At 68.4% G+C, this 55,265-nt stretch carries 56 protein-coding genes, 1 tRNA gene and 1 other RNA gene (2 of these 58 cut by a window edge); 32 read left to right on the forward strand and 26 right to left on the reverse strand.

Annotated elements, in window-relative coordinates:
* Positions 1 to 1,069 carry the 5' portion of a heme A synthase gene (locus ACIOTO_RS14840; protein ID WP_400858427.1) on the reverse strand. It extends 38 nt beyond the left edge of the window, so the window shows 1,069 of its 1,107 coding nt (coding positions 1-1,069); the start codon lies at positions 1,067 to 1,069; its stop codon lies beyond the left edge, outside the window.
* Positions 1,070 to 1,302: 233 nt separating this feature from the next.
* On the opposite strand from ACIOTO_RS14840, the gene sufB reads away from it, so the two are divergent.
* The 7 genes from sufB (at position 1,303) to ACIOTO_RS14875 (ending at position 7,978) form a co-directional block, all read left to right on the forward strand.
* The gene (gene sufB / locus ACIOTO_RS14845) at positions 1,303 to 2,721 is read left to right on the forward strand and encodes a Fe-S cluster assembly protein SufB (RefSeq protein ID WP_400858428.1); all 1,419 of its coding nucleotides are present in this window, start codon (positions 1,303 to 1,305) and stop codon (positions 2,719 to 2,721) included.
* Positions 2,721 to 3,926, forward strand: coding sequence for a Fe-S cluster assembly protein SufD (gene sufD, locus ACIOTO_RS14850; RefSeq protein ID WP_400858429.1), 1,206 nt, complete (start codon positions 2,721 to 2,723; stop codon positions 3,924 to 3,926). Before sufB ends, sufD begins: the two co-directional genes overlap by 1 nt.
* The gene (locus tag ACIOTO_RS14855) at positions 3,923 to 4,249 is read left to right on the forward strand and encodes a non-heme iron oxygenase ferredoxin subunit (protein WP_400858430.1); all 327 of its coding nucleotides are present in this window, start codon (positions 3,923 to 3,925) and stop codon (positions 4,247 to 4,249) included. Before sufD ends, ACIOTO_RS14855 begins: the two co-directional genes overlap by 4 nt.
* A 3-nt stretch (positions 4,250 to 4,252) precedes the next feature.
* Complete coding sequence (gene sufC / locus ACIOTO_RS14860; protein WP_029261756.1) at positions 4,253 to 5,023, forward strand: Fe-S cluster assembly ATPase SufC; 771 nt, start codon at positions 4,253 to 4,255, stop codon at positions 5,021 to 5,023.
* 9 nt (positions 5,024 to 5,032) lie between these two features.
* The gene (locus ACIOTO_RS14865; protein WP_021200756.1) at positions 5,033 to 5,362 is read left to right on the forward strand and encodes a metal-sulfur cluster assembly factor; all 330 of its coding nucleotides are present in this window, start codon (positions 5,033 to 5,035) and stop codon (positions 5,360 to 5,362) included.
* Between the two features lie 94 nt (positions 5,363 to 5,456).
* Positions 5,457 to 6,611, forward strand: a complete 1,155-nt coding sequence (locus ACIOTO_RS14870; RefSeq protein ID WP_400858595.1) for a MalY/PatB family protein — start codon at positions 5,457 to 5,459, stop codon at positions 6,609 to 6,611.
* Complete coding sequence (locus tag ACIOTO_RS14875; protein WP_400858431.1) at positions 6,608 to 7,978, forward strand: MFS transporter; 1,371 nt, start codon at positions 6,608 to 6,610, stop codon at positions 7,976 to 7,978. Before ACIOTO_RS14870 ends, ACIOTO_RS14875 begins: the two co-directional genes overlap by 4 nt.
* Here ACIOTO_RS14875 and ACIOTO_RS14880 read toward each other — a convergent pair.
* Positions 7,941 to 8,525 carry a TetR family transcriptional regulator gene (locus ACIOTO_RS14880; protein WP_400858432.1) on the reverse strand — a complete coding sequence of 195 codons (585 nt, stop codon included), beginning with the start codon at positions 8,523 to 8,525 and terminating at the stop codon, positions 7,941 to 7,943. The genes ACIOTO_RS14875 and ACIOTO_RS14880 overlap by 38 nt on opposite strands.
* A 66-nt stretch (positions 8,526 to 8,591) precedes the next feature.
* On the opposite strand from ACIOTO_RS14880, the gene ACIOTO_RS14885 reads away from it, so the two are divergent.
* Complete coding sequence (locus ACIOTO_RS14885) at positions 8,592 to 9,290, forward strand: energy-coupling factor ABC transporter ATP-binding protein (RefSeq protein ID WP_400858433.1); 699 nt, start codon at positions 8,592 to 8,594, stop codon at positions 9,288 to 9,290.
* Entirely contained in the window at positions 9,287 to 9,880 is a 594-nt protein-coding gene (locus ACIOTO_RS14890; RefSeq protein ID WP_400858434.1) for a CbiQ family ECF transporter T component, read from the forward strand. Before ACIOTO_RS14885 ends, ACIOTO_RS14890 begins: the two co-directional genes overlap by 4 nt.
* 2 nt (positions 9,881 to 9,882) lie before the next feature.
* Here ACIOTO_RS14890 and ACIOTO_RS14895 read toward each other — a convergent pair whose 3' ends face one another.
* The 4 genes from ACIOTO_RS14895 to ACIOTO_RS14910 all read right to left on the reverse strand — a co-directional run bounded on the left by ACIOTO_RS14895 (position 9,883) and on the right by ACIOTO_RS14910 (position 13,848).
* Positions 9,883 to 11,193, reverse strand: coding sequence for an acyltransferase (locus ACIOTO_RS14895; protein WP_400858435.1), 1,311 nt, complete (start codon positions 11,191 to 11,193; stop codon positions 9,883 to 9,885).
* A gap of 98 nt (positions 11,194 to 11,291) precedes the next feature.
* A complete protein-coding gene (locus ACIOTO_RS14900; RefSeq protein WP_400858436.1) occupies positions 11,292 to 11,963 on the reverse strand; it encodes a response regulator in 672 nt (223 codons plus the stop codon).
* Positions 11,960 to 13,225 carry a sensor histidine kinase gene (locus ACIOTO_RS14905; RefSeq protein ID WP_400858437.1) on the reverse strand — a complete coding sequence of 422 codons (1,266 nt, stop codon included), beginning with the start codon at positions 13,223 to 13,225 and terminating at the stop codon, positions 11,960 to 11,962. Before ACIOTO_RS14905 ends, ACIOTO_RS14900 begins: the two co-directional genes overlap by 4 nt.
* Before the next feature lie 5 nt (positions 13,226 to 13,230).
* Complete coding sequence (locus ACIOTO_RS14910) at positions 13,231 to 13,848, reverse strand: DedA family protein (protein ID WP_400858438.1); 618 nt, start codon at positions 13,846 to 13,848, stop codon at positions 13,231 to 13,233.
* Between the two features lie 163 nt (positions 13,849 to 14,011).
* Here ACIOTO_RS14910 and abc-f point away from each other — a divergent pair, with 163 nt between their 5' ends.
* Both abc-f and ACIOTO_RS14920 read left to right on the forward strand, forming a co-directional pair.
* The gene (abc-f, locus tag ACIOTO_RS14915; RefSeq protein WP_029261766.1) at positions 14,012 to 15,610 is read left to right on the forward strand and encodes a ribosomal protection-like ABC-F family protein; all 1,599 of its coding nucleotides are present in this window, start codon (positions 14,012 to 14,014) and stop codon (positions 15,608 to 15,610) included.
* Positions 15,611 to 15,758: 148 nt separating this feature from the next.
* Positions 15,759 to 15,887, forward strand: a complete 129-nt coding sequence (locus ACIOTO_RS14920) for a pyridoxine 5'-phosphate oxidase C-terminal domain-containing protein (protein WP_400858597.1) — start codon at positions 15,759 to 15,761, stop codon at positions 15,885 to 15,887.
* A gap of 15 nt (positions 15,888 to 15,902) precedes the next feature.
* Here the strand turns inward: ACIOTO_RS14920 and ACIOTO_RS14925 are convergent, their stop codons facing one another.
* The 4 genes from ACIOTO_RS14925 to ACIOTO_RS14940 are packed head-to-tail and all read right to left on the reverse strand — an operon-like array spanning position 15,903 to position 17,970.
* A complete protein-coding gene (locus ACIOTO_RS14925) occupies positions 15,903 to 16,715 on the reverse strand; it encodes an SURF1 family protein (protein ID WP_400858439.1) in 813 nt (270 codons plus the stop codon).
* The gene (locus ACIOTO_RS14930) at positions 16,712 to 16,906 is read right to left on the reverse strand and encodes a hypothetical protein (RefSeq protein WP_029261770.1); all 195 of its coding nucleotides are present in this window, start codon (positions 16,904 to 16,906) and stop codon (positions 16,712 to 16,714) included. The genes ACIOTO_RS14925 and ACIOTO_RS14930 overlap by 4 nt, the downstream gene beginning before the upstream one ends.
* Positions 16,903 to 17,250, reverse strand: a complete 348-nt coding sequence (locus tag ACIOTO_RS14935) for a DUF3099 domain-containing protein (RefSeq protein WP_029261771.1) — start codon at positions 17,248 to 17,250, stop codon at positions 16,903 to 16,905. Before ACIOTO_RS14935 ends, ACIOTO_RS14930 begins: the two co-directional genes overlap by 4 nt.
* 51 nt (positions 17,251 to 17,301) lie before the next feature.
* A complete protein-coding gene (locus ACIOTO_RS14940; protein ID WP_400858440.1) occupies positions 17,302 to 17,970 on the reverse strand; it encodes a DUF4190 domain-containing protein in 669 nt (222 codons plus the stop codon).
* Between the two features lie 163 nt (positions 17,971 to 18,133).
* Here ACIOTO_RS14940 and ACIOTO_RS14945 point away from each other — a divergent pair, with 163 nt between their 5' ends.
* Positions 18,134 to 18,844: a beta-ketoacyl-ACP reductase gene (locus tag ACIOTO_RS14945; RefSeq protein ID WP_029261772.1), complete on the forward strand. Its 711-nt coding sequence runs from the start codon at positions 18,134 to 18,136 to the stop codon at positions 18,842 to 18,844.
* Positions 18,845 to 18,859: 15 nt separating this feature from the next.
* On the opposite strand, the gene ACIOTO_RS14950 is transcribed toward ACIOTO_RS14945, so the two are convergent.
* The 3 genes from ACIOTO_RS14950 to glgC are packed head-to-tail and all read right to left on the reverse strand — an operon-like array spanning position 18,860 to position 21,523.
* On the reverse strand, positions 18,860 to 19,555 hold the full coding sequence (locus ACIOTO_RS14950; RefSeq protein ID WP_400858441.1) for an alpha/beta fold hydrolase: 696 nt from the start codon (positions 19,553 to 19,555) through the stop codon (positions 18,860 to 18,862).
* 43 nt (positions 19,556 to 19,598) lie between these two features.
* Complete coding sequence (serB, locus tag ACIOTO_RS14955; protein ID WP_029261774.1) at positions 19,599 to 20,234, reverse strand: phosphoserine phosphatase SerB; 636 nt, start codon at positions 20,232 to 20,234, stop codon at positions 19,599 to 19,601.
* Between the two features lie 47 nt (positions 20,235 to 20,281).
* Positions 20,282 to 21,523 (reverse strand): glucose-1-phosphate adenylyltransferase, encoded by a 1,242-nt coding sequence (gene glgC / locus ACIOTO_RS14960; RefSeq protein WP_029261775.1) that lies wholly within the window; start codon positions 21,521 to 21,523, stop codon positions 20,282 to 20,284.
* Between the two features lie 46 nt (positions 21,524 to 21,569).
* On the opposite strand from glgC, the gene glgA reads away from it, so the two are divergent.
* From glgA to ACIOTO_RS14975, 3 genes are all read left to right on the forward strand, one after another.
* Positions 21,570 to 22,754 (forward strand): glycogen synthase, encoded by a 1,185-nt coding sequence (glgA, locus tag ACIOTO_RS14965; RefSeq protein WP_400858442.1) that lies wholly within the window; start codon positions 21,570 to 21,572, stop codon positions 22,752 to 22,754.
* A 17-nt stretch (positions 22,755 to 22,771) separates the two neighbouring features.
* A complete protein-coding gene (locus ACIOTO_RS14970) occupies positions 22,772 to 23,557 on the forward strand; it encodes an ABC transporter ATP-binding protein (RefSeq protein ID WP_029261777.1) in 786 nt (261 codons plus the stop codon).
* Between the two features lie 91 nt (positions 23,558 to 23,648).
* On the forward strand, positions 23,649 to 23,906 hold the full coding sequence (locus tag ACIOTO_RS14975) for a type B 50S ribosomal protein L31 (protein ID WP_028501712.1): 258 nt from the start codon (positions 23,649 to 23,651) through the stop codon (positions 23,904 to 23,906).
* 75 nt (positions 23,907 to 23,981) lie between these two features.
* On the opposite strand, the gene ACIOTO_RS14980 is transcribed toward ACIOTO_RS14975, so the two are convergent.
* From ACIOTO_RS14980 to ACIOTO_RS14990, 3 genes are read right to left on the reverse strand one after another with little or no spacing between them, the layout of a single operon-like run.
* Positions 23,982 to 24,266, reverse strand: a complete 285-nt coding sequence (locus tag ACIOTO_RS14980; protein ID WP_105710066.1) for a hypothetical protein — start codon at positions 24,264 to 24,266, stop codon at positions 23,982 to 23,984.
* 55 nt (positions 24,267 to 24,321) lie between these two features.
* Positions 24,322 to 25,575: an alpha/beta fold hydrolase gene (locus ACIOTO_RS14985; RefSeq protein WP_400858443.1), complete on the reverse strand. Its 1,254-nt coding sequence runs from the start codon at positions 25,573 to 25,575 to the stop codon at positions 24,322 to 24,324.
* Positions 25,572 to 27,575 carry a DUF262 domain-containing protein gene (locus tag ACIOTO_RS14990; protein WP_400858444.1) on the reverse strand — a complete coding sequence of 668 codons (2,004 nt, stop codon included), beginning with the start codon at positions 27,573 to 27,575 and terminating at the stop codon, positions 25,572 to 25,574. Before ACIOTO_RS14990 ends, ACIOTO_RS14985 begins: the two co-directional genes overlap by 4 nt.
* Positions 27,576 to 27,751: 176 nt before the next feature.
* Here ACIOTO_RS14990 and ACIOTO_RS14995 point away from each other — a divergent pair, with 176 nt between their 5' ends.
* Positions 27,752 to 28,525, forward strand: a complete 774-nt coding sequence (locus ACIOTO_RS14995; RefSeq protein WP_029261781.1) for a hypothetical protein — start codon at positions 27,752 to 27,754, stop codon at positions 28,523 to 28,525.
* Between the two features lie 172 nt (positions 28,526 to 28,697).
* The gene (locus tag ACIOTO_RS15000) at positions 28,698 to 29,201 is read left to right on the forward strand and encodes a DUF3145 domain-containing protein (protein ID WP_029261782.1); all 504 of its coding nucleotides are present in this window, start codon (positions 28,698 to 28,700) and stop codon (positions 29,199 to 29,201) included.
* Positions 29,202 to 29,351: 150 nt separating this feature from the next.
* Here ACIOTO_RS15000 and ACIOTO_RS15005 read toward each other — a convergent pair whose 3' ends face one another.
* Positions 29,352 to 30,755 carry a PLP-dependent aminotransferase family protein gene (locus ACIOTO_RS15005; RefSeq protein ID WP_400858445.1) on the reverse strand — a complete coding sequence of 468 codons (1,404 nt, stop codon included), beginning with the start codon at positions 30,753 to 30,755 and terminating at the stop codon, positions 29,352 to 29,354.
* A 95-nt stretch (positions 30,756 to 30,850) separates the two neighbouring features.
* On the opposite strand from ACIOTO_RS15005, the gene ACIOTO_RS15010 reads away from it, so the two are divergent.
* Positions 30,851 to 31,516, forward strand: coding sequence for a YitT family protein (locus ACIOTO_RS15010; RefSeq protein ID WP_400858446.1), 666 nt, complete (start codon positions 30,851 to 30,853; stop codon positions 31,514 to 31,516).
* A 76-nt stretch (positions 31,517 to 31,592) separates the two neighbouring features.
* Here ACIOTO_RS15010 and ACIOTO_RS15015 read toward each other — a convergent pair whose 3' ends face one another.
* From ACIOTO_RS15015 to aceE, 6 genes are all read right to left on the reverse strand, one after another.
* A complete protein-coding gene (locus tag ACIOTO_RS15015) occupies positions 31,593 to 32,831 on the reverse strand; it encodes a beta-ketoacyl-[acyl-carrier-protein] synthase family protein (protein WP_400858447.1) in 1,239 nt (412 codons plus the stop codon).
* A gap of 93 nt (positions 32,832 to 32,924) precedes the next feature.
* Complete coding sequence (locus ACIOTO_RS15020) at positions 32,925 to 33,173, reverse strand: acyl carrier protein (protein WP_017830435.1); 249 nt, start codon at positions 33,171 to 33,173, stop codon at positions 32,925 to 32,927.
* A gap of 68 nt (positions 33,174 to 33,241) precedes the next feature.
* The gene (locus tag ACIOTO_RS15025; protein ID WP_400858448.1) at positions 33,242 to 34,243 is read right to left on the reverse strand and encodes a beta-ketoacyl-ACP synthase III; all 1,002 of its coding nucleotides are present in this window, start codon (positions 34,241 to 34,243) and stop codon (positions 33,242 to 33,244) included.
* Positions 34,240 to 35,160, reverse strand: a complete 921-nt coding sequence (locus ACIOTO_RS15030; RefSeq protein WP_400858449.1) for an ACP S-malonyltransferase — start codon at positions 35,158 to 35,160, stop codon at positions 34,240 to 34,242. The genes ACIOTO_RS15025 and ACIOTO_RS15030 overlap by 4 nt, the downstream gene beginning before the upstream one ends.
* 94 nt (positions 35,161 to 35,254) lie before the next feature.
* Complete coding sequence (locus ACIOTO_RS15035; RefSeq protein ID WP_400858450.1) at positions 35,255 to 36,451, reverse strand: PucR family transcriptional regulator; 1,197 nt, start codon at positions 36,449 to 36,451, stop codon at positions 35,255 to 35,257.
* A gap of 31 nt (positions 36,452 to 36,482) precedes the next feature.
* Entirely contained in the window at positions 36,483 to 39,209 is a 2,727-nt protein-coding gene (gene aceE / locus ACIOTO_RS15040) for a pyruvate dehydrogenase (acetyl-transferring), homodimeric type (protein ID WP_400858451.1), read from the reverse strand.
* Between the two features lie 154 nt (positions 39,210 to 39,363).
* Here aceE and ACIOTO_RS15045 point away from each other — a divergent pair.
* The 4 genes from ACIOTO_RS15045 (at position 39,364) to ACIOTO_RS15060 (ending at position 42,083) form a co-directional block, all read left to right on the forward strand.
* Positions 39,364 to 39,436, forward strand: a tRNA-Val gene (locus ACIOTO_RS15045).
* A gap of 50 nt (positions 39,437 to 39,486) precedes the next feature.
* A complete protein-coding gene (locus ACIOTO_RS15050) occupies positions 39,487 to 40,044 on the forward strand; it encodes a dihydrofolate reductase family protein (RefSeq protein WP_400858452.1) in 558 nt (185 codons plus the stop codon).
* A gap of 142 nt (positions 40,045 to 40,186) precedes the next feature.
* Entirely contained in the window at positions 40,187 to 41,074 is an 888-nt protein-coding gene (locus tag ACIOTO_RS15055) for a TIGR01777 family oxidoreductase (RefSeq protein WP_029261792.1), read from the forward strand.
* Positions 41,075 to 41,129: 55 nt separating this feature from the next.
* Positions 41,130 to 42,083 carry an L-lactate dehydrogenase gene (locus ACIOTO_RS15060; RefSeq protein ID WP_105710056.1) on the forward strand — a complete coding sequence of 318 codons (954 nt, stop codon included), beginning with the start codon at positions 41,130 to 41,132 and terminating at the stop codon, positions 42,081 to 42,083.
* A 34-nt stretch (positions 42,084 to 42,117) separates the two neighbouring features.
* Here ACIOTO_RS15060 and ACIOTO_RS15065 read toward each other — a convergent pair whose 3' ends face one another.
* On the reverse strand, positions 42,118 to 42,882 hold the full coding sequence (locus ACIOTO_RS15065) for an SDR family oxidoreductase (protein WP_400858453.1): 765 nt from the start codon (positions 42,880 to 42,882) through the stop codon (positions 42,118 to 42,120).
* A gap of 100 nt (positions 42,883 to 42,982) precedes the next feature.
* On the opposite strand from ACIOTO_RS15065, the gene ACIOTO_RS15070 reads away from it, so the two are divergent.
* Positions 42,983 to 43,819: a helix-turn-helix transcriptional regulator gene (locus ACIOTO_RS15070; RefSeq protein WP_400858454.1), complete on the forward strand. Its 837-nt coding sequence runs from the start codon at positions 42,983 to 42,985 to the stop codon at positions 43,817 to 43,819.
* Positions 43,820 to 43,830: 11 nt separating this feature from the next.
* Here ACIOTO_RS15070 and ACIOTO_RS15075 read toward each other — a convergent pair whose 3' ends face one another.
* A complete protein-coding gene (locus tag ACIOTO_RS15075; protein WP_262001032.1) occupies positions 43,831 to 44,670 on the reverse strand; it encodes an aldo/keto reductase in 840 nt (279 codons plus the stop codon).
* Between the two features lie 43 nt (positions 44,671 to 44,713).
* Between ACIOTO_RS15075 and ACIOTO_RS15080 the strand changes: the two genes are divergently transcribed.
* From ACIOTO_RS15080 to ACIOTO_RS15105, 6 genes are all read left to right on the forward strand, one after another.
* Entirely contained in the window at positions 44,714 to 45,136 is a 423-nt protein-coding gene (locus ACIOTO_RS15080; protein WP_400858455.1) for a YchJ family protein, read from the forward strand.
* A 36-nt stretch (positions 45,137 to 45,172) separates the two neighbouring features.
* Positions 45,173 to 45,907: a zinc ribbon domain-containing protein gene (locus ACIOTO_RS15085; RefSeq protein WP_400858456.1), complete on the forward strand. Its 735-nt coding sequence runs from the start codon at positions 45,173 to 45,175 to the stop codon at positions 45,905 to 45,907.
* 22 nt (positions 45,908 to 45,929) lie between these two features.
* A complete protein-coding gene (locus ACIOTO_RS15090) occupies positions 45,930 to 47,630 on the forward strand; it encodes a bifunctional 3'-5' exonuclease/DNA polymerase (RefSeq protein WP_400858457.1) in 1,701 nt (566 codons plus the stop codon).
* A gap of 35 nt (positions 47,631 to 47,665) precedes the next feature.
* Positions 47,666 to 48,022, forward strand: an RNA gene (gene rnpB, locus ACIOTO_RS15095) — RNase P RNA component class A.
* Positions 48,023 to 48,136: 114 nt separating this feature from the next.
* The gene (locus tag ACIOTO_RS15100; RefSeq protein WP_400858458.1) at positions 48,137 to 48,811 is read left to right on the forward strand and encodes a HEAT repeat domain-containing protein; all 675 of its coding nucleotides are present in this window, start codon (positions 48,137 to 48,139) and stop codon (positions 48,809 to 48,811) included.
* Position 48,812: 1 nt separating this feature from the next.
* Positions 48,813 to 49,814 carry a MerR family transcriptional regulator gene (locus ACIOTO_RS15105; protein ID WP_400858459.1) on the forward strand — a complete coding sequence of 334 codons (1,002 nt, stop codon included), beginning with the start codon at positions 48,813 to 48,815 and terminating at the stop codon, positions 49,812 to 49,814.
* A gap of 98 nt (positions 49,815 to 49,912) precedes the next feature.
* Here ACIOTO_RS15105 and ppgK read toward each other — a convergent pair whose 3' ends face one another.
* On the reverse strand, positions 49,913 to 50,659 hold the full coding sequence (gene ppgK, locus ACIOTO_RS15110; protein WP_029261802.1) for a polyphosphate--glucose phosphotransferase: 747 nt from the start codon (positions 50,657 to 50,659) through the stop codon (positions 49,913 to 49,915).
* 68 nt (positions 50,660 to 50,727) lie between these two features.
* On the opposite strand from ppgK, the gene ACIOTO_RS15115 reads away from it, so the two are divergent.
* The 3 genes in view from ACIOTO_RS15115 to ACIOTO_RS15125 are tightly spaced (at most 9 nt apart) and all read left to right on the forward strand, a layout consistent with a single transcriptional unit that may run on beyond the window.
* Positions 50,728 to 50,967 (forward strand): hypothetical protein, encoded by a 240-nt coding sequence (locus ACIOTO_RS15115; RefSeq protein ID WP_036303297.1) that lies wholly within the window; start codon positions 50,728 to 50,730, stop codon positions 50,965 to 50,967.
* Between the two features lie 2 nt (positions 50,968 to 50,969).
* Positions 50,970 to 52,307, forward strand: a complete 1,338-nt coding sequence (gene glnA, locus ACIOTO_RS15120; RefSeq protein ID WP_029261804.1) for a type I glutamate--ammonia ligase — start codon at positions 50,970 to 50,972, stop codon at positions 52,305 to 52,307.
* A 9-nt stretch (positions 52,308 to 52,316) separates the two neighbouring features.
* Positions 52,317 to 55,265, forward strand: the 5' portion of a protein-coding gene (locus ACIOTO_RS15125; RefSeq protein WP_400858460.1) for a bifunctional [glutamine synthetase] adenylyltransferase/[glutamine synthetase]-adenylyl-L-tyrosine phosphorylase. 27 nt of this gene lie beyond the right edge of the window; the window shows 2,949 of its 2,976 coding nt (coding positions 1-2,949); the start codon lies at positions 52,317 to 52,319; its stop codon lies off the right edge, out of view.

Here is a 55,265-nt window from a genome sequence, read left to right on the forward strand (position 1 = left end):
CGACCACGGTGTATGCGGCGGCCGAGAGCGAGGCGAGCACCATGTGGATGCCGACGAGCAGCGGAGGGAGTCCCTCACGTGCCTGCCAGACCCCCACACCGACCTGCACCAGTATCGCCAGCACCAGGACGAGCAGCCAGCGCCGCGGCTCCAGGCGCAGCGCCCAGGCGGCGACCGTGAGGAACAGCACGAGGGCGGCCAGGATATAGCCGGGCCACGAGTGCACGTGGGCGAGCACGGTCGCGTCGAAGCCGTGCCGCAGCACATCCGCGTCGCCGGAATGGGGACCCGACCCGGTCGTCAGCACGCCGAAGACGATCGTCACGGCGAGTGCGAGGCCGGTCACGTGGGTGACAGCCGCGAACCACGCGGGAACCGCGCGCTCACGGGGTCCGCCGTCCGTCTTCAGGCGCACCAGGAACGCCGCCGTGATGCAGACGAGCAGCAGGGACGAGGTGTAGTGGAAGCCCACGATGAAGGGGTTGAGGCCGGTCAGCACCGTGATGCCGCCGACGAGCGCCTGGGCGACCACGCCGATGAGTACGAGCCAGGCCAGTAGGACCAGGTCGCGTCTGGAGGGCGTCGTGCGGATGGAGCGGACCGCCGCCGCGATGACAGCGATCAAGAGCACGCCGAGCGCGATGGGGGAGGCCGGGAAGTGCAGGGGGGCGGCGATGCCGAACGCGGCGACGGCCGCCACGATGCCGCCGGCGGCGAACCAGAGCGCGGTGACCAGGCCGCGCTTCCCGCTGAAGAGGTGCAGGACCAGCAGCACGACCGCCAGCGCGATGATCCCCACCACACCCGTCATCAGCCGGTTGCCGAACTCGATGATGCCGTGGATGCCCTGCACTTCGAGGATCGGGACCAGGGAGTCCGGTGTGCACAGCGGCCAGTCGGAGCATCCGAGGCCCGATCCGGTGAGGCGCACCGCGCCGCCGGTGCCGATGATGATGGTCTCGCTGAGGAAGGAGAGCCAGGCGAAGACCGTCAGCGCGCGTCCCCACGGAGCAGAACGGGGCGGAGCCGTCTGCGTCGGAGTGGAGGCGGGGATCGTCGTCTCGGGCATTAGTCCTCCGGACCGCGCTGGAACCTGCGGGCATGGCCCGTCTGTCAGGCGGAACCTGTAGAATCGGATTGTTGCGATGAGCGCTGACCGCGCTGAAGCATCGACAACAGTTTAGGCGCGATGGAAGCGCCGGTGATGAGGGCCCACCAACGGCACCCGCTCCCGCAGACTCGACGGGGATCAGGTGTGTCGGGGCGGATGACACCGTTTGGGACCTGTGAGGAGAGTGTTGGATGTCGGATGTACTGATCGACCGCCCGGAGCTTGACGGTCTGGGGGTGTACGAATTCGGCTGGCACGATGAAGACGCCGCCGGCGCCATCGCCAAACGCGGGATCTCGGAAGAGGTCGTGCGAGGAATCTCTGCGCTCAAGAACGAACCCGAATGGATGCTGAAGACCCGTCTCAAGGGTTACCAGCTCTTCGGGAAGAAGCCGATGCCGACCTGGGGCGCCGACCTCAGCGAGATCGACTTCGACAACATCAAGTACTTCGTCCGCTCCACCGAGAAGCAGGCGCAGACGTGGGAAGACCTTCCCGTCGAGATCCGTGAGACCTACGAGCGCCTCGGCATCCCCGAGGCCGAACGCCAGCGTCTCGTCGCCGGTGTCGCCGCCCAGTACGAGTCCGAGGTCGTCTACCACCAGATCCGCGAGGACCTGGAGGCACAGGGCGTCATCTTCATGGACACCGACACGGCCCTGCGCGAGCACCCCGAGTTCTTCGAGGAGTACTTCGGCACGGTCATCCCCGCCGGCGACAACAAGTTCGCCGCGCTGAACACGGCCGTCTGGTCGGGCGGCTCCTTCGTCTACGTCCCCAAGGGCGTGCACGTCGAGATCCCGCTGCAGGCGTACTTCCGCATCAACACCGAGAACATGGGCCAGTTCGAGCGGACCCTGATCATCGCCGACGAGGACAGCTACATCCACTACATCGAGGGCTGCACGGCCCCGATCTACAAGTCGGACTCGCTGCACTCGGCCGTCGTCGAGATCATCGTGAAGAAGAACGCCCGCGTTCGCTACACGACGATCCAGAACTGGTCGAACAACGTCTACAACCTGGTCACCAAGCGCGCCGTGGCGTACGAGGGTGCGACCATGGAGTGGGTCGACGGCAACATCGGCTCCAAGGTGACGATGAAGTACCCGTCGATCTACCTGATGGGCGAGCACGCCAAGGGCGAGACGCTGTCGGTCGCCTTCGCCGGTCCCGGTCAGCACCAGGACGCCGGCGCCAAGATGATCCACATGGCTCCGTACACGCAGTCGTCGATCGTCTCGAAGTCGATCGCCCGCGGCGGAGGACGAGCCGGCTATCGCGGTGAGGTGCGAGTGGATGCCGCGGCACACCACTCCGCGAACACCGTGCGCTGCGACGCTCTGCTCGTCGACACGAAGTCCCGCTCCGACACCTATCCGGCGATCGACATCCGTGTCGACGACGTGCAGCTCGGCCACGAGGCCACGGTCTCGAAGGTGAGCGAGGAGCAGCTGTTCTACCTGCAGTCCCGCGGCATGCCCGAGGACGAGGCGATGGCGATGATCGTGCGCGGCTTCATCGAGCCGATCGCGCGGGAACTGCCGATGGAATACGCGATGGAACTGAACAAGCTCATCGAGATGGGCATGGAAGGATCGGTCGGCTAGTGACCGCCGCTACGACAGCGCCTGCCGAGGCGCAGCACACGAACGCGCACATCGACCCCGCCGCCCAGGTGGCCGCGGCCGGATTCGTCCCGGTGCAGACCCGCTCCGAGCGTCCGCACTCTTTCGAGCCGGCCGACTTCGGCGCCCCCACCGGGCGCGAGGTCAACTGGAAGCACACACCCGTCGCGCAGCTCACCTCGCTGTTCGAGGTGGCTCCGCAGAACGACGGTGTGAGTTACACGATCAACGCGGGGGAGCAGTACATCGCCGCGCCGCTCGCGATCGGTACCGCCCCCCGCGGCGAGGTCTTCCTCGCCGAAGACGTCACCGCGGCCGTGGCCTGGCAGGGATCCGTCGAGGCCCTCCACGTGCGGATCCCGCGCGAGGAAGAGGTCGCAGAGCCGATCTTCGTCTCCATCGCCGGTCTCGGAGCCGACCGTCGTGCCGACGCGCACATCGTGATCGAGGCGCTCGAGCACAGCTCGGCGACCGTCGTCCTGCAGCACACCGGGTCCGCCCAGTACGTCCAGAACGTCGAGATCATCGTCCGCGACGGCGCGAAGCTGTCGGTCATCAGCCTGCAGCAGTGGGCGGATGACGCGGTCCATGCGTCTGCACACCAGGCACGGGTCGGTGCGGATGCGACGCTCAAGCACTTCGTCGTGAGCTTCGGCGGCGGCGTCGTGCGCGTCAACCCGAACGTCGAGCTCGCAGGCGCTGGCTCCGAGGGGTACCTCTACGGCCTGTCCTATGCAGACGCCGGGCAGCATCTGGAGAGCCAGGTGTACCTGCACCACAAGGGACCGCACACCAAGGGCGACGTCCTTTACAAGGGCGCGCTGCAGGGTCAGGGCGCACACAGCGTCTGGATCGGCGACGTGCTGATCGGTGCCGATGCCACGGGTACCGACTCCTACGAGGCGAACCGCAACCTGGTCCTCACCGAGGGCGCCCGCGCCGACTCGATCCCGAACCTCGAGATCGAGACCGGCGACATCCTCGGCGCCGGACACGCGAGTGCGACGGGTCGTTTCGACGACGAGCAGCTGTTCTACCTGCAGGCGCGCGGTATCAGCGAGGAGGAGGCACGTCGGCTCGTCGTGCTCGGCTTCCTCACCGACATCGTGCAGCGCCTCGGCATCCCCGCCCTCGAGACCGAGCTGCTGGCGGCGATCGAGGCGGAGCTGGCCGAGGTGAGTGCATGACCGCCGTACGCGTCTGCGGAGTCGCCGACCTCGAGCAGGACATGCCGTTGCGTGTCGATCCGGGCGGCGTGCCGATCACGGTGATCAAAGACGGCGAGGGAGTCATCCACGCCATCGGCGACACCTGCACCCACGGCGACATCTCGCTGTCCGAAGGCTTCGTCGAAGGTGACACGGTGGAGTGCTGGGCTCACGGCTCCGCGTTCTCGCTGCTCACCGGCAAGCCCCAGAATCTCCCCGCATATGAGCCCGTCCCGGTCTACGTCGTCCAGATCGACGGCGACGACGTGCTCATCGATCCGACTGTTATTAAGGAAGTTTGAAGAATGTCTGTTCTCGAGATCCGCGACCTGCATGTGACGGTCGAGACCGATGCGGGGACCACCCCGATCCTCAACGGAATCAACCTCACCATGAACACCGGTGAGACCCACGCCATCATGGGCCCCAACGGTTCGGGCAAGTCGACCCTGGCCTACACGATCGCCGGTCACCCGAAGTACACGGTGACCTCCGGGTCGATCACGTTCGACGGCCAGGACGTCCTGGAGATGACGGTCGACGAGCGCGCCCGCGCCGGGCTCTTCCTCGCCATGCAGTACCCGGTCGAGATCCCCGGCGTCACCGTGACGAACTTCCTCCGCACCGCGAAGACTGCACTCGACGGTGAAGCGCCGGCGATCCGCGGCTGGACCAAGGACGTCAAGGCGGCCATGTCGAACCTGCGCATGGACCCCAAGTTCGCGCAGCGCAACGTCAACGAGGGCTTCTCCGGCGGCGAGAAGAAGCGCCACGAGATCCTGCAGCTCGAAGTGCTGAAGCCGAAGTTCGCAGTCCTCGACGAGACCGACTCGGGTCTCGACGTCGACGCGCTCAAGATCGTCTCCGAGGGCGTCAACCGCGCGAAGGAGTCCACCGGACTCGGCGTACTGCTGATCACGCACTACACCCGCATCCTCCGCTACATCCGCCCCGACTTCGTCCACGTCGTCGTCGCGGGGAAGATCGTCGAAGAGGGCGGCCCTGAGCTCGCAGACCGGCTGGAGAACGAGGGATACGACCGTTTCCTCGACCCTGCAGCCCCCATCGAGGCGTAGGCTGATCGCATGACAGCGACCCTCACGGACGAGAAGTACGACGCGGTCACCGAGGCTCTCAAAGACGTCATGGACCCCGAGCTCGGGATCAACGTCGTCGACCTCGGCCTCATCTACGACCTCGCCTGGGATGACGAGAACGATGCTCTCGTCATCCACATGACGCTGACCAGCGCTGGCTGCCCGCTCACCGACGTGCTCGAGGACCAGACCGCTCAGGCTCTGGACAGCGTCGTCGATCGATTCCGCATCAACTGGGTCTGGATGCCGCCGTGGGGTCCGGAGCGGATCACGGACGACGGGCGCGACATGATGCGCGCGCTCGGCTTCGCGATCTGATCCGCACGGGACCGCTGCCGCGAGGCGGCACGACGACGCGCGCGTCGGATCCGACGATACGACGATGACGCGTTTCGGAACCTCGGGAGAACGAATGCTTCAGGTGAAGGCACTGCCTCTGGCGGAGCTTCGCGAGCGCAGCAGCGAGAAGTGGCGTGAGTACCCGGACGATGTGCTTCCGCTGTTCGTCGCCGAGACCGACTTTCCGCTGGCGCCGGCGATCTCGGATGCGCTGCGGCGCGCCGTGGAGATCGGTGACACCGGGTATGTCGCATCGCGGACACCGCTCGCCGAGTCGTTCGCCGCTTTCGCGAACCGACGCTACGGCTGGGAGCCCGACCCCGCGCGCATGCGGAGCACGGCAGACGTGAGCATGGGGATCGTGGAGATCCTCCGCCGTGTGACGCAGCCGGGGGAGCGGGTCGTCGTGACCCCTCCGGTGTATCCGCCGTTCTACGACCTGGTCGCCGAGGCCGGCGCAGAGGTCCAGCGCGTCCCGCTGCGTGACACGGGAACCCGATGGGAACTCGATCTCGACGGCATCCGTGCGGCCTTCGACGACGGAGCGACGGCGATCCTGCTCTGCAACCCGCACAACCCGACCGGCACGGTGCATGACCGCGACGGCCTCGCCGCGCTCGCGGACCTGGCGGATGAGTTCGGGGCGGCCGTCGTCTCGGACGAGATCCATGCGCCGCTCGCGCAACCGGGAACCGGGTTCACGCCGTTCCTCGCCGTGAGCGATGCGGCCCGGCGCGTCGGCTATGCAGTCGTCAGCGCCAGCAAGGCGTTCAACCTCGCCGGTCTGAAGTGTGCCTTGATGGTCACCGCCGACGACGCGACGAGCGAGGTCGTGCGCGGCCTGCCCGTCGAGGTGGAGTGGCGTACCGGACAGTTCGGTCTGCTCGCCGCCGTGGCCGCATTCTCGGAAGAGAGCGACCCCTGGCTGGACGGGCTGCTGCGCACCCTCGATGAGAATCGAGTGCTGCTCGAGGACCTTCTGGCGGCGCACCTGCCGGGTGCGCGCTATCGCATTCCGGACGCCGGGTACCTCGCGTGGATCGACCTCACCGCGCTCGACTGGGGCGACAATCCCGCGCGACGCATCCTGCGCGACGCGAAGGTCGCCCTGCACTTCGGACTGGCTTTCGGCGCCGAGGGTGCGGGCCATGTGCGATTGAACTTCGGCACCTCCCCGGAGATCATCACTGAGGCGATGGAGCGCATCACGGCGCTCGTGGGCCGATGACGGCTCCGGTCGACGCCGCGACGATCTGGGACCGCCAACGCATCTGGGTGACCCTCGGCGCGGTCGCCCTGATCTTTCTCGCCGCCATCGAGGCACTCGCGGTGACGACGGTCATGCCGATCGTCAGCGAAGCTCTCCACGGCGAGGCCCTCTACGCCGTGGCTTTCGCCGGCACCCTGGCGACGAGTGTGATCGGCATGGTCGCCACGGGCGCGTGGTCGGACGCCCGCGGACCGCGCGGCGCCCTGTATGTCGCCGTCACGCTCTTCATCGTCGGTCTTCTCGTCTCGGGTTTCGCCGTGACGATGCATCAGTTCCTGATCGGACGACTCGTCCAGGGGCTCGGCACCGGCGGGCAGACCGTCGCGCTCTACGTCGTGGTGGCGCGGCTGTATCCGCCTCATCTGCACGGCAGGATCTTCGCCGCCTTCGCCGCGGCCTGGGTCGTGCCGTCGATGGTCGGACCATTCCTGGCCGGGGCCGTCGCGGAGTACCTCGACTGGCGATGGGCGTTCCTGGGCGTCGCGGTGCTGACGGGCGCCGCATTCGTGATGATCGCTGTCCGCCTCCGTGGTGTCGACCTGGGGCAGGGGGAGCCGCAGAACCGACGCGCCCTCGTCGTGCGCCTCGCACTCGCCGTGGTCGTGGCCGTTCTCGCCGTCGTGGTCGGCTTCTCTGCCGACATGGCACCGTCGGTCGGCTGGCCGGTCGCGCTCGGTGCCGTCGTCGCGGTCGGACTCGCCGTGCTCCCGCTGCTGCCGCGGCGCACGTTGCGCGCAGGCCAGGGGCTGCCGAGCGTGGTGCTGATGCGCGGCATCGTGGCGGGTGCGTTCTTCGCCGCTGAGGCCTACATCCCGTACCTGCTGATGAAGAAGTTCGACTTCAGTGCGACGTGGGCGGGAGTCGCACTGATGCTGGCGGCATTGGCCTGGGCCGGCGCCTCGGCGCTGCAGGGGCGATACGGTGAGCGTCTGGGGAATCACCGCATCACGCTGATCAGTCTCGGCTCGCTCCTGGTGGCGCTGCTCTGCGTCCTCGTCGCCGCGCTCTTCGACGTCTCGGCGGCGGTGGTGGTGCTCGGCTGGGCATTCGCCGGTGGCGGGATGGGGCTGCTGTACCCGCGGTTGACCGTCCTGACGCTCGCCTACTCGGACGAGACGAATCAGGGATTCAACTCCTCTGCCCTGTCGATCTCGGACGCCACCGGTTCGGCCGTCGCGATCGCGCTGGCCGGTCTCGCGGTGGCATCCCTCGGAGGTGAGGCGGGTGCTTTCGGTGCGGTGTTCGCCTTCTGCGTCGGACTCGTCGCTCTCGCGATCGTGCCCGGACTCAGACTCGGGCACGCGGCGGAGTCGCCGGTGCGCTGAGCACCCCCGCGAGCGCAGTCACTCCGAGGTCGAAGACACGGTCGAGGCCGGCCGTGACGTCGATCTCCCCGGCGGTGGGCAGCGCACCGTGGCTGTCGGCGTGCATGCGCTGCTGCACGAGGGTGGCGTGTCCGAGCACGAAGTGCAGGATCGCCGCGCCCCGGTCAGCGGCGTCGGATGCCCCGTGGGCCTCCAGCGCCGCGGTCAGCACCGACTGCGCGTGCGAGGAGCCGAGTTGCAGGGCGTAGGTGCTGAGGACCAGTTCGGCGCCGTCGCGGTGGGTGAAGAGGGCGTCGCGGATGCCTCGGGCGGTTGCCAGCACGCCGTCGCTGCCGCGGGGGATCGATGCGGTGATCCGGTCGGCGAGTTCGGCGAGCAGCTCCTGCTTGCTGGTGAAGTGCCAGTAGAGGGCAGAGGGCTGTACATCCAGGCGGGCGGCGATGCGCCGCATCGAGAGGTCGGCGAGCCCGACTTCGTCGAGGAGGGCGAGCGCGCTCCGGGCGACGCTGTCGCGGTCGTGCCGTGCCTGATTCGTCTCCGGGCTCATCCTCCGATTATAGTGAACGACGTTCAGGTGAACGGTGTTCAGGAGAAACGCGTCGGAGGGATCCGCATGAAACGCACACGAGAGACGGGTGTCGCGACGATCGCCGTGGACGCGGTCTCGGTGGTGCTCGACGGTCGCCCCGTGCTGCGAGAGGTCACCGCCTCGCTGACGGCTCCGACGATCGCGGTGATCGGTGCGAACGGGTCGGGGAAGTCCACGTTCGCCCGGTTGTTGAACGGACTCGTCACTCCGAGCGCCGGCGAGGTGAGGGTGCACGGCCTCGACACGGTGCGTGACCGCGCCGCCCTCCGCCGCCGCGTCGGATTCGTGTTCACGAACCCCGATGCGCAGATCCTCATGCCCACCCCGGCCGAAGACATCGCGCTGTCCCTGCGCGGCCGGGCGAAGGCCGAGGTCGCCGACCGCGTCAGAGACACCCTCGCCGTGCATGGTCTGGCGGACCACGCGGATGTCCCCGCATCCAGCCTGTCGGGGGGCCAGAAGCAGATGCTCGCCCTAGCCGCAGTGCTGGCCACCGAACCGCAGCTCATCGTCGCGGACGAGCCGACGACACTCCTCGACCTGCGCAACTCTCGACGCATCGGCGACCTGCTCCTGGCGCAGCAGGCCCAGGTCGTCGTGGTGACACATGACCTCGAACTGGCCGCGCGCTGTGAGGCCGCGATGCTGTTCGAAGACGGGCGGGTCACGGCGTCCGGAGAGCCGTCGACCGTGATCCCGGCCTATCGTCGAGCGTGCGAATGATCGCGCTCTACCGTCCCGGAAGCAGCATCCTCCATCGCGCTCCTGCCGGGCTCAAGCTCGCCGCGCTGGCGATCGGAGCGCTCGTTCTGTCGCTGTACCCCCACGACGCGGTGAGCATCCCCCTCTCGCTCGCGGCGGTCCTCGCGCTGTACGGCATCGGGGGAATGCCCATCCGGGTGCCGTTGCTCGAGATCTGGCGTCTGCGCTGGATCATCGTCGTACTCGCCGCGGCGCTCGGGGTCTTCGTCTCGCCTCTCGCGGCGTGGGTCGGCACGGGACGCGTCGTGACGATTCTCCTGCTCGCGAGCCTGTTGACGCTCACGACCCGGATGGCGGATCTCGTGGAGGTGCTGCAGGGCATCCTGCGCCCGTTCCAGCGATGGGGAGTCGATCCCGACGGGGTGGCGCTCACGATCTCGCTCACGATCACGACGATCCCCGTGATCGCCGGCTTCGCGGAGCGCGTGCGGGATGCGTCGCGAGCCCGCGACGTGCGGTTGGGCGTGCGCGCCGTGGTGCCCCTGCTCGTTCTCGCCCTCCGACACGCGGACGATGTCGGTGACGCGCTGGCAGCACGGGGCCTGGGCTGACCCTATGCGGGGATGAGCGTGCGCACTCCGACCGGCGGCAGCGGCGTCGTCTGAGACGCGAGTCGGAGCGCCGCGAGGATCAGGGCGACCGCGATCAGAGCGGTCGCGACGGATGTGCCGAGTACCAGGAGCATCAGGACACCGACCAGGCCGCTCAGCGCTCCCGCGACGAGGCGGGGTAGCGACCCGGTGGCCTGCGGCGCGGGCTGTGACTCGAAACGGGTGAAGGCCACAGCGACGAGTGCGGTCAGCGCGAGCGCGGTCGCGAGCCAGAGCGGTCGGGCCGCCCACCAGTCCGCGCTGTCGAGCGACGGGAGCGTGACGCCCGTGACGAGGGCGTACACGGCGGTCGCGCCGGCCATCACCAGCAGGACAGGCATGTGCCAGAGATAGATCGTCATGGTGCGCACCGTCACGAACGCCGTGAATGCCGCCACGCGCGGTCGGCGGCTGAACCGCTCGATGCGTTCGCGGTGCAGGGAGAGCAGGCTGGTGTGTGCGACGCCGACGAGCAGGAGGGCTGCAGTCGGCGGGTTGATGTTGGCGATGAGGTCGGGGGAGTACACCCCGGTCAGGAACGTTGCGACGAGCAGGAGCAGGGCGCCGAGGCCCGCGGTGGCCCGGACGCGTCGACTCAGGCGCCCGATGCGTCCGTCGGCGAGGAAGAACCCCAGCTGCTGCAGCGTCATCCACACGAAGGCGAGGTTCAGGAAGCCGAGGCCCTCGAGCCCGGTCGCGGCGCGCAACACGTCGACGGCGATGGATGCCGCGACGAGAGCACCGATCGTGCGGTAGGGGGCGCGCTCGTGGGCGGCGGCCAATGCGGGAAGCAGCGCCTGGCACAGGAGGAAGACGCCGAGGAACCAGAGCGGCTGACCGTAGCGGAAGCCCGCGGTCGCGATCAGATCGGCGGGTACACCGAAGACCGTGAGGAGCGCGAGCCCGACCCCGACGATGGCGATCGTGAAGACGGCGGGTCGCAGCAGACGATGCAGTCGCCCGGCCACGAACCCGAGGGCGCTCCCGCCGCGCTCCCGCAGCCGACGGTAGGCGAGGAGCCCGGAGAACCCGCCGATGACGAAGAACAGCGGCATCACCTGGAGGAGCCAACTCAGCGGCGCGATCCACCCGGTACCGTCGCTGGCGTTCTCGAACACGGGGCCGGCCGCGTCGACGGTGACGCCCACCATGATCGAGTGGAGCAGGACCACGCCGAGGACGCAGAGCGCCCGGACGAAGTCGATACCGGTGTCACGGGACGCGCGTTGCGGAGGCGCGATGATGCCGGCAGTGGGTGCCTGGACGGTGGTCATGAGTCCTCCTCGGGAGTGGTGTCCCAGGAGACTATGGATGCCGTGTCCGCGGATGCATCACCCTCGGGTGCCGTTACGACCCCCTACGACGGTGTGAGTCAGGAGGACGGCTCGACCAGCCCGGTGTCGTAGGCGAGGATCACCGCATGCACGCGGTCGCGGAGGTTCAGCTTGGCGAGTACCTTGCCGACATGGGTCTTGACGGTCTGCTCCGCGATGAAGAGGTCGGCCGCGATCTCGGTGTTCGAGCGCCCTTTCCCGATCAGCACCAGCACCTCCCGCTCGCGGTCGGTGAGTTCGGCGAGCGCAGTGGCCGAGCGAGGTGCACGGGGCCTGCGGCCGGCGAACTGCTCGATGATTCGTCGGGTCACGCTCGGCGCGAGGAGCGCATCCCCGTTCGCGACGACGCGCACCGCGTGCACGAGCTCCTCGGGGAGTGCGTCCTTCAGCAGGAACCCGCTGGCTCCGGCCTCCAGCGCGTCGTACACGTAGTCGTCGATGTCGAAGGTGGTGAGCATCAGGATCCGGGGGACATGCGCGGCGGGGTACGACGGGCCGAGAATCCGCCGGGTGGCTTCGATCCCGTCGAGTTCGGGCATGCGCACGTCCATCAGGATCACGTCGGGATCCAGACGCGCCGCCAGGGCGACGGCTTCGGCGCCGTTCGCCGCCTGCCCGGACACCCGAATGCCCTCGTGGGCATCGAGGAGAGCGGCGAAACCCGCACGGACCATGGCCTGATCGTCGGCGATGAGGACGCTGATCGTCACGGGGTCTCCTTGTCGAGAGAAGCGGCTGCGCTCGCATCGGAACCGTCCGCATCCAGGGGGAGCACGGCCTCCACGTCCCAGCCGCCATCGGATGAGGGGCCGGCCGAAAGGCTGCCGCCCAGGATCTCGGCGCGTTCGCGCATCCCGCGCAGGCCGTAGCCCCCGCCGGGGCCGTCGGGCGTGCGGGGCGGTGCGCCGTTGTGCACGCGGATGCGGATGCTGCGGGCCTCGGCACGCAGCTGCACGGCGATGCGGGCACCGGGCGCATGCCGCACGGCGTTGCTCAGCGCCTCCTGGACGATGCGGAACGCGGCGATCTGCACCGAGGGTGTCGCGGCTGCTGCGGCCTCGCCGCCCTCGAGCACGAGTCCGACCTCGACCCCCGCGCGGCGGATGGTGTCGACCAGCGCCGGGATGTCGTCGATGCCCTGTTGGGGAGCGAGCTCGGCGGTCTGGTCTTCGGTGCGGAGCACCCCGAGCATCCGCCGCATCTCGGCCAGCGAGCCGCGGGCGGTCGCAGCGATGTCGTCGAACTCGGCTGTCGCCGCGTCGTTGAGCGCGGGAATGCGATATTTGGCGGTCGACGCCTGCACCTGGATCACGGACATGCTGTGTGCGACCACGTCGTGCAGCTCGCGCGCGATCCGCGTGCGTTCCTCGACGAGCGCGCGCCGGGCCTCCTCGAGCGCGCTGTGCTCCTTCTCGCGCGTCAGCTCGGCAGCGACCCGGACCCTCCCGGCGACGAGCGCCGCGATGAGGTACACCGCGGATGCCACCGCTGTCGTGACGATGAGGTCGGCCGTGGCGCTGGCGGATGACTCCGGCGTGGCCACCATGTCGGGGCGGAGCACCGGCGCCAGAAGCGATGCGATCGCGCCGAGGATCAGTGCGAAGGCACCGAGCCGTGCGCCATGGAGGAATGTGACCACCCCGACGAACAGGGCGAAGGTCAGGAGGGCGGGGACGGACCAGGGCCACGGCGACTGGATCGCGAGTTCCGGCACGACCGTGAGCGGCAGGGTGAGTGCTCCCACGGTGAACAAGCCGATCGCCCAGACCGGGCGGCTGATCGCGAGCACAGGCGAGACGCACAGCGCCGCGCCGAGGATGAACGACAGAGGCAGCGGCGTGCCGGACAGGACGGTCTGGAGCGGGACGAGGATCGCGTACAACGCCACGACCGCCGCACCCAGCGCCCCGAGGGCGAAGGTGCGACGGCTGATCCGTTGGCGCAGCGGTGTGCGCTGTCGGCGGCGTGCCATGACTGTCATCCTGCCAGTTGCGGCGCGGGAGCGCGGCGGCGCCGGGCCGCGGCGATGCGGTCGATCGTGAAGCCGATCACGAGCGCGATGACGATGCCGATACCGGCGCTCAGCAGCGGCTGGTCCTTGATCCAGGCGCCGGCGAGCAGGCCGATCGCCAGGCTGAAGACGCTCCAGCTGGCACCGGCGATCAGACTCAGAGGCAGGAAACGCCGCCACGGGAACTCGAGAGCCCCGGCGGACATGTTGACCGCGACGCGTCCGACCGGGATGTAGCGGGCGCCGAGGATGAGGGTGGCGCTGCGCCGATCGAGCGCCTGCTGAGCGTAGGCGAATGTCGCCGCCACACGGGGGCGTCTCATCCAGGCGAAGCGCGTGGTGCCGAGCCGTCGGCCGATCACGAAGGCGATGTTGTCGCCGATCGCCGCGCCGATCGCGGCGACCGCACCGAGGAGAAGCAGATTCCCGTCGCCGGTGGACGCGGCGACGGCCGCGGCCGCCACGAGCACCGTCTCGCTCGGCACCGGGGGGAAGAAGCCGTCGATCACGGTGACCGTGAACAGGACCAGGTACAGCCAGGGCGAGGCGATGGCCTGCATGATGAGCTCGTTGAGGATGTCCACTCCTGCACGCTATGCAGCGCGTACCCGGGCGGTCATCCCTCTGGGGTATCGCGGGTCTCACCCTCCGGACTGATCTTGCTGACCGCCGCTCCCGGCCACGGCGCTTATACTGGGAGGCTGGCCGATCGGCCGAACACCCTCCCTGAAAGAACGGACGTCCGCTGTGCTTGCCGTGCACGACCTCGAGATCCGCGTTGGCGCGCGCCTGCTGATGGAGAACGTCTCGTTCCGCGTCGCCGACGGAGACAAGATCGGACTCGTCGGCCGCAACGGGGCCGGCAAGACCACCCTCACCAAGGTGCTCGCGGGCGACGTCCTGCCCTCCGGCGGCAGTGTGACGCGTTCCGGCGAGCTCGGCTACCTGCCGCAGGACCCGCGTTCCGGAAACCCCGAAGACCTGGCGCGCACGCGCATCCTCGATGCCCGCGGACTCGGGCAGCTGAACCTCGGGATGACCGAGGCGGCACTCGCGATGGGCTCGGACGACCCCGCCGTCGCCGACAAGGCGATGAAGCGCTACGCCCGCCTGACCGAGCAGTTCGAGGCCCAGGGCGGCTACGCGGCGGAGGCCGAGGCGGCGTCCATCGCGAACAACCTGTCGCTTCCCGACCGGATCCTGGATCAGCCGTTGTCGACGCTCTCCGGTGGTCAGCGTCGCCGCATCGAGCTCGCCCGTATCCTCTTCTCCGATGCTCAGACGATGATCCTCGACGAGCCCACCAACCACCTCGACGCCGACAGCGTCGTGTGGCTCCGCGAGTTCCTCAAGGGGTACAAGGGCGGCCTGATCGTCATCAGCCACGATGTCGAGCTCGTCGGCGAGACCGTCAACCGCGTGTTCTACCTCGACGCGAACCGCCAGATCATCGACACGTACAACATGAACTGGAAGAACTACCTGCGCCAGCGGGTGGCCGACGAGGAGCGTCGCAAGAAGGAGCGCGCCAACGCCGAGAAGAAGGCCACGACCCTGCAGTTGCAGGCGGCACGCTTCGGCGCGAAGGCATCCAAGGCGGCTGCGGCGCACCAGATGATCGCGCGCGCCGAGAAGCTGCTGGCCGGACTCGACGAGGTCCGCCAGGAAGACCGGGTCGCGAAGCTGCGCTTCCCGAAGCCGGCGCCCTGCGGCAAGACGCCGATGATGGCGAGCGGGCTCTCGAAGTCGTACGGGTCGCTCGAGATCTTCACCGATGTCGATCTCGCGATCGACCGCGGCTCCAAGGTCGTGGTGCTCGGCCTCAACGGTGCGGGCAAGACCACGCTGCTGCGGATGCTCGCGGGTGTGGACCAGCCCGACACCGGACAGCTCGAGCCGGGGCACGGCCTCAAGGTCGGCTACTACGCGCAGGAGCACGAGAACCTCGACGTGAACCGTTCGGTGCTCGAGAACATGGTCTCGGCCGCACCGCACATCACCGAGACCGAGGCGCGCAAGGTGCTGGGCTCGTTCCTGTTCACCGGCGACGACGTGCTGAAGCCGGCGGGAGTCCTCTCCGGTGGAGAGAAGACGCGTCTGTCGCTCGCCACACTCGTCGTCTCCTCGGCGAACCTGCTGCTGCTCGACGAGCCGACCAACAACCTCGATCCCGCCTCGCGCGAGGAGATCCTCGGCGCGCTCGCGCACTACGAGGGTGCTGTGGTCCTCGTGTCCCACGATCCCGGTGCCGTGCAGTCGCTCAACCCCGAGCGTGTGCTCATCCTGCCTGACGGTGTCGAAGACATCTGGAGCCAGGAGTACCAGGACCTCATCGAGCTCGCCTGAGGCGCGCACGCTGAACTTCTGGTGGCAACCGCAACTCCGGGCCGTTCGTGTGCGCGGCCGCGTCCACGAGGCATCGGCGGCCGAGAGCGCAGCCGACCTCGCTGCGCGCTCCACCGCGGCTCGTGAGGGCGTCAGCCCAGGGGCCTGGGTGCTCTGGCGGATAGTCCCGAATCGGGTCGAGTTCTGGCAGGGATCCCCGGACCGTGATCACACTCGGATCGTCTACGCGCGCACGGATGCCGGCTGGGCATGCACGATGACGCCCTGGACGGACTGACACCGCACGAGTCGGTCAGCGGACGTCGAGCAGCTCGTCTTCGACGTCGGCGTCGTGATCCTTGCGCCGTGGAGTCTTCACGGGTGTCGGGACGCCCTCGACTTCCTCACGGTGCTTCACGATCTCGGTCCGGATGATGTAGCCGATGAAGATGAAGCCCATGAGGGCGAACAGGATCCATTGGATCGCGTAGGAGAGATGCGGGCCCGGGTCGTCGGTGGGGGAGTCGAAGCCCCCCAGCGCGCCGGCGCCGGCCGGCTCCTCGGTCACGACGCGGCCGTAGGCGCCGGTGATCACATCCCCGTCGGTCAGCGCGGCGATCGAGGGCAGATGGATGGTCGGCACCTGACCTTCCGGTGCGCCCCGGCCCGATGCGGGCAGCTGCTCCCCGGGCCGCAGGCGCACCGTGACCTCGGCCTCGCCTTCCGGCGGGGACGGCACAGAGTCGGGCTCCGCACCCTCGCCCGGCGCCACCCAGCCGCGATCGACGATGAACACGCGACCATCAGCGTCGCGGAACGGCACCAGCACCTCGAAGGCGCTCGTACCGCCGTGCGGTCGGTTGCGCACGAGCAGTTGCTGGTCGGCCAGGTACTCGCCCTGCAGCGTCACCGGGCGCCACTCGTCTGAGGGGTCGAGCGCACCGTCAGCGCCGATGACATCGGCGAGGGGAACGGGGTCCGCGTCGTAGTTCTGCTCGACGAGTTCGATCTGGGCGGCACGAGTCTCGTTCCGCTCGAACTGCCAATTCGACAGGAAGACGCACGCGATGGCGAAGCCGATGGCGATGAGCACGTACACCGCCCACCGGGTGAGACGTCGACTCATGCGGGAACACCGTCGCGGACGGTCACCGGGAAGTCCCGTGCGGCCAGGTAGTCGCGGAGGAAGTCCACGTGCTCGTCACACGCCAGCCACACCTTCTCGCGATCGGCGGCATGGATGCGGGGATTGCGCCACACCACTTGTCTGGTCGCCGCGCTCCGGCAGCCGGCGCGCGAGCACTCGAGGTCAGTCATCGGTCTTTCGGGCCTTCGTGGATCGTGAACACCTGCGGAGCCGGAGCTTCGGTCTCGATCGGAGCAGGTCGAGGGGTGTCGAGCTCGCGCACCGGAGACTCGGCTGTGGCCTCAGTGCTGTCGCTTCCCGCGTTCGCGAAGACGACCGCGATGTAGGGCAGTACGGCGGCCGCGATCCCGAATACCCACGTGTACCAGCCGTACGGCTGCACGAGCACCATGAGCCCGAAGCACACGATGCGGATGGTCATCGTCAAGGCATAACGGCGCACACGATGATCAGCCTCATCCCGCGGAGACTGCGGCAGTGAGGTGACGGCCGGGACTTGACGCGCGTTCTTCACGATGTCTCAAGCCTACGCCGGTGCAGCCCTCCCGGCGTGCCGTTCGGCGACTCAGCTCGAGAACAGGAACGGCAGGGTGAACACCCCGACGAACAGGAAGCTGATGATGGTGCTGACGATCGTGAACGCACCGATCGCGACCACCGCGTAGCCGAGGATGAGACCGGCGATGGCGAGCCCACGCCCGCCGACTCCGGGTTGGCGCTTGATCTGTCCGAGCGCCATGTGCCCCGTGATGACGGCCGCGATCGAGGCCAGCACCGGGATGATGGCCCAGATCAGGACGAGCCCGGCGATGCCGCAGATGAGTGAGGTGACAGCCAGCGGACTGGTGGGGCGAGACGCGGCGGCGGGATACCCCGCGCTCGGGTAGGCGCCGTAACCGGGTTGAGAGGCAGGCGGGGCGTAGCCGGGCTGTACCGGAGGTGTGGCGTAGCCGGGCTGAGAGGCGGGCGCGGCGTAGTCGGCAGGGGAGGCATAACCGGGCGGTGCGGGCGGTGGAGCGTATCCCGGCTGCGGTGCCGCGGCCGGCTGCGCGCCGTAGGCCGGGTGCGCCGGAGGCGCATAGGTCGGCGCGGCTCCCGGGTGGCTCTGTGTCGGCTGCGGACCGGGCCGTACCGGTTCGGCGGGAAGCGCCGGCGTGGCAGTGGGGGCGGCGGGCGGAGGAGGCGGTGTCAACGGCGGCTCGCCACCGGGAGAGGGGATGCGGTTGTCGCTCACGATGAAGCCTTTCGTCTCGATCAGGGTTCCAGCAGCGTCCCCGTCTGTCAAACACCAGGATGCAGCCGACCCGGCACGCGGGCGCAGCCGGCAGCGGCATGGTCGATAGGATCGATGACGGCCCGGAACCGCGGGCCGACCGGCCAGATCAGGAGTGTCCCCCATGAGTGCTGAGCGCGTCGTCCTCGTCACCGGCGGCAATCGCGGCATCGGCCGCGCCATCGCAGAGCGCTTCGTGCGCGACGGGTACCGGGTCGCCGTCACCGCCCGCAGCGGGGAAGGACCGGAGGGCACGCTCACCGTCCGTGCGGACGTGACGGATGCCGCGGCTCTCGACGCCGCGTTCACCGAGGTGGAGCAGCAGCTCGGTCCGGTCGAGATCGTCGTCGCGAACGCCGGCATCACGAAGGACACGCTGCTCCTGCGCATGAGCGAGGACGACTTCGACAGCGTGGTCGCGACGAACCTCGGAGGCACCTTCCGTGTCGTCAAGCGCGCCTCGAAGGGCATGCTCCGCGCACGTTTCGGTCGCATCATCCTGATCTCGAGCGTCGTGGGGCTCTACGGTTCCGCGGGTCAGGTCAATTACTCCGCGTCGAAGAGCGCGCTCGTCGGGTTCGCCCGCTCGATCACCCGCGAACTCGGCGCGCGGGGGATCACCGCCAACGTCGTCGCCCCGGGATTCATCGAGACAGACATGACGGCCGAGCTCCCGGAAGAGACGCAGAAGCAGTACAAGGCGAACATCCCGGCGGGACGATTCGCCACTCCCGACGAGGTCGCGGGCGTCGTGACCTGGCTCGCGGGCGACGATGCCGGCTACATCTCTGGTGCGGTCATTCCCGTCGACGGTGGTCTCGGCATGGGGCACTGACCCCACGCCGTTCGATCAGCGCGAGATCGCTGCGGTGAGGAGTTCGCCGAGGCGATCCGGCACGGTGAACTGCGGCCAGTGGGCGGAGCCGATCCGGATGACCTCCGCATCCTCGATCGCGCGGTACTCCTCGCCGAATGCGCCCCACTGGTCGATCAGCCCCTCGAACGTCGCCTGGTCCAGATCGCCCATGAGCAGTGTGACGGGCACTCGATAGCGTGCGGGGTCGGTGAGGGCGATGCCGTCGGTCGGCACGCGTGCGGGGACGCTCGACGTGAGCGGCGCTGTGCGTGCGCGTGTGGCCTCGTCGAGGTCGTGCACGTCTTCATCCTCGAAGAAGTCCCAGCCGGGGAACGGAACGACCCCGTCGACGATCGGGAACTCGCTGATCCCGTTTCCGGGCGGAGGAGGGACGGTGTCGACGAAGATCACTCGGCTCACGCGGTCGGGGCGCGCATCGGCGACACCCCATGCGACGTTGCCACCTCCGCTGTGTCCGACGACCACGACATCGCCGTCGACCTCATCGACTGCGGCGACCGCGGCGTCGACCCAGTCCGCGATGCCGACATCGGAGGTGGCGGTCGCGGGTTCGCCGAGCCCTGGCATGGTGAGGGCGTGCACGCGGTGCCCTGCCCGTTCGAGAGCGGGGATCACGTCGTTCCAGCTCGAGGCGTCGAGCCAGAGTCCGGGGATGAGGATGATGTCCATGAGCCGACGCTAGCTGCGGCGACCGACATTCACCAGGTCTCGGCTACGGGAGCAGCGCGATGACCTCGGACAGATCCTGCGGTCCGATGACGAGGCTCGCGGCTTCGCGAACCGCGGGCTTCGCGTTGAAGGCGAGGCCGAGTCCGGCGACCGCCATCATCTGCAGGTCGTTCGCGCCGTCGCCGATCGCGATCGTCGCGTGCGACGGTACGCCGAGCTCGGCCGCCCATTCCTGGAGCGAGGTGGCCTTGACCGCGCCGTCGACGATGTCGCCGTCGACACGACCGGCGAGCTCCCCATCGGCGATTTCGAGGCGATTGGCGCGCCACCGGTCGACCCCGAGCCCCGGCGCGATGTGGTCGAGGATCTCGTGGAACCCCCCGGACACGACTCCGACGACACCGCCGCGATCGTGGACGGCGGCGGTGAGATCGCGCACTCCGGGCGTGGGTTCGATCCGTGCACGTACCCGCTCGAATGCCGAGACCGGCACGCCCTGAAGGGCCGCGACCCGGGAACGAAGGCTCGTGGAGAAGTCGACTTCGCCGCGCATGGCCGCCTCCGTGGCCGCCTGCACCTCCGCGCGGCGCCCGGCCTCGTCGGCGAGCAGCTCGATCACCTCGTTGCGGATCAGGGTGGAGTCGGCATCGAGGACGACGAGGAAGCGCGCAGCGGTCACCCGTCGAGCCTATCGATCACCTGGCGGGCCGATGCGCCATGACGGCGTCAGCGTTCGATGAAAACGCCCTTGCCGACGACGGTGATGCCGGACTCCGTCACGGTGAAACCCCGTGCGAGGTCCCGCTCGCGATCGACGCCCACCGTCGCCCCGTCGGCCAGCACCACGTTCTTGTCGAGGATCGCCCGATGGATGCGCGCGCCCTGTCCCACCTGGACGTGGTCGAAAACCACCGAGTCCGTGATGGTCGAGCCGCCGCCGGCGAGCGTCCAGGGGCCGACCACACTGCGTTCCAGATGGGTGCCGGACAGGACCGATCCGAGCGAGACGATCGAGTCGATCGCATTCCCGATGCGCCCGACCGAGTCCCGCACGAACTTCGCGGGCGGCGAGTTGACCGCTTGCGAGTGGATCGGCCACTCCATGTTGTAGAGGTTGAACACGGGCAGGGTCGAGATCAGGTCGCGGTGCGCGTCGAAGAACGAGTCGATCGTCCCCACGTCCCGCCAGTAGGAACGATCGCGCGGGGAGGAGCCGGGCACATCGTTCTGCTTCATGTCGTAGTAACCGGCCTCGCCGCGGTCGACGAAGTACGGGACGATGTCGCCGCCCATGTCGTGCCCGGAGGTCGGCGACTCGCCGTCGGCCTCGACGGCGGCGATGAGTGCGTCGGCATCGAAGATGTAGTTCCCCATCGAGGCGAGCACCTCGTGCGGCGAATCCTCGAGGCCGGCGATGTCGGTCGGCTTCTCCAAGAACTGCTTGATGCGCCCGGACTCGGCATCGGCATCGATCACCCCGAACTGCGAAGCCAGGGCGAGGGGCTGGCGGATCCCGGCGACGGTCGCCTTCGCACCGGATTCGATGTGGGCCTCCAGCATCTGCCGGAAGTCCATCCGGTACACGTGGTCGGCGCCGATGACCACGACGATGTCGGGCTTCTCATCATTGATCAGGTTCATGCTCTGCAGGATCGCGTCGGCGGATCCCGAGAACCACCGCTTGCCGAGTCGCTGCTGCGCGGGGACCGAAGTCACGTATGAGTCGAGGAGCGCCGACATCCGCCAGGTCTGCGAGATGTGCCGGTCGAGGCTGTGCGACTTGTACTGCGTCAGCACGACGATCTGCCGTAGGCCGGAGTTGATGAGGTTCGAGATGGCGAAATCGATCAGGCGATACTGTCCGCCGAACGGCACTGCGGGTTTCGCGCGATCCGCCGTGAGCGGCATGAGGCGCTTGCCCTCGCCGCCGGCGAGGATGATCCCGAAGACCTTCTTTGGAGCGGACATGGCTCCACCATAGATGCGTTCCCGGCCGCTGTACTAGCGTTCAGACATGCGAGTCGAAATGATCACGAAGGAGTACCCGCCCGAGGTCTACGGCGGTGCCGGAGTGCATGTGGCGGAACTCGTCGCCGCGCTTCGAGAGCACGTCGACGTGCGGGTGCGTGCGTTCGGGGCGACCCGCGACGAACCCGGTACCTTCGCCTATCGCACGCCTGCGGAACTCACCGGAGCGAACCCCGCGCTGCAGACGCTGGGGACAGACCTCGAGATCGTCGCCGCCATCGCCGACGCCGACCTCGTCCACAGTCACACCTGGTACGCGAACTTCGCCGGCCACCTGGCCTCGCAGCTTCACGGCATCCCGCACGTTCTCACCGCGCACAGCCTGGAGCCCCTCCGCCCATGGAAGGCCGAGCAGCTGGGCGGCGGGTACGCGATCTCCAGCGGCATCGAGCGACTCGCCTACGAGAACGCCGCCGCGGTGATCGCGGTGAGCGCCGGCATGCGCGCCGACATCCTCCGCAGCTATCCGCAGGTGGACCCTGCGAAGGTCCGCGTGATCCACAACGGCATCGACGTCGAACGCTGGCGTCCCGTGCAGGACGCGGAGTTCCTCCGGTCGATCGGAATGGATCCCGCACGTCCCTCCGTCGTGTTCGTCGGCCGGATCACGCGGCAGAAGGGTCTGCCGTATCTGCTGCAGGCCGCCCGACTCCTGCCGCCCGAGGTGCAGCTCGTCCTGTGCGCCGGCGCCCCGGACACTCCGGAGATCATGGCCGAGGTGCAAGAGGGAGTGCGGCTTCTGCAGGAGACGCGTGAAGGCGTCATCTGGGTGGAGCGGATGCTGCCGCGCGATGAGCTGTCGGCGATCCTCACCGCGGCGACGACCTTCGTCTGTCCCTCCGTCTACGAACCTCTCGGGATCGTGAACCTCGAGGCGATGGCCTGCGGCGCTGCGGTCGTCGGCACCGCGACCGGGGGCATCCCCGAGGTCGTGTCCGACGGCGTCACTGGTCGGCTCGTACCGATCGAACAGCTGCAGGACGGCACCGGCACGCCGGTGGATCCGGAGCGCTACGTGGCGGACCTGGCCGCCGTGCTCACCGAGGTCGCCATGGATCCGGAGCGCGCGCGGGCCTACGGTGAGGCCGGACGCGAGCGCGCGCGGGACGACTTCAGCTGGGCCGCGATCGCGGAGACGACGCGCGCGCTCTACGCGGAGCTCACCGCCTGAGCCGATAGGCTGGAACCATGCCGAGCGCTCTGGAATTCACCGACGTCGTCGTGCGCCGTGAAGGACGCAACATCATCGATCACGTGACCTGGGAGGTCGACGACGATCAGCGATGGGTGATCCTCGGACCGAACGGGGCGGGCAAGACCACCCTCCTGCAGCTGGCCGACACCCTCATGCACCCGACCTCGGGCACCGTGACCGTGCTGGGCGAGACTCTGGGCCGCACCGACGTGTTCGAGGTGCGCCCGCGCATCGGGTTCGCCTCGTCCGCGATGGCCAAGCGCGTTCCCCGCGACGAGACGGTCCTCAACACCGTGCTCACCGCCGCATACTCGGTGCTCGGTCGCTGGAACGAGAACTACGAGGACATCGATGAGCGCCGCGCGCTCCGCGTCCTCGCCGACTGGCGCCTCGACCACCTGGCGGACCGCACGTTCGGCACGCTGAGCGATGGCGAGCAGAAGCGCGTGCAGATCGCGCGCGCCGTGATGACCGATCCGGAGCTGCTGCTGCTGGACGAGCCGACCGCCTCGCTCGATCTCGGATCGCGAGAAGAGCTGCTGGCGCTGCTCAGCGGGTACGCTTCCTCGCCGACGACGCCGGCGATGCTGATGGTGACGCACCACGTCGAGGAGATCCCGGTGGGCTTCACGCACGTGATGCTGATTCGCGACGGAGCGATCGTCGCGGCCGGACCGATCGCCGAGACGCTCACGGCCGAGGCACTCACCGACACGTTCGGCATGCCCATCGTGCTCAGCAGCGAAGACGGCCGCTACGCCGCCCGCGCAGCATCCTGATCCAGGTCTGATAGAATCGATCCTTGGTGCTCTCCGCACCGCAGACTTCCCTCGTCCCTGGCACAATCCAGGGCAGCAACTAAGGAATCCCATGAAGACTGACATTCACCCCGAGTACAAGGCTGTCGTGTTCCGCGACCTGGGCTCGGGCGAGACGTTCCTCACCCGTTCGACCGTGACCGGCGACAAGACCATCGAGCTGGACGGCGTGGAGTACCCCGTCATCGATGTCGAGATCTCGTCCGCGTCGCACCCGTTCTACACGGGCAAGCAGCGCATCATGGACTCGGCCGGCCGCGTCGAGAAGTTCAACCAGCGCTTCAAGGGCTTCGGCGGCTCGTCCAAGTAACGACTGCCACAAAGAAGGCCCCACGCTCCTCGGAGCGTGGGGCCTTCTTCGTTCCTCGAGGGCTCTGGGACGGTCTCAGACGTCGATGACGATACGGCCGGAGTCGATGCGGCTCGGCGGGTCGCCGGGCGAGGGCGCCGGTGCCGTCCGCTGCGTCTGCCGGTCGCGTTCCTGGTTCGCCTCATGGGCACTGGGCGACCAGACGCTGTCGAAGACGCCGACGAGGCCGCCGTTGGCGACGTGCTCGTACTTCTCCTCGACCGGCTTCCGCGAGAAGGTGTGCATCATCCCGAAGATCAGCAGAGCGGGGCCCATGCCCAGCACGATGATCACGGTCGCCCACGCCATCACGTCCTTCATGACTTCAGGATAGGCGTGACGGAGAAGAGCGGCATCCTCCTCGAGGCGGAGATCCTCAGCGCAGGCGGCGGCCCTGCGCCAGGTCGATGAGGCGCGACAGCACGGGACCCGAGCGCAGCCCGTTGTGCTCGTGCTCGCTGGTCACCCACAGCTTCACGCCGGGTAGCAGGCGTGCTGTCTCGAGCGAGAACTCCATCGGGACGTACACGTCGTCGACATAGACGGCGGCGGCGCCCGTAGCCCCGGACGCGGCGATCGCCTCGGCGTCGTAGATGCTCGGCCATTCGTACTCCGCGAGCGCGAGGGTGACGTCACGCCAGGGGCGGAAGGCGGGAACCGTCTCGGTCCAGTCGCGCCGGATGTGCTCGCCCGTGAAGAGCGTCGGGTCGTCGCGGAAGTCGGAGGGCTCTGTGCGTTCGGCCGACCATCGGGTGGCGTGGCCGTCGGCGTAGCTGGACTCGTGGAACGCGAAATACAGCGGATTGCGGCCGTCGAACGGCATCGCGTGCATCAGGTCGTGCCGGAAGGCATAGGAGGAAGGGTCACGCTCGAGCAACGACCAGACGGTCTGCCAGCCGTCGTTCGTGCCGAGGGCCGAGCCCATCGATCGCAACCGCGATCGGGACACGACCTCGCCGTCGGGGAGGACGATGTCGCCGGCGTCTGCCAGATCGACGAGTCGCCGCATGGCGTCGCGGTGCTCCGGGAACCGACGGTAGTAACGCTCGGAGGTCGTGCGCATCTTCTCGTAGCAGAGCGCGTACACATCATCGGGGTGGCGCCCGATCGCGCTGAGTCCGCCCGTGATGAAGACGTCCTGCAGCGAGGACGCGTCCGTCGAGAGGTAGGCCAGCGTCGTGAAGCCGCCGAAGGACTGCCCGAGCACGCTCCAGGTGACAGCTCCCAGGTGTTCGCGGATCGCCTCGCAGTCGCGCACGATCGAGTCGGCGCGCAGGTGGGTCAGGTGCTCGGCCACGGCCTCGGCGCCGCGGGCGAGATCATGATCGCCGACCGGGGTCGATTGCCCGGTGCCGCGCTGGTCGAGGAGCACCAGACGGTAGTGGGCGAGAGCTTCATCCAGCCAGGCCGGCGACGTCGAAGAATGGAACGGGCGGGGAGCTTCGTGCCCTGGTCCGCCCTGCAGGAAGACCAGATAGGGGAGGGTCTCACCGCCTTCGCGGGCGACCACGCGCGCGAAGATGTCGATGGTGCGGGAGTCGGCGGGATCGCCCCATACGAGAGGGACGGTGAGCGTGTGCTCTTCGACGGTGAGATCCAGCAGCTTGCGGACGACGGTGGTCATGATCACATCACATTCCCGATGTAGGAGTACTTGACGAAGACCTCCGAGGCGATGCCCGACTCCTCGAGCACCCCCTGCACAGCGGTCATCATGTAGTTGGAGTCCCAGCCCATGTAGAGGAAGTGGGATTCGTCGAGCGCGTCCCACTGCCCCTTCCACGCCATGCCCTGGTAGATCGGCCCGCCGTGGGCGGCACAGTAGGCGAGGGCAGCGGCCCTCGTGTCGGTCCACGCGCGTCGGAAGACCCGGTTGAAGAGGTACTTCACGTCGGGGACCTCCCAGCGCTCACCGCGGTACTCGACGTAGTCGAACTCGCGTTCCCAGCCGGTCGGCCAGCCGCGACGGCGCACGGCATCCAGGATCGGGGTCAGGCCGTCGTCGTCGATCTCCGGCAGTGCCGGTCGCGCCCAGATGCGGATCAGGTCGGCGGTGAGGGCGACCGTGCGCTGGGTGATGGCGGCCGTGTTCCACGTCGGGACCTCGGCCAGCTCGCGGGTCGCCGGCACCGCGCTGCGGGCATACGCCTCATCTCGCTTGACGGGGAAGGCGGCGCCGAACACGCGCTCGGTCAACGGCTGCTCGAGCAGGGTCAGGTTGCCGAGAGTCGGGGCGAGCGCGCGATGGCTGTTCTGTTCGTCCTCGGAGTACTCGTTCCAGGGGCGTTCTCCGTCTCCCGACCAGGCGTCGCCGGGGACAGTGGGCACGATGTGCTCCACGTCGAACCCGTCGACATCGCCGACGCCTTCCAGGCGACCGAGCACGTACGCGGGGTGGGGGAGCTCGCTGTACTTCAGTACCGCGCTCACACGCTCGTCGGAGGGGGTGATCCGCGCGAAGGCGCGGGCGAGCGAATCGCGACCTTCCCGGCGTGCGCGGCAGAGCCTGGCGATCAGCCTCTCGGCCGGAAGGTTGACCAGCGCGCGGCGGAGGTACAGCGCCTGGATCCACTCCAGCGTCTCGAGGAGTTCGGCGCGGTCGATGACGCCCCGCGCGTGATCGCTGTACACGCTCAGCACGAGGGGGTACGACGAGCGCCCGAAGGTGTTGACGTGCCGCAGCTGCTGCGCGATCTCCGGGTCTTTCTCCCGTGAGGGATCGAGGAGGATGCCGTATACCTCTGCGTAGTGCCGCCACTCTTCCGCGTCTGCCTGCAGGTGGGTGACGTCGACGCGGGGGAAGGACTGCCGGAACGCGCTGTACACGCCGTGCTCGCCGTTCGCCGCCACCTCGCGGCCGGTGACGAGCACGAGGTAGTGCCGCCAGAACGCGCCGATGGCCTCACCGGTGTGATGCTCGATCGGCACCCAGAACCGGGCTTCGACGTCGACCTGCTCCGCGTGGCTGAGCCCCATCAGGATGTAGTTGTGGATGAGCTCGTGGTCGCGCAGCGGCTCGCCCGTGGAGTTCAGGCTCTCGAAGATCTGCTGGGCGTTCGCCTGGGCTCCGAGGGTGATCGACACGTGCTCGAGCTTCTGCAGCCCACGCCAGATGAGGGGAACCTCGTCAACGTGGATCTGACTGCGGAAGAAGGCGTAGTTGTCGTCGAAGCGGGATTCGCGGTCCGCGTCGTCGCGGCGGTCGAGCACGACGGACTCGTACAACTCGGCCCACGCATCGTGCGGGCGCAGCTTGGTGCGGCCGGGGTCGTCCGAGCGTACGAGCACGCGTTCCAACGAGGCGGCCAGAGCGGCATCGGTGTCGCGGATCGCATGGTGCAGCGCGGCGACCAGCAGCATCAGCGTGGTGATGCGCTGCTGACCGTCGATGAGGATCAGGTCGGAATCGGTCGACGTGCCGTCTTCGGCGGAGAGGATCGAGCCGATGAAGTGGCGGTGGGCGTCGTCCTCCCGCGCGACGGCGCGGATGTCGGAGAGGAGACGCTCGCACCCGCCGATGTCCCAGCGGTACTGCCGCTGATACACGGGGACGACGATGGTGGTGCTGCCCGCCGCGAGCCACTCGATCGTGTTGACTGCTGTCGCCTCGACGTTGGTCGCGGTGCTCATACTGGTGTCTCGTCCTCCCGTAGCGACGGGTGCCGAGGACTCGCCGGGCGCCCCGATCAGTCTATTCGGTTATCCACGGCCGACCTCCGAAGGGCTCGCGGGCTTCGCTGTTAGGCTTGCCTTATCAGGGCCTGTTAAAACGTGCTGGCCCCCGATGAAAGGAACATGACTCGATCATGGGTTACATCAAGTCCGCTGCCCTCGAGGAAAAGGGATTCGTCGTCCTCGACAGCTACAACCAGGAGCTCGACCCCAAGGAATGGCTCGACATCGAGTACAACGACTGGAAGTCGTCGGGTGACACCCGCTTCGCGCCGCTCGCCAGTGCCTTCGGCGACATCGAGTGCAACGGCTTCTGGAACCACAAGCCGCCGCGCACCGACAAGGACGGCGTCTGGATCGATTCGCAGACCGAGAAGGCTCCGAACCTGACGCGTCGCGCGCAGGAGCCCGGCGCCAACGTCGGCCGGTGCCGCGTGATCGAGCTGCAGCCGACCCCCTACGGCGAGTGCCTCTACAACCTGCACCAGGACGACAACAACCGTCTGAACCCCGACGGTACCGGCTGGGTGGTCCGCGGCTTCTTCAACCTGACGGACGACAAGGACAGCTACTTCGTCCTGCGCGAGAACCGCACCGACCCGAGCATCGAGTACCGCATCGCTCTTCCGGCCGGCGCGCAGCTCATCGTCGACACTCAGCGCCTGTGGCACGCGGCCACGCACAACGGCACCGAGCCGCGCTACTGCCTCATCACGTCGTGGACCTCGGGCCCCGAGCTCGACGCCTACATCGAGAAGTACAACGGCACTGACGATGTCCCCAACTACGAGGTCGACCAGGAGACGCTGGAGTTCGGCTACGCGGAGCAGGCGCGCAAGGACGCTGCACGTGCGGCGTACTACGCGGCGAAGGGCCAGCAGGTCAAGCAGGCCATGAGCGAGGCCTGATCCTCTTCTGAGCACTGCGAAGGCCCCGGTCCCTGTGACCGGGGCCTTCGTCGTCGAATCACATGCTTGTGATTTCAGGAGATCTCGGCGAGAATGGGCCCACAACCGCATATTCTCGCCACTTCGTGGTTCAGGTCGTTGGGGAAGACGCACCTGATGAAACGGAGAGATCATGGCGACGGCTTACTCACGCGGAGTGGTGTTCATCCACTCTGCGCCTCGCGCGCTCTGCCCACACCTCGAATGGGCGGTGGGTCGCGCTATCGGGCGTGCGGTGAATTTCGACTGGACCGCTCAGCCCGTCCTCGAGGGTGCCCGGCGGGCCGAGTTCTACTGGGACGGCCCTGTCGGCACGGGTGCTGCTCTCGCGACGTCCATCCGCGGGTGGGAGCATCTGCGGTTCGAGGTGACCGAGGACCCCACTCCGCGCAGCGACGGCGGACGCTGGCTGCACACTCCCGACTTGGGTATCCATTACGCCCAGACGGATGCCGCCGGCAACATCGTCATCGGCGAGGACCGGATCCGCTACGCGATGGAGATCGCCGCGGGCAGTGCGATCGAGTTGCAGCGCGAGCTGGACATCGCGCTCGGGTCCGCCTGGGACGAGGAACTGGAGCCGTTCCGGCACGCGAGCGACGACGCCAGAGTCGTCTGGCTCCACAAGGTCGGCTAGCCGACACCACAGACCGGGAGCGGGGGAGGCGTGAGTATCGGATGCCGGTGAATCATCCCGGACGCTGAGAAGACGTATCCCCGCTCCGCACGACGAGGACCCCGCCCCGAAAAGAGGCGGGGTCCTCGTCGTGCAGAGGTGGCTCGCCGGTCAGATGACGGCGGTGTGCTGCAGCTCGTGGGTGCGCGAGTGCGCGCCGCCGCGCACGTCTTCCCAGGCGAGAGCCAGTCGTTGCATGGCTTCGGTCGTCCGCTCCGGCGGGAGAGTGATGGGGATGCGCAGCCGACGTTCGAGCACGCCGCCGGTCGTGAAGCGGGGGCCCGGCGGCAAGACGAGACCATGCTCTCGCGCAGCCAGGGAGAGGGAGGTGGAGAGCGGCGCCCCAATGTCGATCCAGGCCGAGAGGCCGCCGGGCGTAGACGGCATCCGGAACCCGGCGATCCCTGAGACGCCGCGCTCGACCGCGTCGCGCCCTGCGCGCAACCTGCGGCGAACGTGAGACGTCAACGCCGGCATGTCGTCCAACAGCTCCACGGCGATGCACTGCTCCAGCAGGGCGGTGCCCAACTCGAAGGAGGGGCGCACGGCGAGCAGTCGCGCGATCACAGAGCGCTCCGCGCGGATCCAGCCGATGCGCATACCGCCCCAGGCGATCTTCGACATCGATCCGACGGTGATGACATTCGGTCCGCTCGCAGCCATCGGCGCAGGTGCCCATCCGCGATCGATGTCGAGTTCTGCGGTCGTCTCGTCGACGATGAGGTGGGTGCCGACGTTCCGAGCCGTCGTCACGATCCGCGAGCGCTCGTCATCGGGAAGCGTCGCGCCGGTGGGGTTGTGGAAGTCGGGGATGAGGTAGGCGATGTGCGGGCGGGAACCGAGAAGTGTCTCGTTCAGATGCCGGGTGTCCCAGCCGTCGACGTCGACGGGCGTGGGCACCAGTCGGTATCCGTGCCGGTGCAGCGCCTCGAGCGCGTGGGGGAACGTCGGCTGCTCGACCAGTGCCCTTTCACCGCGACGCCCGATGGCCGTGAGGATCAGGTTCACGGCGTTGAGCGCCCCCGACGTGATGATGATCTCGTCGGCGGAGGTCGGTGCTCCGCGATCGCGGAACCGCTGGGCGACGGCTTCACGGAGCTCAGGGAGCCCGCGGAGCGAATACCCGCTGGTGCCGCGCAGGGCCGCGAGGCGGGGAAGGGAGCGGACTGTCGCGTCGTACAGGCCGGGTGTCGAATCCATCGAGGCGATCGAGAGGTCGATGGCGTCGTCGTCGGCGTCCGCGCCCGCAGCGGTGCGACCGTGCGGCAGCGTGACCCGGGTGCTTCCTCCGTGCAGGCGGGAGACGTAGCCGTCGGCCTCCAGCAGGCCGTAGGTGCGGGTGATCGTCGAGCGTGATCGGCGCAGTTCGAGCGCGAGCGCCCGCTCACTCGGCAGACGCTCGCCGACCGTGAGACGGCCGTCGAGGATTAGCGCCCTGATGCGGTCGGCGAGCGCCGTCGCTGCGGTGCCCGCGACGTTATCCACTCCGAGCTGTTCGACGAGCCGTGATCCCATGCCTCCAGCATGGCGCAAAGTGGTCTGATATGCGCAGGCCACTTTGCGGCGAGTGGCTTCGCGTCGGACCGTGGTCCACGGGCCAGAGTAGGAGGATGTTCCTCCGTTCTCTGTTCCTCCCCATAGCCGCCACCAGCCGGCGTGACCTCGTCGAGCGGCTCGTGCAGCTTCTCGTCGGTCTGTTCCTCTACGGTGTGGCACTCGGCTTCATGGTACGAGGCGGCATCGGTGTGGCGCCGTGGGATGTTCTGGCGCTGGGCCTGGCGGGGCAGACAGGCGTCGGATACGGAGCCATGACCGTGCTCGTCTCGATCGTCGTGCTGCTGCTGTGGATCCCGCTGCGTCAGCGGGTGGGGCTCGGCACGGTGCTGAACGCGCTCCTGGTCGGCCCGAGCGCCGATCTGGCGCTCTTCCTGATCCCGCAGCCCTCTTCGGTGTGGATCGGTGCCCCCATGTTCGTCTTCGGGCTCCTGCTCCTCGCCTTCGCGACGGGCCTCTACATCGCTGCGGACTTCGGGCCTGGGCCGCGCGATGGCCTGATGACGGGGCTGGTCCGCCGCACCGGATGGGCGGTGTGGCTCGTCCGCACCATGATCGAGGGAAGTGTGCTGCTCGTCGGCTTCCTCCTCGGCGGCCCGGTGGGCGTCGGAACGGTGCTCTTCGCCTTCGGAGTCGGTCCGCTGATCGGGTGGTTCCTGCCCCGCATCATGCGCATCCGTGAAGCCCGTTCGCGTCAGCTCGGGGCACTGCGCGCCGTCTGAGCGGCTTCGGACTCCGGTCCTGTTGCGCGAAGAGAGGCCCCCGGGATCCCGGGGGCCTCTCTTCGCGTATGCAGGGTCAGTCGGCGCTGGCGACGACCAGAACGGCGTTGTGTCCGCCGAAACCGAACGAGTTGCTGATGGCGATCTGGGGGCCGTCGCCGAGCGGCGTGGCCTCGCCGGAAAGACGGAAAGGAACCGCCGGGTCGGGCTCGGTCATGTTGATGGTCGGCGGAGCGACGCGATCACGCAGCGCGAGAAGCGAGAAGATCGCTTCGAGTGCCCCCGTGCCACCGAGCAGGTGTCCGGTGGAGGCCTTCGTCGCGGACACGGGGATCTCGTTGATCCGGTCGCCGAAGACCTTCTTGAGAGCGACGTACTCGTTCGGGTCGCCGACCGGGGTCGACGTCGCGTGCGCGTTGATGTGCGTGACCTGGTCAGCGGTCACGCCGGCCTCGTCGAGCGCCTGCGTGACGGCCCGCGCCGCGCCGCTGCCCTCGGGGTCGTTCCCGGTGATGTGGTACGCGTCGGCAGTGACTCCGCCGCCGAGCACGTAGCCGTAGATCTTGGCGCCGCGCGCCTTGGCGTGCTCCTCGGTCTCGAGGATCAGTACGGCAGCGCCCTCGCCCATGACGAACCCGTCACGATCGATGGCACCGGGGCGGGAGGCGTGTGCCGGGTCGTCGTTCCGACGTGACAGCGCCTGCGCCGATGCGAACGAGGCCATCGTGATCGGGTGGATCGCGGACTCGGTGCCACCGGCGATCACGACGTCCGCGAGGCCGTCCTGCAGGTGGTGAAAAGCGTGGATGATCGACTCCGTGCTGGAGGCGCACGCACTGACGACGGTCTGCGCATAGGCGCGAGCCTCGAACTGCAGCGAGAGGTTGCCCGCCGCGGCGTTCGGCATGAGCATCGGGACCGTGAGCGGCATGACGCGTCGCGGGCCCTTCTCGCGAAGCGTGTCCCAGGCGTCCAGGAGGGTCCAGAGGCCACCGATGCCGGTGGCGAAGTCGATGCCGAGGCGCTCGGGCGCGACCTCGGGGGAACCGGCGTCGGCCCATGCCTCGCGGGCCGCGATGAGGGCGAACTGCGACGACGGATCCAGGCGCTTGGCCTCGTGGCGGGGGAGCACCTCTTCCGGGCGCACGATCGCCTCGGCGGCGAACGTGACGGGCAGCTCGTACTGCTGAACCCAGTCGTGTTCGAGCGTGCGGGTGCCGGACATTCCGGCCAGCAGGTTCGTCCAGTTCTCCGGGGCCGTTCCGCCGATGGCGGATGTGGCGCCGATGCCGGTGACGACGATGCGCTTGGTCATGGGGTGTGGTTCCTTGTCGAACGTCGAAGGGGGTGAGAGGGCAGGGCGGAGGATGCCACTCCCCGCGAGGTGGGGGGTGGCATCCTGCCGGGATTACTCCTGGCCCGCGACGATGAAGCTGACGGCGTCGCCGACGGTCTTCAGGTTCTTGACCTCGTCGTCGGGGATGGTGACGCCGAACTTCTCCTCGGCGTTGACGACGATCGTCATCATCGAGATGGAGTCGATGTCGAGGTCATCGGTGAACGACTTCTCGAGGGCGACCTCGGAGGCGTTGATGCCGGTCTCGTCGGTGATGAGCTCTGCGAGGCCTGCGAGGACCTCATCGTTGGTGAAAGCCATGTGGTCTTCCTCTTTCTTACGGGTTGTATTCGGAACCGTGGAACAGTCTAGAGAAGGTCAGCGCATTCTCAGGGAAGGACGACGACCTGTGCGGCGAACACGAGTCCGGCGCCGAAGCCGATCTGCAGTGCGAGACCGCCCGAGAGTTCGGGGTGCTCGGCCATCAGGCGGTGACTCGCCAGGGGGATCGAGGCCGCCGAGGTGTTGCCCGTGGTCTCGATGTCGCGGGCGATCACCGTGGTCTCCGGCAGCTTCAGCTGCTTCGCGAACTCATCGATGATGCGCATGTTCGCCTGGTGCGGAATGAATGCGGCGATGTCGGCGGGCTCGACGCCGGCCCGGTCGAGGGCCTCGCGCGCGACCTTGGCCATCTCCCACACGGCCCAGCGGAAGACCGTCTGGCCCTCCTGGCGGAGCGTCGGCCACGGCACCACGCCGTCGCGGAAGTCGGTCAGCGTGCCGTTCATGCCCACCGCTTCGGCCTTCGAGCCGTCGGAGCCCCAGACAGCGGGGGCGATGCCCGGCGTGTCGCTCGGGCCGATCAGTGCGGCACCCGCCCCGTCGCCGAGGAGGAAGGAGATGCTGCGGTCGGTCGGGTCGACGACGTCGGACAGCTTCTCGGTGCCGATGACCAGGGCGTAGCGGGCTGCCCCCGCCTTGATCAGCGCGTCGGCCTGGGCGATCGCGTAGGCGTATCCGGCGCAGGCCGCGTTGATGTCGTAGGCGGCGGCCGGATTCGCACCGACGCGGTCGGCGACGATGGCCGAGACCGAGGGGGTCTGCTTCGGGTTGCTGATGGTCGCGACGATCACCAGGTCGACCTGATCGGCCGGCACGCCCGACTTCTCGATGGCCTCGGCTGCGGCCGTGGTGGCGAGGTCGATGGCGTCGGTGCCCTTGTCGGCACGGGCACGAGTGATGATGCCGGTACGCTGGCGGATCCACTCGTCGCTGGAGTCGATCGGTCCGATCAGGTCTTCGTTCGGCACGGCGTTCTCACCGCGGGCGGCACCGTACGAGTAGATGCGGGTGTAGGCGGGGCCGGTGACCTGGGCGAGGGTGACGCTCATGCGGCTTCTCCGTTCAGCAGCGCGACGGCTGCATCGAGGTCTTCGGGGGTCTTCACAGCAACGGTCGGCACGCCACGGAGGCCGCGCTTGGCGAGTCCGACCAGGGCGCCAGCGGGAGCGAGTTCGATCACACCGGTGACGCCGGCGTCGGAGAACGACTGCATGCACAGGTCCCAGCGCACGGGGGAGGAGACCTGGTCGACGAGGTAGCTGAGCGCCCGAGCGCCGTCAGCGACGGCAGAGCCGTCACGATTGGTCCACAGCGTGATGTCGGGGTTCGCGGGCGTGACATCGGCGACCGCATCGCGGAGGGCCGAGACGGCCGAGGCCATGTAGCGGGTGTGGAACGCACCGGCGACCTGGAGGGGGATCACGCGCGTGCCTTTGAGGGGCTCCTCGGCGAGAGCTGCGAGGGCAGGAAGCGCGCCGGCGACCACGATCTGTCCACCGCCGTTGTAGTTCGCGGGGGCGAGGTCGAGCTCGGCGAGTCGTGCGAGAAGGGCTTCCTCATCGCCACCGAGAACCGCGCTCATGCCGGTCTGCTCCTGCGCTGCGGCATCGGCCATCGCGCGACCGCGGATGCCGACGAGGCGCATGCCGGTCTCGGCGTCGATCACATCGCTGCCGACGAGCGCGGCGATCTCACCCACCGAGTGTCCGGCGATGCCGTCGGCGCGGCGTCCCGCCTTCTGGACGAGTGCGTCACCGGCGATCAGGGACGCTGCGACGATGAGCGGCTGCGCGATGCGCGTGTCACGGATGGTATCGGCATCCGACACCGTGCCGTGTTCGCGGAGATCGACCTCTGCGGCATCCGAGTACGCGGCGAGGCGCTCGGCCACTCCGTCGAGCTCGAGCCAAGGAGCGAGGAAACCGGGGGTCTGCGAGCCCTGACCTGGGCATACGACGACAATCACCCACCCAGTCTGCCAACGATTGCGGCAGAGCGGTGGATGATCCATCACAAGATTGCGAGAAACCCTTGTGTGTGGCGCACAGATCGGCCGGGTATCAGCGCTGCTGTCGCCGAAGCGGGGCTCGTCGCCGCACCTGCTCCGCCGTGCCGATGGAGCCGAGGATCAGCGCGGTCTGCAGGATGAGCGCCTCGCGGGGACCGGTGGCATCCCACCCGATGACCTCGCTCACGCGCTTGAGTCGGTAGCGCACGGTGTTCGGGTGCACGAAGAGCTCGCGGGCCGTCGCCTCGAGGGAGCGCCCGTTGTCGAGGTAGCTCCAGAGGGTGGTGACCAGGTCTGTGGAGTGCGCCTGCAGGGGACGGAAGATGCGCTCGATCAGCGTCTGCTTCGCGAGCGGGTCTCCGGCGAGGGCCCGTTCCGGGAGCAGGTCGTCGGCCTCCACCGGGCGGGGTGCGCTGCGCCAGGCCCGGGCGACCGCGAACCCGGCGAGGGCGGCGCGGGCGCTCTGGCTCGCGTCGACGAGTGCCGCGACGGCAGGGCCGAGGACGACGTAGCCCGGTCCGAAAGACGGCTCGAGTCGGGTCGCGATCTCCTGGAACCCCAGCTCCTCTTCGTCGCCTTCCGCTCCTTCGGCGCGCGCACGCCCGAGGACGAGGACGAGACGAGAGCCCTGCACACCGATGAGCACATCGACGGCGAGCTTTCTGGCTGTTCGGCGCACCAGGTCCACGTCGAACTGCGGAGGGGTGGTGCCGACCAGGACGGCGACCTCGCCGTGACCGTGCCAGCCGAGTGCCGCGATCCGGCTCGGGAGCTCTTCGTCGGCTTCGCCGGTGAGGATCGAGTCGACGACGAGGGCTTCGAGGCGCGCATCCCAGAGGCCTCGAGCCTCTGCGGCTCTGGCGTACACGTCGGCTGCCGCGAAGGCGACATCGCGGGAGTACAGCAGGATCGCCTCGCGGAGATCGTTCCCCCGACCGGCGACGCGTTCCTCGGTGACCTCGACCGTCACGCGGATGAGCTGCAGGGTCTGCTGGAGGCTGACGCTGCGCAGCAGCTCACGCGGTGCCGCGGCGAAGATGTCCGCCGCGATCCACGGCGTGGAGTTGGGGTCTTCGTACCACTGGATGAACGACGTGATTCCCGCCTGGGCCACCAGCCCGACCGCGGAGCGGCGGGCTGGTGGCATGTCGGCGTACCACGGGAGGGTGTCCTCCAGGCGCTTGATCGTCACCGAGGCGATGTCACCGGAGATCCGGCGCAGCCAGGTGAGCGTCGCGGCCTTGTCCATGCCGGAAGGAGAAGAACCTGTCACTGAGGGCTCAGCTTTCGCCACCCGCGTTGCCGCTGGTGCCGGCGTTCACGTCGTGCAGACGGTACTTCTCGATCGCCTGCGCCGCGAGCGAGCGGTCGACCTTGCCGTCTTCGGCGAGCGACTGCAGCGTGCGGACGACGATCGACGGGCCGTCGATCTTGAAGAAGCGACGAGCAGCTGCACGGGTGTCCGAGAAGCCGAAGCCGTCGGCGCCGAGCGTGGCGAAGCGGTTCGGGACCCACGGGCGGATCTGGTCCTGCACGGCGTGCATGAAGTCGCTGACCGCGACGACCGGACCTTCGGCACCCTGGAGCTTCTCGGTGAGATACGCGGTGCGGGGCTCCGCCTCGGGGTGCAGGAAGTTGTGCTCGTCAGCGGCGAGGCCGTCGCGGCGCAGCTCGGTCCAGGAGGTGACCGACCAGACGTCGGCGATCACACCCCAGTCGTTCTTCAGCAGCTCCTGGGCCTCGAGAGCCCAGGGGAGTCCGACACCCGACGCGAACAGCTGCGCGCGGGGGCCGTCGCCCTCGCCGACCGAGATGCGGTGGATGCCGCGGACGATACCGTCCACGTCCACGTTCTCCGGCTCGGCGGGCATCACGATCGGCTCGTTGTAGAGCGTGATGTAGTACATCACGTTCGGGTCCTCGTGGTTGCCGCCGTACATGCGCTCGAGACCGGAGCGCACGATGTGCGCGATCTCGTAGCCGTAGGCCGGGTCGTACGAGATCGTCGCCGGGTTGGTGGCGGCGAGCAGATGCGAGTGGCCATCGGCGTGCTGGAGGCCTTCACCGGTGAGGGTGGTGCGACCGGCGGTGGCGCCCATGATGAAGCCGCGGGCCATCTGGTCTCCGGCCGCCCACTGAGCGTCGCCCGTGCGCTGGAAGCCGAACATCGAGTAGAAGATGTAGACCGGGATGAGCGGCTCGCCGTGCGTGGCGTAGGAGGTTCCGGCGGCGGTGAAGGCCGCCAGTGCGCCGGCCTCGTTGATGCCGACGTGGACGATCTGGCCCTGCGGGCTCTCCTTGTAGGCGAGGAGCAGCTCACGGTCCACCGACGTGTAGTGCTGGCCGTTCGGGTTGTAGATCTTCGCCGAGGGGAAGTACGCGTCCATACCGAACGTGCGCGCCTCGTCGGGGATGATCGGCACGATGCGGTGGCCGAAGTCCTTCGAACGCAGCAGGTCCTTGAGCAGACGGACGAATGCCATGGTGGTGGCGATCTCCTGCGTGCCGGAACCCTTCTTGGGAAGCGCATATGCGGTGTCGTCCGGCAGCGACAGGCCGACGTGCGTCGAGCGGCGCTCCGGCAGGTAGCCGCCGAGTGCCTGACGGCGCTCGAGCATGTACTGGATCGTCTCGTCCTGGGGGCCCGGGTTGTAGTACGGGGGCAGGTACGGGTTCTCTTCGAGCTGCGCGTCCGTGATCGGGATGTGCATCGCGTCGCGGAACGTCTTGAGGTTGTCCAGCGTCATCTTCTTCATCTGGTGGGTCGCGTTGCGGCCCTCGAAGTGCGGACCGAGGCCGTAGCCCTTGACGGTCTTCGCGAGGATGACGGTGGGCTTGCCCTTGTGCTCGGTCGCTGCCTTGAACGCGGCGTAGACCTTGCGGTAGTCGTGGCCACCGCGCTTGAGGTTCCAGATGTCGTCGTCGGAGTAGTCCTTGACGAGGGCGGCTGCGCGCTCGTCGCGGCCGAAGAAGTGCTCGCGGATGTACGCACCGGACTCGGCCTTGTACGTCTGGTAGTCACCGTCGGGGGTGACGTTCATCAGGTTGAGCAGAGCGCCCTCGGTGTCGCGGGCGAGCAGGTCGTCCCACTCACGGCCCCAGACGACCTTGATGACGTTCCAGCCGGCGCCGCGGAAGAACGACTCCAGCTCCTGGACGATCTTGCCGTTGCCGCGCACCGGGCCGTCGAGGCGCTGCAGGTTGCAGTTGACGATGAAAGTCAGGTTGTCGAGGCCCTCGTTGGCGGCGACCTGCAGCTGGCCGCGGCTCTCGACCTCGTCCATCTCGCCGTCGCCGAGGAACGCCCAGACGTGCGACTGGGACGTGTCCTTGATGCCACGGTTCTCGAGGTACTTGTTCGACATGGCCTGATAGATCGCGTTGATCGGGCCGAGGCCCATCGACACGGTCGGGAACTGCCAGTACTCCGGCATCAGGCGCGGGTGCGGATAGGAGGGGATGCCGTGCGGCGCGTGCGACTTCTCCTGGCGGAAGCCGTCGAGCTGGTCCTCGCTCAGGCGTCCTTCGAGGAAGGAGCGGGCGTAGGTGCCGGGGGAGGCGTGACCCTGGATGAAGATCTGGTCGGCGCCGCCCGGGTTGTCGGCACCCTTGAAGAAGTGGTTGAAGCCGACTTCGTACAGAGCCGCCGACGAGGCGTAGGTCGAGATGTGACCGCCGACGCCGATACCGGGGCGCTGCGCACGGTGCACCGTGATCGCGGCGTTCCACCGGATCCAGGCGCGGTAGCGGCGCTCGATCTCCTCGTCGCCGGGGAACTCGGGTTCGTTCTCGGAGGCGATGGTGTTGATGTAGTCCGTCGTCGGGACCATCGGCACGCCCAGGTGCAGCTCCTTCGAGCGCTTGAGCAGGCTGAGCATGATCTCGCGGCCTCGGTCGTGGCCCTTGGCATCGACCAGCTCGTCGAGGGACTGCTGCCACTCGCCGGTCTCCTCCGGATCGCTGTCGAGTGGGCCCTGGGAATAAGGATCCTGGTCGTGCACGGTCACGGGGCGAACCTTTCGTCAAGCTGGCAGGTCATGCCAAGGAAACGGGAAGCGACACGGGCAGCCTTGTCAGCTGTGCACAACGCGCGCCGCAATCAGCCTATCCCTCTTCTACGACACGGGTGCGCATCGGGTGGCCGATACACTGGGTGCACCAGGGCCTTTAGCTCAGCTGGTAGAGCGCCACGTTTACACCGTGGATGTCGTCGGTTCGATCCCGGCAGGGCCCACACCACCTCGAACCCTGGCGGTCGCCGCGTCGCAGTCCTATGCTCCCCGCATGGGACTCCTGACCTTCAGCATCAACATCACCCTCGACGGCTGTGTCGACCATCGGGAGGGCATCGCCGATGAGAAGACCCATCCCCTCTTCACTCAGCTCATGGATGAGTCAGGCGCGATGCTGTGGGGTCGCACGACCTACGAGATGATGGAGAGTGCGTGGCCGGCGGTCGCCCGCGGAGAAGTGGAGGCGGATTCCACGATGCGGGAATGGGCGGTCAAGCTCGACGCCAAGCCGAAGTATGTGGTGTCGTCCACTCGCGAGGACTTCCCCTGGGCGAACAGCCATCGCATCGCCGGAGATCTGCGCGAGGGTGTGCAGAACCTCAAGGACGAGACGCCGGCGGGGGTGCTTGTCGGCAGCGTCTCGCTCGCCGCCGAACTCGACCGACTCGGCCTCGTCGACGAGTACCGGTTCCTCGTCCAGCCCCGGATCGTCGGTCACGGACCGACCCTCTACGAGAGGGGGCTGCCGAGCACGCGACGGCTCGCGCTGATCTCGGCGACGCCGCTCCAGAACGGAGCTATCTGGACGCACTACCGACGCGCCGATTGACTGCGACAGACGGGGAAGGAATCGATCACCGGACCTACCCTTCGCGAGCCATCGGCGCAAGGCCCGCCGCTCCTCGAGCCTCGAGCGCGTACCCTCGGACCCACGGCAAGACTCGATGATCAGGGACGGGGAGTTCTCACACATGGCGCGACGCATCGTCATCAGCGGGGCATCGGGACTGATCGGGTCCGCCCTCGCATCATCGCTCCGCGCCGACGGCGTCGAGGTGACCGCACTCGTTCGCCGGGCTCCGCGGTCCGACGCCGAGGCGCAATGGGCACCGGGGGAGCGTGCCCTCGATCCGGACGTGCTCGCCGGGGCCGAAGCCATCGTCGCACTGGGCGGTGCGAGTGTCGGGCGGCTGCCGTGGACAAAGGGGTACCGTCGTGAGCTGGTCGACTCTCGTCTGCAGGCGACGCGGACGATCACGACCGCTCTGCGTTCTCTGCGCTCCGAAGCCCCGGCCCTCGTGTCGGCGTCCGCTGTCGGCTACTACGGGTCCGTTCCTGGCGAGGTGCTCACGGAGGATTCCACTGCTGGTCAGACGTTCCTGGCCGACCTCACCGTGCGCTGGGAGGCCGAAGCGCGCCAGGCCGAGGACCACACCAGGGTCGCGCTGCTGCGCACGGCGCCCGTCATCCACCGGCGCGGAGTGCTCAAACCCCTCATCCAGCTGACCAGGTTCGGCGTCTCCGGCCCGCTCGGACGCGGCACGCAGATCTGGCCGTGGATCTCACTCGACGACGAGGTGGCGGCGATCCGGCACGTGCTGGACCAGAAGATCGCCGGTCCCGTCAATCTGACGGGGCCCACTCCTGCCTCCGCGAACGACATCGGCCGTGCCCTCGCGGCCCGGATGCACCGTCCGTTCTGGCTGCCGGTGCCGACCTGGGCACTCCGGTTCGCACTCGGCGATGCGGCGGAGTCTCTGCTGCTCCCGGACGCGGACGTGCGCCCTCAGGTGCTGGAGCGCACGGGGTTCCGGTTCACGCACGCCACCGCGGCCGCCGCCGTCGCCGCAGCGCTCTGAGATCTCCCGGCGCCACCCCTCCCGGATCGGCGCCCGGCACTGCAAGACTGAGCGCATGGAGATCATCGAGAACTCGAAGCTCACGGTCGTCGGTGCGGGAAGCGTGGGATCGAGTGTCGCCTACGCGGCGCTGATCCGCGGGTCGGCCCGACACGTCGCGCTCTACGACATCGCGACCGAGAAGGTGGAGGCCGAGGTGCTCGACCTCGCCCACGGAACGCAGTTCACCGGTTCGAGCGACATCGTCGGCGGCAGCGACATCTCGGTGGCCGCGGGGTCGCATGTCGTGGTCATCACCGCCGGAGCGAAGCAGAAGCCGGGACAGACCCGCATCGAGCTCGCCGAGGTCAACGCCGGCATCATCCGTCGCATGATGCCGGATCTGCTCGAGGTCGCCCCGAACGCGGTCTACGTGATCGTCACCAATCCGTGCGATGTGCTCACGGTGATCGCGCAGGAGGAGACGGGGCTTCCGCCGGAGCGGATCTTCGCCTCCGGAACAGTGCTCGACACCTCCCGGCTGCGCTGGAAGCTGGGGGAGCGCGCCGGCGTCTCGACCGCCAGTGTGCACGCGTACATCGTCGGCGAGCACGGCGACACGGAGTTCCCGCTATGGTCGCGAGCGACGATCGGCACGGTCCCGATCCTGGAGTGGGAGACGCCGGGGCACCCGCGATTCACCCTCGACGAGTTGCAGGACATCGCGGTCGACGTGCGCGACGCCGCGTACAAGGTCATCCTGGGCAAGGGTGCGACCAACTACGCGATCGGTCTGTCCAGCGCGCGCATCGTCGAGGCGATCCTGCGCGACGAGCACGCCGTGATGCCCGTGAGCACCGTGCTGCGCGACTTCCACGGTCTCGACGGGGTCGCGCTGTCCGTGCCGTCGATCGTGAGTGCGAAGGGTGCCGTGCCCATCCGTAACACCTCGTTCTCGGACCACGAGCTCGGGCTGCTCCGTCAGTCCGCGGATGCGCTGCAGGCGGCCGCGGCCGATCTGCGCCGCTGAGGGGACGCCGGCGCGAACCGGCAGCCCCTCGCTCTCAGCGTCCGTGCGGGTCGGTCCGGTTCAGCGTCGCGACGACCTGGTCGTAGTCGCCCCGAGCCTCGCCGTAGCGGAGGAACTTCACCCGCTCGACCTGGATCTCGGTGGCGTGCGGCTGTGACTCGATCAGTGCCGTCACCTCGTCGATGAACTCGTCGAGCGGCATCGCTGCCTCGTTGTCCTCGTGACCCGGCATGAGCGGCGTACGGACCGCCGGCGGCTCGAGCTCGAGCACAGAGACGCTCGTCCCCGCCAGCTGCAGGCGCAGCGATTCGCTGAGCATGTGGATCGCGGCCTTGCTGGCGTTGTATGTGGGCGTCACACGAAGCGGGGCGAAAGCGAGCCCCGACGACACGGTCATGATCGTGGCGTCCTGCTGCGCACGCAGGTGGTCGATGAACGCGGCGATGAGGCGGATCGGACCGAGGATGTTCGTGGCGACCGTCTCTTCCGCGGTCCCCAGGAATCCGGAAGGCGTGGTCCAGTCCTCGGCGCGCATGACGCCGGCCATCGTGACGAGCACGTTGAGTGCAGGATGCTCGGCGAGCACGGCCTGCGAAGCCTCATCGATGCTGCGCGCATCCGTCGTGTCGATCCGGACCGTGTGGATGCCGGGATGCTCCGCGGCGATCGAGATGAGCCGGTGCTGTCGGCGTCCGCCCACGATGACGGTGTTGCCGCGTTCGTGCAGGCTCAGAGCGAGAGCGAGGCCGATGCCGCTGGTCGCGCCGGGAATGAAGATGGTGTTTCCGCTGATGTCCATGGACCCAGCATCCGAGCGACGTCGAGCGCCCTCCAGAGAGCGGTCATCCAGGGACGGGCGCTCCCTGGATCGGATCAGGCCGCCGGGAGATACTTCGGGGGTGGACCGTGATGCACTGGCCGAATTCCTCCTCCGCCGCCGTGAAGCTCTGACGCCCGCCGACGTCGGGCTGTCGACGGGGCCGCGGCGTCGCACGGCGGGCCTGCGCCGCGAGGAGGTCGCGCAGCTGGCGACGATGTCGACCGACTACTACACCCGCCTCGAGCAGCGGCGGGGTCCGCAACCCAGCGTGCAGATCCTCGCGGCGCTCGCGCGCGCACTCCGGCTCACCGAGGACGAGCGCGACTACCTGTTCCGACTCTGCGGTCACAGCGCACCCGACCGAGCACATGTCACCGACTATGTGCGCCCCGGCATCCTCCGCGTGCTCGACCGGCTGCACGACACCCCGGCTTTCGTCGTCTCGCTTCTCGACGAGGTGCTCGTGCAGAACGACGCCTCCCGCGCGCTCGTGGGCGACGCGAGCACGCTCACTGGTCTCGACCGCAGCGGCATCTACCGGTGGTTCGCCTATCCCGACGACGAGCGGCGTCGGTATCGCGAGGCCGACCATGCGAGACAGGCTCGTGCGCTCGTCGGGTCGCTGCGTGCGGCCCACGGTGTGATGGGGGCGCGTTCACGGGCAGGCGAGATCGTCTCGGCGCTCACTGCGCGGAGTCCGGAGTTCGTCGAGCTGTGGGACGCGCACGAGGTGAGCCGCCGGTTCGAGCAGCACAAGGTGATGGTGCACCCCGAGCTCGGCGAGATCGAGGTCGACTGTCAGGCGCTGTTCACCGAGGACGAGTCCCAGGCGCTGATCGTGCTCACGGCGGCGCCGGGCAGCGAGGCAGCGAGCAAACTCGAGTTCCTGCGGGTGCTGGGGACGCAGAACGTCTGACCAGACGCGGGTCAGGACTCCTCGTGGGTCCTCGGGTCGGCGTCGAACAGCCGTCCGTCGGGGCGCCCGAGTGCGGTGATCGCTGCCACCTCGGCATCGCCGAGCACGATCTCGGCCGCCGTGAGGTTCGCGACCTGATGCTCCCGGGACGACGCCTTGGGGATCGACACTGTGCCACGGGCGACGTGCCATGCGAGGACCGTCTGCGCCGGTGTCACGCCGTGCGCGGCGGCGACCTCATGGATCACTGCCTCGTCGAGCAGCTCCTTGGCGCGTCCCAGAGGGCTCCATGCCTCGGTGAGGATGCCGTGCTCGCGGTGGTAGGCGAGCTGCTCCTCCTGCGGGAAGTACGGGTGCACCTCGATCTGGTTGACGACGGGGCGCACACCGGTCTCGCGCTCGATGCGTTCCAGGTGTTCCGGCAGGAAGTTCGAGACGCCGATCTGCCGGACCACTCCGCGCGCCTGCGCGTCGACGAGCGCAGCCCAGGCCTGGACGTACTCGTCCTGGCCCGGGTTCGGCCAGTGGATCAGGTGCAGGTCCGTCGCCTCGAGCCCGAGACGCGAACGGCTCTCCTCGATGCTGGTGCGCGCCTTCGGAGACGCGTGGTGGCGTCCGGGGAGCTTCGTGGTGACGATGATCTCCGAGCGGTCGACGTCGGATGCGGCAACTCCTCGGCCGACCGAACCCTCGTTCTCGTAGTTGAAGGCCGTGTCGATCAACCGGTACCCCGCTTCAAGGCCCCCTGTGACAGCATCCGCTCCGGCGTCGCCGTTGAGCGCATACGTGCCGAGCCCGATCGCCGGGAGTGCGAAGCCGTTGTGGGCGGTGAAGGTGGGGACAGTGGTCATCGTGACTCCTCCGGTGCGTTTCCTCCGAGCGTACGCTGAGGGAATGACAGCAGAGACGGACATGGCGTCGGATGACGTGGTGATCGACGACGCGATGCGATGCCCGTGTTCGTCCGGCGAGGCGTTCGGCGGCTGCTGCGGTCCACTGCTGCGCGGCGCCCCCGCTCCGACGGCGGAGCGCCTGATGCGGTCGCGGTACACGGCGTTCGGGCGCCACGATGCGGGTCACCTGCTGCGCACCTGGCATCCGACATCGAGGCCGCGGACGATCGACTTCGAGCCGGATCTCGAGTGGCGGCGGCTGCTCGTGCTCGATCGCGTGGCCGGCGGTCCGTTCGATGACCAGGGCATCGTGGAGTTCGAGGCGATCTGGCGGCAGGGCGCCGAGCGGGGCTCCCTGCACGAGCGCAGCCGCTTCGTCCGCGAGGACCGGCAGTGGTACTACGTCGACGGCGACGTGAGCTGATGGGCGGATGTCGCCGCAGCGACTAGATTTGAGAGCGTGAACGCCAGCCCCGAGAACCAGCGCACCCTGCTCGACATCGCCGACCTCGACCGGCGCATCGCGCAGGCCGAGCGTGCCCGTACCAAGCCGAGCCAGGCGGGGCGGATCACCGAGCTCGTCGCCATCCGCCAGGAGCAGCTCCGTGAGCTGACGAATCTCACCGGTACCCGCGACGACGTGCGCACCGAGCTGAAGCGCCTGGAGTCTGACGTGGCCGTGGTCGAGGCGCGCCGTAACCGTGACGCCGAGCGACTCGCCGCATCGACGAATTCGAAGGACGCGCAGGCGCTCGAGCACGAGCTGGCGAGCCTCGCCCGTCGGCAGAGCGACCTCGAAGACGCGGAACTCGACGTCATGGGGCGGCTCGAAGAGGCGGAGGCCGCAGTCGCCGCACAGCAGGCTCTCCTGGAGACGACCACCGCCGAGGGGTCGGCGCTCACCGCCCAGGCCAAGGCAGATGTCGCCGCGGCGACGGATCTGGGTGCGCAGCTCGCCCGCGATCGAGCGGCCGTGGCCGAAGGCGTCTCACCGGAACTCCTGGCCGAGTACTCCCGTCGCGCGACGAACAGCGCCGGCGCGGCTCTTCTCACCCGCGGCACCTGCGAAGGTTGCCGCATCCTGCTTCCCAGCACCGATCTGAACGACATCCGCCGCGCGGCGGACGACCTCGTGGTCTCCTGCCCCGAGTGCGGCTGCATCCTCGTGCGCACCGAGGAATCCGGGCTCGCATGAGCGGTGCCCGCGCCCGCCGCCGATGACAGCGCCGGCGTCGGGGATCGAACGCCGCATCGCGCTCATCTCCGTCGGCGCGCAGGAGTACGTCGCGATCGAGCTCGACGCCGACGACGAAGAGCAGAACCGCACGTCTCTGCGCACCGACGAGCTGTCCGCATGGGTCCACGCCGCGGAGACCTCCGACGCTCCGCGCTGGATCATGCGCACCGCCGCGGAGACCTACGCCCTCCTCCTCGGCGACGGAGTGCGGATCTCTCGCAGCCATGATCTGGTGCTGTGCCATGCGATCCTGCGCGACACCTCTGCGGTGCCGACCCCGCTTCCCGCGTCGCACGAGTGGGAGCGGCGTGAGCCGACCGTTGCGGCGCCGTCGCTGTTCGACGTGTTCGACGACACGAGCGGAGAGGACCCGATCGTCACGACCCTCGGTCAGTACCGGGCGCAGCGGGAGACGATCGCTGCGGCGCCGGATGGTCGCCTCACGCTGCTGTGCGCGGCGGAGTCGGCGGGCGGACTCATCGCCGAGGAGATGCGGGCCGCGGGGTTGCCCTGGGACGAGGGCGTGCACGATGCGATCCTGACCGACACGCTGGGCACGCGTCCGGTCGCCGGTGGAACGCCGAGTCGTATGGTCGAGCTCGGCGATCGAGTGCGGGAACTCCTCGGCGACGCCTCACTGCACCTCGACAGTCAGCAGAAGCTGCTCCGGGCGCTGCATCGCGTGGGAGTGCAGGTGGAGTCCACCAGCCGCTGGGAGCTCGCCGAGCACGACCACCCGGTCGTCGAACCGCTGCTCGCGTACAAGAAGCTTTCCCGGCTGCTCAGCGCCAACGGCTGGGCCTGGCTCGCCGAATGGGTGCACGAAGGGCGGTTCCGTCCCGTGTACATCCCCGGTGGCGTGGTCACCGGGCGCTGGGCCTCCGCCGGCGGGGGCGCGCTTCAGCTTCCGCGGAGTCTGCGCCCCGCGGTACGCGCCGATCCCGGATGGACTCTGGTCGTGGCGGATGTCGCGCAGCTGGAGCCGCGGATGCTCGCGGCAATGGCGTCCGACGAGGCGATGGCACGGGCCGCGCGGGGGAGCGATCTCTACGCCGGCGTCGTCGCATCCGGAGCGGTCGCCACGCGTGAGGAGGCGAAGTACGCGGTCCTCGGTGCGATGTACGGCGCCACGACCGGTGACAGCGGCCGGCTCGTTCCGCGTCTGAGAAAGGTGTACCCGCGCGCCATGGCGCTGGTCGACGCGGCGGCGCGCACGGGCGAGGACGGCGGCATCGTGTCCACCTGGCTCGGCCGATCATCGCCCCGACCCTCGGTGGAGTGGATGCGTCTGCAGGCCGATGCCACCGGCGCTGATGCCGATCCGGCGGTCGTGGCGCTCGCTCGGCGCCGGGCGCGTGACTGGGGGCGATTCACCCGGAACTTCGTCGTGCAGGGGACTGCCGCCGAGTGGTCGCTGATCTGGCTCGCGGAGATCCGCCACCGCCTGCAGCAGATCCCCGAGGGCTTCACCACGGCCGCGGCATCCGGTCCCTTCGCGCAGGCACCGCACCTGGCCTTCTTCCTGCACGACGAGGTCATCCTGCACGTTCCGCAGGAGCACGCAGAAGCGGCGGCCGAGGCCGTGCGTGAAGCGGCCGCGGTCGCGACGACCCGCCTCTTCGGGTCCTTCCCGATCGACGTGCCCCTGGACCTCCGGATCGCAGAGTCCGCCGAGAAGTAGGAATGGCCTCCCGAGAAGTAGACTGGGAGTGCGAATGGGTCGACTGGACGGCCGCGTGGCGGGTGACCGCACCGAGGAACGTCCGGGCTCCTCAGGGCAGGACGGTGGGTAACGCCCACCCGGAGCAATCCGCGAGAAAGTGCCACAGAGAGTAGACCGCCCCGCAAGGGGTAAGGGTGAAAGGGTGGTGTAAGAGACCACCGGGGGCCATGGTGACATGGCCCGCCAGGTAAACCTCGTCCGGAGCAAGGTCAGACAGAGGATGATGACGCGGCTCGCCGAGTCCTCGGGTAGACCGCTAGAGTGCCACGGCAACGTGTCGCCGAGAGAGATGGCCGTCGAAGGGGCGAAGAACCCCGGAACAGAACCCGGCGTACAGGTCGGCCCATTCGCATGAATCGGCCTGATCCGCTGGTCACTTTCGAGGCACCTCGGAACTGCGTCTTGTTCCCGTCTTGACCTTGACACGCTGACAAGGTGTGAAGTGGGATGTGGAGGTGGTCCTCATGACCCAAGACAACATGACATCCCCCGAGAGCCGGCTGCGCAGCGCGTTGAGCACGTCGGACGCATCAGTCAGGCTGCAGACGGCGCTCACTGCGGGGATCCACACGGACGACGCGTACCTGCCGGTGCTCATCGAGCGGTGCTCGGTCGAGCCCGACTTCTACGTGCGGGACATGCTCACATGGGCGATCACCCGCCAGGATCGGACGAAGGCCGTCGATCTCCTGCTGCCCGAGCTCGACTCGACGACTGCTCAGGCCCGGAGCCAGGCCCTGCACAGCCTCTCGAAGCTCGGCGACCGGCGTGCCTGGTCAGCGATCACCGTGGACTTGCTGCGTGACGACGACGCCGAAGTCGCGAAGGCGGCGTGGCGCACCGCGGCAGGCCTCGCGCCGGAGAGTGAGCACCCCGCACTCGCCCGCGAGCTGGCTCGCAACCTCGGCCGCGGAGATCGTGAGCTCCAGCGAAGCCTGAGCCGGGCGATCGCGATGCTCGGCCCCGCCGCCGAGCCCGTCGTCGACGCGGCGACGGCTGCGCCGGACCCCGGGGTTCGTGAGCACGCGCTGGCCACAGCACATGTCATGGCATACCCGGACGATGGTTTCGAGGCGGCCATCGAGGAAGCCCGGCGAGTGGTCGCGCTTCGGGACGCACCGACGGTCGGAGACGGCTGACATGCTCATCGGGGAGGTCGCTCGGCGAAGCGGGGTGAGTGCACGCATGCTGCGCCACTACGACCGCATCGGTCTCGTCTCGCCGACGGCGCGCACCAGCGGCCACTATCGCCAGTACGCGGAAGTGGATGTCGAGCGGCTGCTCCACGTGGAGAGTCTGCGATCGCTCGGCCTCAGCTTGGCGGAGGTCGCCGACGCACTCGACTCCGAGGCGTTCGCATCGGCGGATCTCGTCGAGCGCCTCGCCGAGCGCGCGCGGGCTCAGCAGAGCGCCGCGACCGAACTCGTCTCGCGTCTGGATCGCATTCGCGCGAGCGATCCTCGCGACGTGGCCGATGCGCTTCGTGTCATCGCACTCATTCGTGGATTCGATTCCGTGAGCGCGTCCGGCCGACAGAGGTTGGCTCTGACACTCGAGAAGGGCGACGAGCGCGACACGGCCGTCCTCATCGAGGCTCTGCTCCGCGAGGATGAACCGAACGTGGCCGGCGCGGTCCTCTGGTCCCTCGCGATGATCGGAGACCCCGCGGTTCCCGTTCTCGCGAGGGAGCTCACCTCAGCGCACGCGCGGCGACGACACCGTGCGCTGAAGGCGCTCCTCAAGATCGGCACGCCTCGAGCGCTGGCGTCCGTGGCCCGGCAGACGACGCACCCGGACCCGCGAGTTCGTGCTCGCGCGAACATCGTCGGGAGTATGTCGGGCGACATCGCCGTGGTCGCCGCACTGGTCGCGCAGGTGGCCGCGGGGGAGCTCGACATGGAGGCGAGCGACGCTCTGGAGGCGCTCGCCTCTCGTGAAGGGTTCACGGGCGAGCTCGTCCGTGCTTCGACGGCGGTGATGGCGATGACCGACGCCGATGGACGTCGGCGCCTGGTCGGGATGCTCGCGTGCATCCCCGGGCCCGACGTCGAATCAGTGCTGCAGACGCTGGCCGCCGACCCGGAGTTCTCCGTCGCGATCGCTGCCCGCGCCCACCTCGGGGTTCGCACGGAGCGCCGCTGACCGGTCGAGACGGGTTCGTCCACGCCGCCCGACTCATGACGAAGGCCCCGATGACTGCAGAGTCATCGGGGCCTTCGAGGTTCAGGAGCGGGTGAGGATCAGTCGCCGGCGAGCGACGCCGCGCCGATGATCCCGGAGTTGTTGCGATGGATGGCCGGCACGATCGGGGTCTTGAGGTCGAGGAGCGGGAGGAAGTCTCCGGCGTTCTTCGACACGCCGCCGCCGACAACGAACAGGTCGGGGCTGAACAGGAACTCGATGTGCGAGTAAAAAGCCTGCAGGCGCTCCGCCCATGCGGCCCAGCTGAGGCCCTCGCGTTCGCGTGCCGATGTCGCGGCATACGTCTCGACCGACTCGTACTCACCGAAGTTGAGGTGGCCCAGCTCGGTGTTCGGCAGCAGCACGCCGTCGTAGAGGAAGGCGGACCCGATGCCGGTGCCCAGGGTCGTGAGCAAGGTGAAGCCGCGCACGTCCCTGGCCGCGCCGTGGCGGGCCTCGGCGACGCCGGCGGCATCCGCGTCGTTCACGAACACGATGTTGCGGCCGAGTCCGTCGCGGAAGAAGCGCTCCGCATCGAAATCGATCCATTCCTTCGACACGTTCGCCGCGGAGAGCGTCTTGCCGCGCTTGACGATGGCCGGGAAGGCGACACCGAGCGGGAGGGTCGAGTCGTGCACGTCGAGGGTCTTCAGAACGGTCTGCACGGCGTTCAGGACATCCTGAGGCGATGCGCCTTCAGGGGTGGGGACCCGCACCCGGTCGGATGCCATGATTCCGTGCTCGAGGTCGACGATTCCTGCTTTGATTCCCGTGCCGCCGATGTCGACGCCGATCGCTTTTGCCATGGGCGATAGCTTAGCGACCACGGTGCACGCCAGTAGGATCGATGACATCACGTGAAGAAGGGACAGGCATGTCTGACGGTGACCACAAGTACTGGTACAACTCCGAGACCGGCGAGGTCGAGTTCGGCATGATCTCGCCCTCCATCGACCGGATCGGGCCCTTCGACACGGAGGCCGAAGCCCGCCGCGCGCCCGAGGTGCTCAAGGAGCGTTCGCGCGCCTGGGCCGAAGAGGAAGCCGTGGAGCAGGGCTGGGACGCCAAGGGCTCGCAGAACGCGGGCGACGCAAAGGGCCAGGGCGCAGAGTAACCATGGACAAGCAGAGGGATTTCGTCCTCCGGACGATCGAGGAGCGCGGCGTCAAGTTCGTGCGGCTGTGGTTCACCGACGTCATCGGCACGCTCAAGTCCGTGGCGATCGCTCCGGCCGAGGTCGAGGGGGCGTTCGCGGAAGGCATCGGTTTCGACGGTTCGGCGATCGAGGGGCTGACGCGCACCTACGAGTCGGACCTGCTCGCGCAGCCGGATCCGACGACGTTCCAGACGCTGCCGTGGCGCGGCGAGATCGATCCGACGGCGCGCATGTTCTGCGACCTGACGACGCCCGACGGACAGCCGGCCGTCGCCGACCCGCGGCACGTGCTCAAGCGCACGCTCGCGAAGGCCGCGGATGCCGGCTTCACGTTCTACACGCACCCCGAGATCGAGTTCTACCTGCTCAAGTCGTCGTCGTTCGGGCCCGACGGTCCCGTGCCGGTCGACTCGGCCGGCTACTTCGACAACGTTCCCGGCGGCACGGCTCACGACTTCCGTCGCCGTTCGGTGCGGATGCTCGAAGACCTCGGCATCTCCGTCGAGTTCAGCCACCACGAGGGTGGACCCGGACAGAACGAGATCGACCTCCGCTATGCGGACGCCCTCACGACGGCCGACAACATCATGACCTTCCGCACGGTGATCAAGGAGGTGGCGATCGAGCAGGGCGTCTACGCGACGTTCATGCCGAAGCCGCTCAGCGATCAGCCCGGCAGCGGCATGCACACCCACATGTCGCTCTTCGAGGGTGACCAGAACGCCTTCTACGAGGAGGGCGCGAAGTACCAGCTCTCCAAGACCGGCCGACACTTCATCGCGGGTCTTCTCCGACACGCGAACGAGATCTCCGCCGTGACGAACCAGTTCGTGAACTCCTACAAGCGGCTCTGGGGAGGCGACGAGGCGCCGAGCTTCGTCACCTGGGGGCATGCGAACCGCTCGGCCCTCATCCGCGTGCCGATGTACAAGCCGAACAAGAGCCAGTCGTCGCGCGTCGAGTACCGCGGCATCGACTCCGCCTCGAACCCGTACCTCGCCTACGCGCTGCTGCTCGCGGCAGGACTCAAGGGCATCGAGGAGGGCTACGAGCTGCCGCCCGAGGCCGAGAACAACGTGTGGTCCCTGAGCGACGCCGAGCGGCGTGCACTGGGATACGAGGCGCTTCCCGCGAGCCTCGACCACGCTCTGGAGTACATGGAGGCATCCGAACTCGTCGCCGAGACGCTGGGGGAGCAGGTCTTCAACTACGTGCTGCTCAACAAGCGCAAGGAATGGGAGGCCTATCGTGGCCAGGTCACCCCGTTCGAGCTGAAGAGCAACCTCGAACTGCTCTGACCTGCGCCGATGGCCCGACCGGACGACTCCGTCTCCCTCTCCGCCCTGGCCAGGCTCGGTTTCGCCGAGTTGAGCGAGGCGGCGGCATCCCTGTCCGAGTTGGCGACGGTTCTCGGAATCTCGCGATCGTCACTTCTCGAAGGAGCGGATGCTGCCGACCCCGACGCCGCCGTGCGGGGAATGGTCCGTGTCGCGCGTCGGGACCCCGGACCCCTGAAGGGCCTGCTCGACATCGCTGAGACGCGTCACCGCGTGTGGCGGGTCTTCGGTGCCTCGGAAGGCTTGGCCGACTTCTTCCTCCGCCATCCCGATCAGCTCTCGGTGCTGGGGGAGGCCCTCGACGCGTTGCCGTCGCCGGAGTCGCTCCGGACGCAGCTGCTGGCATCGGTCGGCGCCCGAGATGGCTTCGCGACGTCAGCGGACGATTCCGCAGTCGTGGCCGTGCGTGTCGCGTACCGCCGCAGCCTCGCCGCCATCGCCGCCTATGACCTGACCCACCGCGAGCCGAAGACGGTGGTTGCCGCGGTGTCCGCCGCACTGTCGGACGCCGCCGGAGCGGCCTTGGAGGCCTCGCTCGCGATCGCACGCGCGCGTCTCAGTGAGACCACCCCGCGGGAGCAGGTAGCGGCGACGCGGCTCTCGATCATCGGCATGGGAAAGGCGGGGGCCCGCGAGCTCAACTACGTCAGCGACGTGGACGTGATCTTCGTGGGCGGCACCAGCGACGAGGAGGTCGTGACGGAGGCCCGCGCGATCGACATCGCGACGCGGCTGGCCCGCGAGACGATGCGCGGTCTCGACAGCATCGAGGTGGAGCCCCCGCTGTGGGAGGTCGACGCCAACCTACGGCCCGAGGGCAAGCAGGGGGCCCTCGTGCGCTCGCTCGCCTCGCACCTCGCCTACTACGATCGCTGGGCCAAGAGCTGGGAGTTCCAGGCACTCCTGAAGGCACGGCCTCTCGCCGGAGACGCCGACCTGGGCGCCGAGTACGTCGAGGCGGTGCAGCCGAAGATCTGGTCCAGCGCCGCTCGCGAGGATTTCGTCGAGAGCGTCCAGCGGATGCGCGAGCGCGTGACCGAGCACATCGATCCGGACGACGCGCCATATCAGCTCAAGCTCGGAGCGGGCGGTCTACGCGATATCGAGTTCACCGTGCAGTTGCTGCAGCTGGTCCACGGCCTCACGGACGAGTCGATCCGCACGCGCGGCACGCTCGAGAGTCTCGACGCCCTCGTCACCGGCGGGTACATCGGACGAGCGGATGCCGCGACGTTCGCTGACGACTACCGCATCCTGCGACTCATGGAGCACCGCCTGCAGCTGCGCGAACTGAGCCGCACGCATCTGCTTCCTCGGACTCCCGCCGGTCTGCGCGTACTGGCGCGCAGCACGGCACTCGCCGAGAGCGGCGACGGAGTATGGACGCGATGGGAGGCTGTGCGCCGCGAAGTGCGCGAGATCCACACTCGGCTGTTCTACCGCCCGCTTCTGAGCGCGGTGGCCGGTCTTCCCGAGGAGGAACGCACACTCTCCACGGCGCAGGCGCATGACCGCCTGGCGGCGATCGGGTTCCGCGACCCCGCGGGCGCCCTGCGGCACATCGGTGCACTCACGACCGGGCTCAGCCGCAAGGTGACGATCCAGCGGGCGCTGATGCCGATCATGGTGCGGTGGTTCGCCGACGGAAGCGACCCCGATTACGCGCTTCTCGCGTTCCGTCGCATCAGCGAACGCCTCGGCGACACCCCGTGGTTCCTTCGGATGCTGCGGGACTCGTCGGGTGCTGCCGAGAGCCTCACACGACTGCTGTCCTCGTCACGCTACGTCGGGGAGCTGCTGGAGTGGATCCCGGAATCCGTGGCCTGGCTCGACAGCACCGAACGGCTGCGTCCCCGCGGTGCGGCGGCGCTCGATGAAGAGGCGCGCGCGATCCAGACCCGTCACGAGACCATCGGCGACGCCCTTCGAGCGGTGCGGGCTCTGCGCCGTCGGGAGCTGCTGCGGACCGCGATGGGCGCCGTCCTCGGCGTGTTGACGATCGAAGAGGTGGCTGTCGCGCTCACGGAGATCACCGAGGCGACCATCCAGGCGGCCCTGCGCGCCGTCATCCGGGAGGTGGTTCCCGATTACGCCGCAGAGCTCGACTTCGCCGTCATCGCCATGGGGCGTTTCGGGGGTGCCGAACTCGGTTTCGGGTCGGACGCCGACATCCTCTACGTGTACGACGCGAACGGGGTCGACTCGCAACGGGCGCAGAAGCTCGCCACGCAGATCGTGGCAGGACTCCGCGAGCACCTGACCGATCACAGGCTCCCACTCGATCTCGACGCCGACCTCCGACCGGAGGGGCGGAACGGACCGGTCGTGCGATCGATCGCCGCGTACGCCGAGTACTACCGGCGCTGGTCGCTCTCCTGGGAGGCGCAGGCGCTCCTGCGCGCGCGGGGGGTGGCGGGGAGTGCGAAGCTCATCGAGCGGTTCACGGCCCTCGCGGACACGATCCGCTACCCGGAATCGGTCGACCTCCAGGGAACGCGTGAGATCAAGCGCATCAAGGCCAGGGTCGAGGGGGAGCGGCTGCCGCAGGGCGCTGATCCGCGGCGACATCTGAAGCTCGGCCCCGGCACGCTCAGCGACGTCGAGTGGCTGGTGCAGCTGCTGCAGCTGCAGCATGCGCACGCGATCCCCGGCCTGCGGACCACAGCGACACTCGGTGCGCTGGACGCCGCCGTCGCAGCCGACCTCGTGGAGGAGGGCGACGCCGAGCGGTTACGGGAGGCGTGGCGCCTGTCGAGTCGGCTGCGCTCGGCGATCACACTCCTCACCGGGCAGACGAGCGATCTGCTCCCCGCCGATCGGCGCCAGCTGGATGCGATCGGCAGCCTGCTGGGATACCCGGAGCGTTCGGCGACCGAGCTCGAGGAGGACTACCTCGGCGTCACCCGACGCGCGCGCAAG

Source organism: Microbacterium sp. NPDC087592, assembly GCF_044743585.1.
Taxonomy (GTDB): Bacteria; Actinomycetota; Actinomycetes; order Actinomycetales; family Microbacteriaceae; genus Microbacterium.

Bases quoted from the DNA above. Each gene is read 5' to 3' on its own strand.
- sufB (WP_400858428.1), top strand. From the start codon at position 1,303: ATGTCGGATGTACTGATCGACCGCCCGGAGCTTGACGGTCTGGGGGTG.
- ACIOTO_RS14855 (WP_400858430.1), top strand. From the start codon at position 3,923: ATGACCGCCGTACGCGTCTGCGGAGTCGCCGACCTCGAGCAGGACATG.
- sufC (WP_029261756.1), top strand. From the start codon at position 4,253: ATGTCTGTTCTCGAGATCCGCGACCTGCATGTGACGGTCGAGACCGAT.
- ACIOTO_RS14865 (WP_021200756.1), top strand. From the start codon at position 5,033: ATGACAGCGACCCTCACGGACGAGAAGTACGACGCGGTCACCGAGGCT.
- ACIOTO_RS14870 (WP_400858595.1), top strand. From the start codon at position 5,457: ATGCTTCAGGTGAAGGCACTGCCTCTGGCGGAGCTTCGCGAGCGCAGC.
- ACIOTO_RS14875 (WP_400858431.1), top strand. From the start codon at position 6,608: ATGACGGCTCCGGTCGACGCCGCGACGATCTGGGACCGCCAACGCATC.
- ACIOTO_RS14880 (WP_400858432.1), bottom strand. From the start codon at position 8,525: ATGAGCCCGGAGACGAATCAGGCACGGCACGACCGCGACAGCGTCGCC.
- ACIOTO_RS14885 (WP_400858433.1), top strand. From the start codon at position 8,592: ATGAAACGCACACGAGAGACGGGTGTCGCGACGATCGCCGTGGACGCG.
- ACIOTO_RS14890 (WP_400858434.1), top strand. From the start codon at position 9,287: ATGATCGCGCTCTACCGTCCCGGAAGCAGCATCCTCCATCGCGCTCCT.
- ACIOTO_RS14895 (WP_400858435.1), bottom strand. From the start codon at position 11,193: ATGACCACCGTCCAGGCACCCACTGCCGGCATCATCGCGCCTCCGCAA.
- ACIOTO_RS14905 (WP_400858437.1), bottom strand. From the start codon at position 13,225: ATGGCACGCCGCCGACAGCGCACACCGCTGCGCCAACGGATCAGCCGT.
- ACIOTO_RS14925 (WP_400858439.1), bottom strand. From the start codon at position 16,715: ATGAGTCGACGTCTCACCCGGTGGGCGGTGTACGTGCTCATCGCCATC.
- ACIOTO_RS14930 (WP_029261770.1), bottom strand. From the start codon at position 16,906: ATGACTGACCTCGAGTGCTCGCGCGCCGGCTGCCGGAGCGCGGCGACC.
- ACIOTO_RS14945 (WP_029261772.1), top strand. From the start codon at position 18,134: ATGAGTGCTGAGCGCGTCGTCCTCGTCACCGGCGGCAATCGCGGCATC.
- ACIOTO_RS14950 (WP_400858441.1), bottom strand. From the start codon at position 19,555: ATGGACATCATCCTCATCCCCGGACTCTGGCTCGACGCCTCGAGCTGG.
- glgC (WP_029261775.1), bottom strand. From the start codon at position 21,523: ATGTCCGCTCCAAAGAAGGTCTTCGGGATCATCCTCGCCGGCGGCGAG.
- glgA (WP_400858442.1), top strand. From the start codon at position 21,570: ATGCGAGTCGAAATGATCACGAAGGAGTACCCGCCCGAGGTCTACGGC.
- ACIOTO_RS14970 (WP_029261777.1), top strand. From the start codon at position 22,772: ATGCCGAGCGCTCTGGAATTCACCGACGTCGTCGTGCGCCGTGAAGGA.
- ACIOTO_RS14975 (WP_028501712.1), top strand. From the start codon at position 23,649: ATGAAGACTGACATTCACCCCGAGTACAAGGCTGTCGTGTTCCGCGAC.
- ACIOTO_RS14980 (WP_105710066.1), bottom strand. From the start codon at position 24,266: ATGAAGGACGTGATGGCGTGGGCGACCGTGATCATCGTGCTGGGCATG.
- ACIOTO_RS14990 (WP_400858444.1), bottom strand. From the start codon at position 27,575: ATGAGCACCGCGACCAACGTCGAGGCGACAGCAGTCAACACGATCGAG.
- ACIOTO_RS14995 (WP_029261781.1), top strand. From the start codon at position 27,752: ATGGGTTACATCAAGTCCGCTGCCCTCGAGGAAAAGGGATTCGTCGTC.
- ACIOTO_RS15000 (WP_029261782.1), top strand. From the start codon at position 28,698: ATGGCGACGGCTTACTCACGCGGAGTGGTGTTCATCCACTCTGCGCCT.
- ACIOTO_RS15005 (WP_400858445.1), bottom strand. From the start codon at position 30,755: ATGGGATCACGGCTCGTCGAACAGCTCGGAGTGGATAACGTCGCGGGC.
- ACIOTO_RS15010 (WP_400858446.1), top strand. From the start codon at position 30,851: ATGTTCCTCCGTTCTCTGTTCCTCCCCATAGCCGCCACCAGCCGGCGT.
- ACIOTO_RS15015 (WP_400858447.1), bottom strand. From the start codon at position 32,831: ATGACCAAGCGCATCGTCGTCACCGGCATCGGCGCCACATCCGCCATC.
- ACIOTO_RS15020 (WP_017830435.1), bottom strand. From the start codon at position 33,173: ATGGCTTTCACCAACGATGAGGTCCTCGCAGGCCTCGCAGAGCTCATC.
- ACIOTO_RS15025 (WP_400858448.1), bottom strand. From the start codon at position 34,243: ATGAGCGTCACCCTCGCCCAGGTCACCGGCCCCGCCTACACCCGCATC.
- ACIOTO_RS15035 (WP_400858450.1), bottom strand. From the start codon at position 36,451: ATGGACAAGGCCGCGACGCTCACCTGGCTGCGCCGGATCTCCGGTGAC.
- ACIOTO_RS15050 (WP_400858452.1), top strand. From the start codon at position 39,487: ATGGGACTCCTGACCTTCAGCATCAACATCACCCTCGACGGCTGTGTC.
- ACIOTO_RS15055 (WP_029261792.1), top strand. From the start codon at position 40,187: ATGGCGCGACGCATCGTCATCAGCGGGGCATCGGGACTGATCGGGTCC.
- ACIOTO_RS15060 (WP_105710056.1), top strand. From the start codon at position 41,130: ATGGAGATCATCGAGAACTCGAAGCTCACGGTCGTCGGTGCGGGAAGC.
- ACIOTO_RS15065 (WP_400858453.1), bottom strand. From the start codon at position 42,882: ATGGACATCAGCGGAAACACCATCTTCATTCCCGGCGCGACCAGCGGC.
- ACIOTO_RS15075 (WP_262001032.1), bottom strand. From the start codon at position 44,670: ATGACCACTGTCCCCACCTTCACCGCCCACAACGGCTTCGCACTCCCG.
- ACIOTO_RS15080 (WP_400858455.1), top strand. From the start codon at position 44,714: ATGACAGCAGAGACGGACATGGCGTCGGATGACGTGGTGATCGACGAC.
- ACIOTO_RS15090 (WP_400858457.1), top strand. From the start codon at position 45,930: ATGACAGCGCCGGCGTCGGGGATCGAACGCCGCATCGCGCTCATCTCC.
- ACIOTO_RS15100 (WP_400858458.1), top strand. From the start codon at position 48,137: ATGACCCAAGACAACATGACATCCCCCGAGAGCCGGCTGCGCAGCGCG.
- ACIOTO_RS15105 (WP_400858459.1), top strand. From the start codon at position 48,813: ATGCTCATCGGGGAGGTCGCTCGGCGAAGCGGGGTGAGTGCACGCATG.
- ppgK (WP_029261802.1), bottom strand. From the start codon at position 50,659: ATGGCAAAAGCGATCGGCGTCGACATCGGCGGCACGGGAATCAAAGCA.
- ACIOTO_RS15115 (WP_036303297.1), top strand. From the start codon at position 50,728: ATGTCTGACGGTGACCACAAGTACTGGTACAACTCCGAGACCGGCGAG.
- glnA (WP_029261804.1), top strand. From the start codon at position 50,970: ATGGACAAGCAGAGGGATTTCGTCCTCCGGACGATCGAGGAGCGCGGC.